This window comes from Arenimonas sp. (assembly GCF_041913985.1).
Lineage (GTDB): Bacteria > Pseudomonadota > Gammaproteobacteria > Xanthomonadales > Xanthomonadaceae > Arenimonas.
Map to the genome: position 1 here is coordinate 1 of NZ_JAYSEG010000003.1, position 54,887 is coordinate 54,887.

A 54,887-nucleotide genomic window follows, 5' to 3' on the forward strand; every position below is an offset into this window, starting at 1 on the left:
CCATCGCGGCGTGACTCAAACGAAATGGCCTCCGGAGAAGCCGGGGCGATTCAATCCGGGCCCGGGAGCAGGCCCGGGTGCAACAGGCAAAGGAGGATGCCGAACCGGTCACTGAAACCGGCGGCTGAGGCTACACTGCGAACAACCCCGGGGCTGGAATCCCCCGGGTCCATGCCCTGGTCAATTTTCAACGCGCAGGGGTGGTCAATTTTGGTCGCGCATCAACATGGTCGCGGTAGTGAGTCAAGGCGCGCTTCCCGGCCATCCAGGGCCCGAAGCACGACGACATCTGCTACGCCACCCAGAACCGCCAGGACGCCGTGCGCATCCTGGCCGGGAAGTGCGAGGTGGTGCTGGTGGTGGGCTCGGTGAACAGCTCCAACTCCAACCGCCTGCGCGAGCTGGCCGAGAAGCAGGGCGCCCGCGCCTTCCTGATCGACGGCGCCGAGTGCATCGACCCGGCCTGGGTGGCCGGCGCGGCCCGGGTGGGCGTGACGGCGGGCGCCTCGGCCCCGGAAGTGCTGGTGCAGGGCGTGGTGCAGCGCCTGCGCGAGCTGGGCGCCACCGGGGTGGACCACCTGGAGGGCGAGCCGGAAAACGTGGTCTTCGCCCTGCCCAGGGAACTGCGCATCAGCCTCGTAAATTGACCCGGGCGGCCCCGCCGCCTAGAATTCCCGCCTTCCGCCGGAATAGCTCAGTTGGTAGAGCGGCGCATTCGTAATGCGTAGGTCGCAGGTTCGACTCCTGTTTCCGGCACCAGTATGGAAAAACCCGCCTTCCGGCGGGTTTTTCTTTTTCGGGTCCCGGGCCGGGCTCAGCCCTGCTGGACGTCGATCGAGCACTTCTTCTGGTTGGCCGCCGTCTGCATGGCTTCGAACTCGCCCTTGAGCCGCGCGTACTCCGCCGCTTCCGGGGTGTCGCCGTCGATGAAGAACAGGGCCGGCCAGAACAGCACCAGGCCGACGCCGGTCGCCACCTTGTCCTGCTTGGCGTTCTTGTCGATGGAGGCCTGCAGTTCGCCGACGCGGCGCGAAACGCGCGACATTTCCATCGCGAGGCTGTCGCACTCGTAGTCCTTGTACTGCAGCGGGCTGACGTACTGCGTCGAGATGTCCTTCGAATTGCTGGCGCAGCCCGAGGCGACCGCCACGGCGAGCGCCGCGGCGAAGATGTGTTTGCCGTTCATGAATTCCCCTGTTGGTGTTCGTTGGCCCGGCGCCAACCCCTCGAAGGCATCCGGTCCATCGCGGAGTGATTCCGCCAACCGAGTATTGCGGCGGAGTTCTTCCACCGCAGCGGGAATTTTTCTCTTCGGCGACGTGGCTCACGCAAATGGTTGACCACGGGAGTGGTGGTTTTCCTACGGCGTCACCGCTTGCTGCTGGCGATCCTTGGTTCGTCCGATGGCGGACCAAGGAGGAACAACGATGGACAAGCGGCAATATGCGGTCGCAGGCGTGGTGCTGGCGCTCATGGCGGGGCTTTCGATGCCGGCGGGTGCGCGCGAACCGGTGCGTGCCACGCCCCTCGAGCGCTGCACCGTGGAAACCAGCCACAAGCTCTACACGCGTGCCGACGCCGATTTCCATGCCGTGCTGGCCTGGCTGGACGTGGAGCTGGGCAGTGGCCCGCGCCACGCGCGGGGCATCGAGCCCAAGCGGCTTCCGGCGCGGCCGATGGGCTTTTCGGTGACGCTGGAAACCCGCCAGTGCCGTTTGGTGCCGGCCGGCCCCGGTGCCTGGGCGCCGGAGCCCGCACCGCTGTCGGCCAAGGAATGCGTGATCGTGGGCTGCGGCGATCCGGCGCCGGGCACCAATGCGCCCGAGGGCTCCATCATGGTCATCGACAGTTGCGACAGTGGCCGCCGCACCACCGCCACCTATGAGCGCGTCGATGGCCGCTGGGTCTTGGTGGGCTACAGCCAGGAAGCCTCCACGCAGTGCAGCCTGGACCCGGACCGCCCGGCGCCGGAGGGACGCTAGCCGGCCCGGCGGGGCTAGACTGGGGGGCATGTGCGCACGCTATGCCCTGTTCGGCCCCTTCAATGCCGGCAACCTCGTGCCCGGGTTCGTGGACCACGTGGTCAACCCGCTGGCTGGATTCGCGCACTACAACATCGCGCCCAGCCTGGTGAACCCGGTGGTGGTGGCCGGCGCCGGCGGGCCGGGGCTGGAATCCATGCGCTGGGGGCTGCTGCCGCATTGGGCGCGCGATCCGAAGCTGGCGTATTCCACCATCAACGCCCGCGCCGAATCGCTGGCGGAGAAGCCGGCTTTCCGCGATGCCTGGCGGCACGGCCAGCGTTGCCTGGTGCCGGTTACGGGCTGGTACGAATGGGTGGACGAGGGCGGCAAGCGCAAGCAGCCTTATTTCCTGCGCTCCAAGGCCGGCGACAACCCGATGATGTTCGCCGGGCTGTGGTCGCGCTGGACCGACGCCGAGGGCCGCGGCGTGGCCACCTACACCGTGGTCACCACCGAGGCCCGGGGCGAGGTGCGCCGGGTGCACGACCGCCAGCCGCAGGTGTTGCCCGAGGAAGGCTGGGTGGCCTGGCTGCAGGGCTCGGTGCACGAGGCGCAGGCCTGGCTGGCGCCGTCGGAAGTGCCGCTCACCGTGTACCCGGTGTCGGCGGCGGTGGGCAACCCGCGCCACCAGGGCGCCTCGCTGGTGGAGCCGGTGGCGCGTGGCGCCGGCTAGCGGAAGTCGCGCGAGGCCGTGCGCAGGCTGGCCGCCAGCGGGCTTTCGTCGTGCAGGCGGTTGGCGATGAGGTGGTACACGCCGTCCACGGTTTCCCAGCGGCCTTCCACGCCCAGCAGGCGCGATTCGAGCAGCACGCGCCGCTGGCGTTCGCCCAGGTCGCGCCAGATGACCACGTTCACCATGCCGTCCTCGTCCTCGAGCGTGACGAAGGTGGTGCCGCTGGCGGTTTCGGGGCGCTGGCGCATGGTGACCAGGCCGGCGGCGCGCACGCGGCTGCCGTGCGGCAGTTCGCGCAGTTCGCGCGAGCGGCGGTAGCGGCGCGCGGCCAGCTGCCGGCGCAACAGGGCCAGCGGGTGCGGCCCCAGGCTCAGGCCGAGGCGGGCGTAGTCGGCCAGCAGGTCTTCGCCGGCGGTGGGCACGGGCAGGGTGACGGCGTCCTCGCGCGGCGAGGTCTCGAACAGCGGCAGCTGCGCCTCGACGCCGCCCACCGCCCAGCGCGCCCGGTGCCGGTGCCCGGCCAGGCCCTTGAGCGCACCGGCCTCGGCCAGCAGGGCACGTGCGCGTTCGTCCAGGCCGGCGCGGTGGCACAGGTCGGGCACGTCGGCGAAGGGCCGCGTCGCGCGCGCCGCCACCAGGGCTTCGGCCGCGGCGGCCGGCAGGCCCGACACCTCGCGCAGGCCCAGCCGCAGCGCCGGCTGCCGCGCGGCGTCGCCGGGCCAGGGTTCGAGCGTGTTGTCCCAGCGGCTGTGGCGCACGTCCACCGGCCGCACCGCGATGCCGTGCCGGCGCGCGTCCTGCACCAGCTGGCTGTTGGAATAAAAGCCCAGCGGCTGCGAGTTCATCAGCGCGCAGGTGAAGGCCGCCGGCTCGTGGCACTTGAGCCAGCAGCTCACGTACGTGATGAGCGCGAAGCTGGCCGCGTGCGATTCCGGGAAGCCGTAGCTGCCGAAGCCGCGGATCTGCTCGAAGATGCGTTCGGCGAAATCGGTGTCGTAGCCGTTGGCGGCCAGGCCGTCGAACAGGCGCTGGCGGAAATGGTCGAGCCCGCCGCGGCGTTTCCAGGCCGCCATGCCGCGCCGCAGTTCGTCGGCCTCGCCGGGCGAGAAGCCGGCGGCGACGATGGCCACCTGCATCACCTGTTCCTGGAACAGCGGCACGCCCAGCGTGCGCCGGAACACTTCCTCCAGCGCCGCCGACGGGTAGGTCACCGGCTCCAGGCCCTGCCGCCGCTGCAGGTAGGGATGCACCATCTTTCCCTGGATGGGCCCGGGCCGGACGATGGCCACCTGCACCACCAGGTCGTAGAAGGTACGCGGCCTGAGCCGCGGCAGCATGGCCATCTGCGCGCGCGATTCCACCTGGAACACGCCCACGGTGTCGGCCTTCTGGATCATGGCGTAGGTGGCCGGGTCTTCGGCCGGAATGGTGGCCGGCGTCAGGTCGCGGCCGCGGTGCGTACGCAGCAGGGCCAGGCACTTGCTCACCGCCGTGAGCATGCCCAGCGCCAGGCAGTCCACCTTCAGCAGGCCCAGCGATTCCAGGTCGTCCTTGTCCCACTCGATGATGGTGCGCCCGGGCATGGCGGCGTTCTGCACCGGCACCAGGTGGTGCAGGGGTTCGTCGGAGATGACGAAACCGCCGACGTGCTGGCTCAGGTGCCGCGGCGCGTCGAGCAGCTGCCGGGTGAGCGCCAGCACGCGGCGCAGCACCGGTGATTCCGGGTCGAAGCCGCGTTCGCGCACGCGCTGCTCCATGTCGGCCTCGCCGTCCCACCAGGCGAAGCAGCGGCTGAGCTGGTCCACCTGGTCGGGCGGCAGGCCCAGGGCGCGGGCCACGTCGCGCACCGCGCTCCTGCCGCGGTAGCAGATGACGGTGGCGGCCAGCGCGGCGCGCTCTCGGCCGTACTTTCGGTAGAGGTACTGGATGACCTCCTCGCGCCGCTCGTGCTCGAAGTCCACGTCGATGTCCGGCGGCTCGTTGCGCTCGCGCGACAGGAAGCGCCCGAACAGCAGGTTCATCCGCGCCGGGTCCACCTCGGTGATGCCCAGCGCGAAGCACACCGCCGAGTTCGCCGCCGAGCCGCGGCCCTGGCACAGGATGCCCTGGCCGCGCGCGAACACCACCACGTCGTGCACGGTGAGGAAGAAGGCCTCGTATTCGAGCTCGGCGATGAGCGCGAGTTCTTCGTCGATTTGCCGTCGAACTTTCCCAGGCGCGCCTTCGGGCCAGCGCCGTGCCATGCCTTGTTCGGTCAGCGTCCGCAGCCAGCTCGTCGGCGTTTCGCCTTCCGGCACCAGCTCGCGCGGGTAGCGGTACTGCAGCTTGCCCAGGTCGAAGCGGCAGCGCGCGGCGATGCGCAGGCTTTCCTCGAGCAACGCCTGCGGATAGATGGCGGCCAGCGCCCGGCGCGTGCGCAGGTGGCGCTCGCCGTTGGGGAACAGGTGCGCGCCGGCCTCGGCGATGCACAGGCGCTGGCGGGTGGCGGCCAGCACGTCCTGCAGCGCGCGCCGGCCGCGCACGTGCATGTGCACGTCGCCGGTGGCCACGGCCGGCAGGCCCAGCGCCGCGGCCAGCGCCTGCAGCCGGGCCAGCCGCGCGGCGTCGTCGGGGCCGCGGTGCAGTTCCACCGCCAGCCAGCAGCGGCCGGGGAAACGTTCGCGCAGCCAGGCGCCTTCGCCCTCGTCGGGCGTGGCGCCGGGCAGCCACAGCGCCAGCAGGCCGTCGGTGCCGCCGGCGAGGTCGGCGCGCGCCAGCCGGTATTCGCCCTTGGCGCTGCGCCGGCGGCCGGCGGTGACCAGTTCGCACAGGCGCCGGTAGCCGGCCTCGTCTTCCACCAGCAGCACGCAGCGCAGGCCGTCGTCGAGCTGGATTTCGCTGCCGACGATGAGCGGCAGGCCGGTGGCCTTCGAGGCTTCCCAGGCGCGCACGATGCCGGCCAGCGTGGCCTCGTCGGTGATCGCCAGCGCGGCGTAACCCTGCTGCTTCGCCCTCTCGAACAGCTCGCGCGCGCCCGAGGCCCCGCGCCCGAAGCTGAAGTGGCTCAGGCAGTGCAGTTCGGCATAAGCGGGCAGGCTCACGCGAACCAGCCGTGCAGCATGAAGGGCCCGCGTTCGCCGGCCGCGCAGAACACCCAGGCGCGCTGGCCGGCGGCGGTTTCGGCGACGTAGTAGTCGCGGCGCACGTCGTCGCCGTCCCACCAGCCCGACTCGATGCGCTCGGGCCCGGCCAGCAGCCGCGGCGCCGGGCCGCGCAGCGGGATGGGGCGCTCGAGCAGCCAGGCCGGGCGCGGCAGCGGCGGCGGCGCCAGGAAGCGCCCGCGCAGTTCGCGCACGCGCCGCTGCGCGCGCTCGGGGCGCGGGTCGGCGTGCGGTGCCCACTGGTACACCGCGTCTTCGCCCAGCCGCGCCTGCAGCCGCGCCTGCAGCGCCGGCCAGTCGAGCGCACTGGCCGGCCGCGCCTCGAACAGGTCGCGCCCGGCCGGCACGAACGGCGGCAACTCCGCGGCGCGCAGGCCGAAGGCGCGCACCGGTGCGGGGATGGGTTCGCGTTCGAGCACCAGCTTCGCCAGTTCGAACAGCCGCGCCGGGTCGCGCTCGGGCGCCATGGCGCCCACCACGTGCGCGCTGGGCGGGCGCAGGTCGTGTTCGAACACCAGCTCGAAGCGCTGCACGCCGCCGTCGCGGCCGACCAGGAAGGCGCACAGGTCGCCCAGCAGGCGCTTCAGCGGGAACAGCAGGCCGGTGTGGTAGCGCACCTCGTCGTCGAATTCGAAGCGCGCCTCGAACACGTCCGGCGGCTGGTAGCAGGGGCGCAGGTCGGGCGCGTCGCCGGTGAGCCGGTCGAGCACTTCCAGCAGGCCCGCGCCGAAGCGCCGGCGCAGGCCCGCGCGCGGCAGCGCGAACAATTGCCGCAGCCGGCGCACGCCCAGGCTGGCCAGGGCTTCGCGGGTGCGTGCGTCGAACGGCGCGTGCGCCAGCGGCAGGGCGTCGAGCGCGCGCCGCAGCTGGGCGGCGTCGCGCACGGCCAGGCCGTCCTGGTGTCTGGCCAGGCACAGCGCGCCCAGCGGCGTCGGCGCCACCGCCAGCGCGTGCGCCAGGCCCAGCGCGCGCAGGTCGTCGCGCAACAGGCGCTCGAAGCGCGGCCAGGGCCCGAACAGGCCCAGGCTGCCGCCCACTTCCAGCCACACCGTGTCGGCCTCGTCGCGGCAGACCTGGCCGGAATAGCGGTAGGCCCAGGCGCAGGCGAGGTCGAGCAGGCGGGTGGACTCGGCCTCGTCCCAGGGCAGCACGGCGAGCTTCGGGCACAGCGCCATCGCCGCCGCCAGCGGCTGGCCCGGCTGCACGCCGGCGGCGCGCGCCGAGTCGTTCGCCATGGCCACCACGCGCCGCTGCGCCGGGCCCTCGGCCAGGGCCAGCGGCGCCAGGGGGTCAGGCTGGCGCCGGAGCGCGGCGTCGAGCGCCCGTCGCGGCAGGTGGATGGCGGCCCAGAGCACGGCGGGCCGGCATCAGTGCAGCGCGGCCGGCGCCCAGGGCACCGGCGCCGCGGGCGGGTGGCCGCCGCGGCACTTGAGCACGCGCAGCGCGCCGGCTTCGAACTGCAGCCGCAGTGCCGCGGGCGAGGCGTTGCGCGCCGCCGCCAGCGGCCGGAACAGGAAGCCCAGGGCCTGGCCGGTTTCCGCGGCCACCTGCAGGCGGCGCAGGGTTTTGTCGTCGGCGCGCGGCGGCCAGCCCAGCACGGCGCCGCAGGCTTGGCTGCGCAGGCACTGCTCCAGCGCCCAGGCGGTTTGCCGGCCGCCGGTGTCCACCACGTGCAGGCGGCTGAGGTCGATGCCGGCGCGGGCCAGGGCCGGGGCGTAGGGGCGGTAGGGCGGGTCCACCCAGGCCAGCTCGCGGCCGGCGCAGGTGAGCCGCGCCAGCGTGGGCAGCAGCAGGGCCAGTTCGCCCACGCCGTCGGCGGGGATGAGCAGTTCCACCAGCGCGGCCTCGGGCCAGCCGCCGGCGGGCAGGGCGGCGTCGAGCGCGGCGTGGCCCGTGGGTTCGCGCGCCGGCGCGGGTGGGCCACCGGGCTGGCCGCGCCAGAGCCGGCGGCCGGCCAGCAGGGTGTCGAGGGAAAGCACGGCGCCCATGCTCAGCCCCGGCGCACCAGGCCGCAGTACACGCCCTCGATGGCGAACACCGCGCCGGGCGGCACTTCGATGGGCGCGTGGTCGGGGTTGCGCGGCAGCAGGGTGATGCGGTCCTTGCGCCGGCGCAGGCGCTTGACGGTGAGTTCGCCATCCAGGCGCGCCACCACGATCTGGTTGTCGCCGGCCTCGGGCGTGCGGTGCACGGCGATCAGGTCGCCGTTGAAGATGCCGTCGTCGCGCATGGAGTCGCCCTTCACCCGCAGCAGGTAGTCGGGGCGGGGGAAGAACAGCGCGCGGTCGAGCAGCAGGTGGCCCTCGAACTCGGGGTCGCCGATGGGTTCGCCGGCGGCCACCTTGCCCAGCACCGGCAGCGACAGCGAATGCGCCGGCGCGGGCAGGCTGGCCAGGCGGATGCCGCGCGACTTGCCGGGCAGCAGGGTGAGCGCGCCCTTGGCTTCCAGCGCCTGCAGGTGGGCCTGGGCCGAACGTGCCTGCCGGAAGCCGAATTCCCGGGCGATTTCGGCCAGGGTGGGCGGCAGGCCGTCGCGGGCGACCTGGGCGGTGATGAAGTCGAGGATGGCCTGCTGGCGGTCGGTGAGGGTATCCATGGCACAAATATATGTGGTATCCATTGTCCCGGCCAGTCCCCCGTCGCCGGGCGTGGGGAGCAGCCTGCCGGGCCCCTGGCTCACGGGCTGAGACGCCACCCGGCTAAAGTTCCCGTCCCCTCCGAGAGTGCTTCCCATGGCCAAAGCCAAGACCGCCTACGTCTGCAGCGAATGCGGCGCCTCCTCCGGCAAGTGGCAGGGCCAGTGCGGCGAATGCGGGGCCTGGAACACGATGAGCGAGTTCGTCATCGAACCCGCCAGCGCCGGCAAGGGCGCCGCCCCGGCGGCCCGCCACGGCGGCTGGGCCGGGCGGCCGGAAGCCGCCGGCGTCACTGCGCTCAAGGACGTCAGCCAGGAGGCCGAGGTACGCGTCTCCACCACCATCGGCGAGCTCGACCGCGTGCTCGGCGGCGGCCTGGTGGAGGGCTCGGTGGTGCTGGTCGGCGGCGACCCGGGCATCGGCAAGTCCACGTTGTTGCTGCAGGCGCTGGCGCTGATGTCGGCGCGGGTGCCGGCGCTGTACGTCACTGGCGAGGAAAGCCTGGCCCAGGTGGCGGGCCGCGCCCAGCGCCTGGGCCTGCCGCTCGACAACCTGCACGCCCTGGCCGAAACCTGCGTCGAGAAAATCCTCGCCCAGGCCGCTTCTGCGAAGCCGTCGCCGCGCCTGCTGGTGGCCGACTCCATCCAGACGCTCTGGAGCGAACTGCTTACCGCCGCGCCCGGTTCGGTCAGCCAGGTGCGCGAGAGCGCCGCCAAACTGGTGCGTTTCGCCAAGGAAACCGGCACCTCGGTGTTCCTGGTCGGCCACGTCACCAAGGAAGGCGGCATCGCCGGCCCGCGCGTGCTCGAGCACATGGTCGACGCGGTGCTGTATTTCGAAGGCGAGGCCGGCAGCCGCTTCCGCGTGCTGCGCGCCTTCAAGAACCGCTTCGGCGCGGTGAACGAGCTGGGCGTGTTCGCCATGGGCGACAAGGGCCTGCGCGAGGTGCCGAACCCTTCGGCCATCTTCCTGTCGGGTTCGAGCACGGCGCAGCCGGGCAGCGCCGTGATGGTCACGCGCGAGGGCACGCGGCCGCTGCTGGTGGAAGTGCAGGCGCTGGTCGACCAGTCCCCGCTGGCCAACCCGCGCCGCGTGGCGCTGGGCCTGGAGCAGAACCGCCTGGCCATGCTGCTGGCCGTGCTGCACCGGCACGGCGGCGTCGGCGTGTTCGACCAGGACGTGTTCGTGAACGTGGTCGGCGGCATCCGCGTGCAGGAAACCGCGGCCGATTTGCCCGTGCTGCTGGCGGTGCTCAGCTCGCTGCGCGACCGGCCGCTGGCCGAGAAGACCATTGCCTTCGGCGAAGTGGGCCTGAGCGGCGAGATCCGCCCCGTGCCCAACGGCGAGGAACGCCTGAAGGAAGCCGCCACGCATGGCTTCAGGCGCGCCATCGTGCCGCGCGCCAACGCGCCGAAGAAGGGTGCCTACAAGGACCTGGAAGTCATCGCCGTCGAGCGCCTCTCCGAGGCCCTCGAGGCCGCCGCCGAATGATCAGGCGCGGTGCAGCACCAGTTCGTACACGAACTTGCTGCCGAAGAAGGCCAGCAGCAGCAGGGCCATCGCGGTCAGGGTGAGCTTGGCCGCGCGCGGGCCGCGCCAGCCCCAGCGCCAGCGGCCGAACAGCAGCACCGCCAGCACCACCCACGACAGGATCGACAGCACGGTCTTGTGCCCCAGCCCCTGCGCGAACAGGTCGTCCACGAACAGCACGCCGGTGAGCAGGGTGAGGCTGAGCAGCACGAAGCCGGCGCCCAGGCTGCGGAACAGCAGCGTTTCCATCTGCGTCAGCGGCGGCAGCAGGCGCAGCGCGCCGCCGAAGTGGCGCTGGCGCAGGGCGCGGTCCTGGAACCACAGCATCAGGGCCAGCAGGGTGGCCACCGCCAGCGTGGCATAGGCCAGCAGGGCCAGCAGCGCGTGCAACTGCAGCGGCCAGCCCAGGTCCTGGCGGGCCGGGCTGCCGCCGAGGAAGGCGTAGGCCAGCAGCACCAGCGAGGCCAGCGGGAACACGATGATGCCCAGCGCCTCGATGCGCTGTGCCGGCCCCAGCGCCGTGGTGAGCGCGGCCATGCCCAGGCCCACCAGCGACAGCGCCGCGAAGAAGTGCAGGTCCGGGCCGCCGAGCAGTCGCCAGGCCAGCAGGTGCACGCCGGCGTGCATCAGCAGGGCCGGCACCGCCAGCCCCAGCCAGCGCCGCGGCGGCGGGTTCGGGCCCTGCGCGTGGCCGGCCAGCTGGTGGCTGGCAAGGGCGTACAGGGTGACGGCGAGCAGGCTGAGGACGAGGGCGGGCATCCGCGCAGTTTCGCACACGCCCCCGGGGCCGAGAACCGCCGCCGGCGAGGGGCCCCGGCCGCCCGCGCTATACTTCGCGGCCCACCAGGCAAGACCCCGATCCCATGTTCGAGTCGCTGACCCAGCGCCTTTCCGGCACCCTCCAGCGCCTGCGCGGCCGCGGCCGCCTGACCGAGGAAAACATCCGCGAGGCCACCCGCGAGGTGCGCATCGCCCTGCTCGAGGCCGACGTGGCGCTGCCCGTGGTCTCGGCCCTGGTCGAGCGCATCAAGGCCCGCGCCGTCGGCCAGGAAGTGCTCACCAGCCTCACCCCCGGCCAGGCCCTGATCAAGGTCGTGCGCGACGAGATGGCCGCCGTCATGGGCTCGGCCGCCAGCGACCTGAACCTCAACGTGCCGGCGCCGGCGGTCATCCTGATGGCCGGCCTGCAGGGCGCGGGCAAGACCACCACCGTGGGCAAGCTCGCCAAGCACCTGAAGGAAAAGAAAAAGAAGAAGGTCATGGTGGTGTCGGCCGACGTCTACCGCCCGGCCGCCATCGAGCAGCTGCGCACCCTGGCCCGGCAGGTGGACGTGCTGTTCTTCCCGTCCAGCGCCGACCAGAAGCCCGAGGCCATCGTGCGCGCCGCCATCGACGACGCCCGCAAGAGCTTCGTCGACGTGCTGCTGGTGGACACCGCCGGCCGCCTGGCCATCGACGACGCGATGATGGCCGAGATCAAGGCCCTGCACGCCGCCGTGAACCCGGTGGAAACGCTGTTCGTGGTCGACGCCATGACCGGCCAGGACGCCGCCAACACCGCCAAGGCCTTCTCCGAGGCGCTGCCGCTCACCGGCGTGGTGCTCACCAAGACCGACGGCGACGCCCGCGGCGGCGCCGCGCTGAGCGTGCGCTACATCACCGGCAAGCCGATCAAGTTCGTGGGCGTGGGCGAGAAGCCCGACGGCCTGGACGTGTTCCATCCCGACCGCGCCGCCGGTCGCATCCTCGACATGGGCGACGTGCTGTCGCTGGTGGAGCAGGTCGAGGCGCAGGTCGACAAGGACAAGGCCGCCAAGCTCGCCGAGAAGGTCGCCAAGGGCAAGAAGTTCGACCTCAACGACATGCGCGACCAGCTCGAGCAGATGCAGAACATGGGCGGCCTGCACGGCCTCATGGACAAGCTGCCGGGCATGGGCCAGGTGCCCGAGCACGTGAAGAACCAGGTCACCGGCAAGGAAGTGCCGCGCATGGTGGCCATCATCAATTCCATGACCAAGAAGGAGCGCCGCAACCCGGGCCTCCTGAACGGTTCGCGCCGGGCCCGCGTGGCCCGCGGCTCGGGCACCACTCCGGCCGACGTGAACAAGGTGCTCAAGCAGTACCAGCAGATGGAAAAGATGATGTCCAAGCTCTCCCAGGGCGGCATGAAGGGCCTGCTCCGGGGCATGAAGGGCATGATGGGCGGCGGTTTCCCCGGCCGCTTCCCGGGCCGCTGAGGCCCTGTGGGAGGGCCTTCAGGCCCGAAAGCTTCCCTTCGGGGCCCCAAACCAGCTAGAATCCGCGATTCCCCGGCCGGCTTTGCTGTCCGGATCACCGTCCAAGAACTGCAGAGCAAACCGACATGGTCAAGATCCGTCTGACCCGCGGCGGCGCCAAGAAGCGCCCCTTCTACCACATCGTCGTGACCGACCAGCGCAACAAGCGCGACGGCCGTTCCATCGAGCGCGTGGGTTACTACAACCCGGTTGCCCAGGGCAACGAAAAGCGCGTCGAGCTCGACACCGAGCGCGTCAAGCACTGGGTTTCCCACGGCGCCCAGCTGACCGAGAAGGTCAGCGCGCTGGTGAAGGAAGTCTCGGCCAAGGCCGCGGCCTGAGGTCCCGGCCTCGCCCCGCGCGAGGCCCGATGGCATGAATACCGGGCGCCGCATCCTGCTGGGCAGGGTCGCCGGCGCCTTCGGCGTCCGGGGCGAGCTCAAGCTCCTTTCCTGGACCGAGCCCCGCGACGCCCTGTTCCGCTACCAACCCTGGATCCTCCGCTCCGGTGACACCGAGCGCGAGGTGTCGGGCGTGCGTGGCCGCGACACCGGCAAGGCGGTCATCGCCACCTTCCCGGGCGTCGACACCCGGGAACTGGCCGAGGCCATGAACGGCACCGAGATCTGGGTGCCGCGCGACCGCCTGCCGCCCCCGGCGCCGGGCGAGTACTACTGGGTGGACCTGGAAGGCCTGAAGGTGGAAACCACCGAGGGCGTGGCCCTGGGCACCGTCTCGCACCTGTTCGAAACCGGCGCCAACGACGTCATGGTCGTTTCCGGCGAGCGCGAGCGCCTGATCCCCTTCGTCACCGGGCAATACATCACCTCGGTCGATTTCGACGCCGGCAAGGTCGTGGTCGACTGGGACCCGGACTTCTGAGTCCGCGGCGCGCCATGCGCATCGACGTCGTCACCCTGTTCCCCGATTTCATCCGCGACAGCGCCGCGCTGGGCGTGGTGGGCCGCGCGCAGGAGCGCGGGCTGCTGTCGGTGCACGGCTGGAACCCGCGCGACTACGCCACCGACAACTACCGCCGGGTGGACCAGCGCCCCTTCGGCGGCGGCCCCGGCATGCTGATGCTGGCCGAGCCCCTGGGGGCCTGCCTGGCCGCGGCGAAGGCCGCCGACCCGGCCCAGGCCCGGGTCATCTACCTCAGCCCCCAGGGCCCGCGCCTGACCCAGGCCAGGGTGCGCGAACTGGCCGCGCTGCCGCGGCTGGTGCTGCTCTGCGGCCGCTACGAGGGCCTGGACGAGCGCTTCATCGAACGCGAGGTGGACGAGGAACTGTCCATCGGCGACTACGTGCTCTCGGGCGGCGAACTGGCCGCGGCGGTGCTGGTGGACGCAGTGGGCCGGCTGCAGGAGGGCGCGCTCAACCACGCCGATTCCGCCGCCCAGGACAGCTTCGAGGACGGCCTGCTCGACTGCCCGCACTACACCCGGTCCGAGGCCACCGGCACGGAAGGGGTGCCCCCCGTGCTGCTGTCGGGCGACCACGCCGCCATCGCCCGCTGGCGCCGGCAGCAGTCCCTGGGCCGCACCTGGCTGCGCCGGCCCGACCTGCTGGCCCGGGCCAGCCTGGGCAAGGCCGACCGGGCCCTGCTGGCCGAGTTCATCGCCCAGTGGCGGGCGGCGAACCCGCCGAAGGGCTGAACCGCTTCCCTTTCAAGGGCTTGCGCGGGTATACTGCGCGGCTCCACGATCAGCCAAGCACGGTTCCCGGGCCTCTGGCACGCACTAAAACAACCATCAGAGGCGTAAGCATCATGAGCATCAACAAGCTGCTGCAGCAGTTCGAGGCCGAGCAGATCAAGCGCGAGCTGCCGAAGTTCTCGCAGGGCGACACCGTCGTCGTCAACGTGAAGGTCAAGGAAGGCAACCGCGAGCGCGTGCAGGCCTACGAAGGCGTGGTCATCGCGATCAAGAACGCCGGCCTGAACTCGGCCTTCACCGTGCGCAAGATCTCGCACGGCTTCGGCGTCGAGCGCGTGTTCCAGACCCACAGCGCCGTGATCGACTCGGTCACCGTCAAGCGCCGCGGCAAGGTCCGCCAGGGCAAGCTGTACTACCTGCGCAACCTGGAAGGCAAGAAGGCGCGCATCAAGGAAGACCTGGCTGCCCGTTCGGCCGAGTAATCCCCGCTGCAGCACCGCCAAACGGCCGCCTCCGGGCGGCCGTTTGCGTTGGGGCATGACCAACGTCGCTTGCGGGCCGGGCAAGGCCCTCGCAGGCTGGGCCGATGCGCCCGTCCCTTGCCCTCGTATTGCTGTCCGCCGCGCTGGTGGCGCCCGCCGCCGCGTCGCCCGAGCCCGCCACGCAGCTGTTGCGCGAAGCCTCGCCGCTCGTCAGTGGCGAGGAGTTTTCCCGCAGGCTGCTCAGCCCGCTCTCGGCCGAGGACGTGCACCGCTTCCTGCAGGCCGATGGCCGCCGGCTGGCGCCCGAAGCCTTCGTGCCCGGCGCCGATTCGGTGGAGCTTTTCGTGCCGAAGCAGGCGCCGCCCGGCGGCTACGGCCTGCTGGTCTTCATCCCGCCCGCCGACGCGTTCCCGCTGCCGCGCGACTGGCATGCCGCGCTCGGGAAGCGCGGCCTGATCGTGGCGATGCCGCGCAAGGCCGGCAACGACGCCGACGTCATCGGCCGCCGCATCCCGCTGGCCCTGCATGCGCACCAGTACGCGACCGCGAACTTCGCCATCGATCCGGAACGCGTCTACGTGGGTGGTTTTTCCGGCGGCGCGCGGCTGGCGCAGCGCATCGCCATCGCCTGGCCGGACGTGTTCCGCGGCAGCCTGCAGTTCGCCGGCAGCGTGGTGGTGGGCGAAAACCGGCTGCCGCCGCCGCCGCGCGAGCTGCTCGACCTGGCCCGCCAGCGCAGCCGTTTCGTGCTGGTGAGCGGCAGCCTGGACCTGCCCAACCGCCGCAACGACGCCGAATCGCGCGCGCGGCTGGAATCGCTGTGCTTCGCCGGCGTCAGCGGCTTCGGCCCGCCCCGGCTCGACCACTGGGTGCCCGACGGCCGCGCCTTGGCCACGGCGCTGGCGCAGCTCGAGACGCCGCTGCCGGCGGAGGCGGACGGCGCCTGCGCGCAGGCCCTGGATGCGGAAGTGACGACGGCGCTGGACGCGGTGGAAAACCAGCTCGCCCGCGGCGACGCGCCCGGCGCCAGGAATGCGCTGACCGCACTCGACGACCGTTTCGGCGGCCTCGCCGCGCCGCGTTCGCTCGAACTGGCGCGGCGGATCATGGCGGCGCTGCCGGAAAACGCCGATTGAGGCGCGGCCGGCCCGGTCGTAGCATGGCGCATGGTCCACGCTTCCCCCCAGGCCGCCGTCGCGGCCGACACCGTCCGCCTCGACGTCTGGCTCTGGGCGGCCCGCTTCTTCAAGACCCGCGCCCTGGCCAAGCAGGCCATCGAGGGCGGCAAGGTGCAGGTGGCCGGGCAGGGCGCCAAGCCCTCGCGCGCCGTGCGCGCCGGTGAATCGCTGCTGGTGCGCCGCGGCGACGACGTGTTCGAAGTGCAGGTGCTGGGCACCAGCGACCGCCGCGGCTCCGCGCCGGTGGCGCAGGCGCTGTACGCCGAAACCGAAGCTTCGCGCGAAGCCCGCCTGAAGGCCGCCGCCGAACGCCGCGCCGCTGCCACCGGCTACCGCCCGCCGCTGACCAAGCCCGACAAGCGCGCCCGCCGCCTGATCCAGGCCCTGGGCGACCTCGACGCGCTCTGACTCAGCTTTCCGTGGCCGCCGCGTAGACCGGCAGGTCGGGCGCGCGCTGGAACGCGAAGATCAGGTGCGTCTCGATGTGCGCCACTTCCTCGCGGCTGGTGAGCGCCGACATCGCGAAGTCGCGCAGGTGGTCGCTGTCGCGCACGCCCACGTGCACCAGGAAGTCGTCGGCGCCGGCCACGTGGTACAGGCACAGCACCTCGGGCAGGGCCATCAGGTGCGCGTGGATGGCCTCCACCTGCGGCCGCGAGTGCCGCGCCAGCCGTACCGCCACCATGGCCTGCAGGCCGATGCCGACCGCGGCGGGGGCGATCTCGGCGTGGTAGCCCAGCAGTACCCCGGCCTCGCGCAGGCGCCGCACCCGCTCGAGCGCGGTCGAGGGCGCCACGCCCACGCGCTCGGCCAGATCCTTGTTGGGGATCCGCGCATTCTTCCGCAAGAGGCGCAGGATGGCGAAGTCCGTTCGGTCAAGATGCATGGAAGGCCCCCGTTTCGGAAATAGTGTTCGGCCTGGCCGAACCTGCCCGGAGTCTAAGCCATAGTGCCGGGCACCTGCCCAGGAGCCTGCCGCCATGCCCCGCATCGAAACCCTGGCCGTCCACGCCGGCCGCGACGAGTTCGCCGAACTGGGCGTGCACGCGCCGCCGATCGACCTGTCCACCACCTACCCGGTGGCCGACCTGGGCGTGGGCACCGAAAGCTTCGACGCGCTGGTGGGTGGCGCCGCCAGCGCGGCCAACCCCATCTACGCGCGCCTGCACAACCCGACCGTGGGGCGGGTGGAGCAGGCGCTGGCCGCGCTCGAGGGCACCGAAGCCTGCGTGGCCTACGGCTCGGGCATGGCCGCGCTGACCGCGGTGCTGATGGACGCGCGCAGCCGCGGCGGCCACGTGCTGGTGGTGCGCCCGCTGTACGGGACCTCCGACCACCTCCTGGCCTCGGGCCTCTGCGGCCTGGAGGCCGAGTTCGTGGACGCCGGCGACATCGCCGCGCGCCTGCGCGCCGACACCGCGCTGGTGATCATCGAGACGCCGGCCAATCCCACGCTCGACCTGGTCGACGTCCGCGCCGTCGTGGCCGCCGCGGGAGCGGTGCCGGTGCTGGTGGACTCGACCTTCGCCACGCCGGTGCTGCAGCGCCCGGCGGCGCTGGGCGCGGCCTACGTGCTGCACAGCGCCACCAAGTTCCTGGGCGGCCACGGCGACGTCATCGCCGGCGTGGTCTGCTGCAGCGAAGAACGCGCGCGGCCGCTGCGCACGGTGCGCGCGGCCACCGGCGCGCTGCTGCACCCGCTGGGCGCCTACCTGCTGCACCGCGGCCTGCCGACGCTGGCGCTGCGCGTGGAACGCGCGCAAGCCAACGCCATCGTGCTGGCGAACCGGCTGGCGGAACGTGCCGACGTGGCGCGCGTGCATTTCCCCGGCCTGGGCACGGTGCGCAACGCGCACCTGGTGGGCACGCAGATGGCCGGCCCCGGCTGCCTGATGGCGATCGACCTGCGCGGCGGTTACGCGGCCGCGGCGGCGGTGATGGCGAAGGTGCGGCTGATGACGCCGGCGGTGAGCCTGGGCTCGGTGGACACGCTGATCCAGCATCCGGCCGGCCTGACCCACCGCGTGGTGGACCCCGAGGCGCGCCTGGCCAGCGGCATCGGCCCGGGCCTGCTGCGCCTGTCGGTGGGCATCGAAGCCGTCGAGGACCTGTGGGCCGACCTGGCCCAGGCCCTCGACGCCGCCCGCCTCAGCGCAGCTGCCTGAGCCGGTAGAGCGCCTCGAGCGCCTGCTTCGGCGTCAGTTCGTCGGGGTCGATGGCGTCCAGCGCCTCGAGCGCGGCCGAAGGCGCCGGTGCGAACAGGCTGGCCTGCTGCGGCGCGTCCAGCGCCGCCGGGCTCATGGTGGCCACGGCCTGCGGCGCGCCGCGCTGCTCGAGCTCGGCCAGCGTGCGCCGGGCCTGGTCCACCACCGTTCGCGGCAGGCCGGCCAGCGCCGCCACCTGCAGGCCGAAGCTGCGGTTGGCGGGGCCATCCTTCACCGCGTGCATGAACACCAGGCGGTCGCCGTGTTCGATCGCGTCCAGGTGCACGTTGGCGATGCCGCTGCCCGGCTCGGCCAGCGCGGTCAGTTCGAAGTAGTGGGTGGCGAACAGCGTGTAGGCGCGGTTCGCCTGCGCCAGGTGGCGCGCGCAGGCCTCGGCCAGGGCCAGGCCGTCGTAGGTGGAAGTGCCGCGGCCGATCTCGTCCATCAGCACCAGCGACTGCGCCGTGGCGTGGTGCAGGATGTAGCTGGTCTCGGCCATTTCCACCATGAAGGTGGACTGGCCGCGCGCCAGGTCGTCGCCGGCGCCGATGCGGGTGAGCACGCGGTCGATGGGGCCGATCACCGCGCGCGCCGCCGGTACGAAGCTGCCGATGTGCGCCAGGATCACCACCAGCGCGTTCTGGCGCATGTAGGTGCTCTTGCCGCCCATGTTCGGGCCGGTGATGACCAGCATGCGGCGGTTTTCGTCCAGCACCAGGTCGTTGGGCTCGAAGGGTTCGGAGCGCACGGCCTCGACCACCGGGTGGCGGCCGCGCTCGATGCGCAGGCCGGGCGCGTCGGTGAGCTCGGGGCGCGACCAGTCCAGCGCCTGCGCGCGTTCGGCGAAGGCGGCCAGCACGTCCAGTTCGCTCAGCGCGGCGGCGCAGCGCTTGAGCGGCTCCAGCGACTGGTTGAGCGTGTCGAGCAGGGCCTCGTACAGGCCCTTTTCCCGCGCCAGCGAACGCTCGCGCGCGCTCAGCACCTTGTCCTCGAAGGCCTTGAGCTCCTCGGTGATGTAGCGCTCGGCGCCGGTCAGCGTCTGGCGGCGGGTGTAGTGCGTGGGCGCGCGCTCGGACTGGCCCTTGCTGATCTCGATGAAATAGCCGTGCACGCGGTTGTAGCCGACCTTGAGCGTGGCGATGCCGGTGGCGGCGCGTTCGCGGGCTTCCAGGTCCACCAGGAACTGGTCGGCGTTGGTGGACAGCATGCGCAGTTCGTCGAGCTCGGCGTCGAAGCCTTCGGCGATGACGCCGCCGTCGCGCATCAGCACCGGCGGCTGCGGCACGATGGCGCGGGCGAGCAGGGCGGCGGCCTCGGTGTGTTCGCCCAGTTCGGCGGCCAGCGTGGCCAGGCGCGGTGAATCGACCGGCGCCAGCAGCGCGCGCAGGTCGGGCAGCAGGGCCAGGCCGTCGCGCAGCGTGCTCAGGTCGCGTGGGCGCGCCGAGCGCAGGGCCACGCGCGAGAGGATGCGCTCGAGGTCGCCCAGGCCGCGGAAGCGCTCGCGCAGGGACTCGTGCACGCCCGTTTCGACGAACGCGGCCACCGCGTGGTGGCGCTGGCCAAGCACCGCCCGGTCGCGCAGCGGGCGATTGAGCCAGCGGCGCAGCAGGCGGCCGCCCATGGGGCTGACGCTGGTGTCGAGCACGCCCAGCAGCGTGTGTTCGGTGCGGCCGTCGGCGCGGCTGTCGAGCTCGAGGTGGCGGCGGGTGGCGGCGTTGAGCGCAATGCCGTCGCCGGCCGATTCGAAGGCGATGGCGGTGAGGTGGGGCAGCTGCTGCTTCTGCGTTTCCTCCACGTAGGCCAGCAGCGCGCCGGCGGCGGCGGTGGGCAGCGGCTTGTCCTCCAGGCCGAAGCCGCTCAGGTCGTGCAGCTTGAAGAAGCGCAGCAACTGGCGCCGGCAGGCGTCGGTGTCGAAGCCCCAGGGCGGGCGCCGGCGCAGGCCGGCCTGGGTGGCCAGGAAGGCGGGCAGGCCGTCTTCGTCGGGCAGCAGCAGTTCGGCGGGATCCAGGCGCGCGATTTCCGCGGCCAGCTGGTCTTCGTCGGCCACTTCGGAAACGAGGAAGCGGCCGCCGGCGAGATCCGCCCAGGCCAGGCCGAAGCCGGTGCGTCCGCGCGCCACCGCCATCAGCAGGGTGTCGCGGCGCTCCTGCAGCAGGGCCTCGTCGGTGACGGTGCCCGGGGTGACGATGCGCACCACCTTGCGTTCGACCAGGCCCTTGGCCAGCGCCGGGTCGCCGATCTGTTCGCAGATGGCCACCGATTCGCCCAGCGCCACCAGGCGCGCGAGGTAGCCCTCGTAGGCATGCACCGGCACGCCGGCCATCGGGATGGGCGCGCCGCCCGAGCTGCCGCGCTGGGTGAGCGTGATGTCCAGCAGCCGCGCCGCCTTGCGGGCATCGTCGTAGAACAGCTCGTAGAAGTCGCCCATCCGGAAGAACAGCAGGATGTCTGGGTACTCCGCCTTGGCGGCGAAGAACTGCTTCATCAGGGGCGTGTGCTGGGGCTGGGCGTCGGCGGACATGGGCTGCGGGCGTGTCGAATCGCCCTATTGTGCCGGAAGCGGGCGGGGCGCCGGGCCGCGCGGAAACGCAAAGGCCGGGCGCGGGGCCCGGCCTTTCTCGAAATCCCCCAAGCCTCAGCCCTGCACGGGCGCGGCCTCTTCCTTCGGCGGTCCGTCGGGAGAAAACTGCACGGGGACGACCACCCAGCCCTCGACCTTCTGGCCGCGGTTGCCATTGCGGCCGGCATTGAACCGCCACTGCCACGCGGCTTCGACGGCGGCGGCATCGAAGACGCCCTCGGGTTCGGAGCGCTTGACCTTGATCTCGCGCGGCGCGCCGTCGTCGCCGATCAGCACCTCCAGCACGACGAGTCCGCCGATTCCCGCTTCCTTGGCTGACGCCGGGTATTTAGGCTGCGTCAGCACGTCCTCATCGAGCACGGCCCGCAGCGGCTTGGCGGCGGGCGCCGCAGGCTGCACCGCCCACGCGCCGAACGTGGCCAAGGCCATCGATGCGGCAATCAGGGCGCTGGCGACGCGGGCGCGGCCGGCGGAAGGCAAGGGCGACTTGAGCATGGCGATTCTCTCCTTGAGCGGATGGCTGGATTGCCAGTGGCAACCCAGCGGCAGGCCGAAGTCCGCCAGCTGGGTCTTGAGCATCACCTCGCCGTAGCGGCGGCGGGCGTCGGGGTGGCGGGCGAGCACGGCGGCGTCGCAGGCCAGTTCCTGGTCCAGGCGGAAACGCGCGGCGGCCGCGTGCAGCAGCGGGTTGAACCAGAACAGGCAGCGCAGCAGCGAGCACAGCGCCTGCGCGGGCAGGTCGCCGCGTTGCAGGTGCTGGCGTTCATGCTCGAGCACCAGCGCCTGTTCTTCCGGCGAATAGCGCCGGGTGAAGTCGGTGGGCAGCACGAGGCGGGGCCTCCACAGGCCAATGACGGCCGGGCCCAGCGGTGCGCTGTCGTCTTCGCCATCCGAATCACGCACGCCAAGCTGGCGGTGGAATCGCCACTGCCGAAGCGCGAATACCGCCGCGGTTGCGACGACGCCGGCCAGCCAAAGCGCCAGCCAGGGATTGCCCGCGCCCGCCTGCTGCAAGACCAGGCTGGCATCCGCTGCCGCAAGGCGCAGGGGCGAGGGCGTTACGGCCATTGCGACGGTGGCGGCAGGCGCAGCCGGCAGCATCACGGCCACGCCGGCCAGCGGCACGGCGGCCCACGCGGCATAGGCAAGCCGCGCACCCGCGAACCGCCGGAGCGGCCGGCGCAGTGCCATCACCGCGAGCAGGGCCAGCGAGGTGGCGAGGGTGGCTTCGACCAGCGCCAGCAGGAATTCACTTCCCATCGTCGATCTCCTCAAGCAGTCGCCGCAGTTCGGCGATGTCTTCCGGGCTCAGCGCGCGCTGGCCGGACAGGTGGGCCACCATCGGCGCGAGCCGCCCGTCGAACAGGCGGTCGAGCAGGCCGCGGCTCTGGCCGTGTACCCAGGCCTCGCGTTCGAGCACCGGGTGGTAGCGGTAGCGCCGGCCGTCCTTCTCGGCCCGGATGGCGCCCTTATTCAGCAGCCGGTTGAGCAGGGTCTTGATGGTGGCTTCCTGCCACTGCTGCGCCTGGGCCAGTTCGGCCACCACGTCCTCGGCGTAGCGGGGGCTGCGCTGCCACAGCACTTCCATGACCACGCTTTCGGCGTCGCTGATGGGGATTTGTTTGTTTACGTTCGTAATCATGGGGCCAGATTACACGCGTAATCGAAGCTGTCAAGCGGGCGGGATGGCCGCCCGCCGCCGCCGCGCTTACCCTAGGCCGATGGACGACACCGCGCTGCCCGACGACGCCGCACTGCACGCCCTGGCCGAACAGGTCGGCGCCGCGCTGCAGGCCCGCCACCTGATGCTGGCCACGGCCGAAAGCTGCACCGGCGGCTGGATCGCCAAGATGGTCACCGACATCCCGGGCTGTTCGGCCTGGTTCGACTGCGGCATGGCGGCCTACAGCTACGAGGCCAAGCAGGCGCTGCTGGGCGTGCGCCCGGAAACGCTGACCGAACACGGCGCCGTGAGCCGCGAAACGGTGATGGAAATGGTCTCGGGGGCGCTGGTGACTTCGGGCGCCAGCATCGCCGTGGCGGTCACCGGCATCGCCGGCCCCACCGGCGGCACCCCGGGCAAGCCCGTGGGCACGGTGTGGATCGGCTGGAAGCGCCGCGGCGGCTACCCCAAGGCCGAACTCTTCCACTTCGAAGGCGACCGCGAGGCGGTGCGCCGCCAGACCGTGGCCGCCTCCCTGCGCGGGCTGCTGGCGCTGGCCGGATGAGCCCTTCCGCCGGGGCTTGACACCCTGCCCGGGTTCGTTAGTAGTATTGCTACTAATGGACATCACCGACACCCAGCAGGCCATCCTGGCCTTCATCGCAGAGCGCATCGAAGCCGACGGGGCGTCGCCGTCCCAGGTCGAGATCGCCCACGCCTTCGGCTTCAAGGGCGTGCGTGCCGCCCAATACCACCTCGAGGCCCTCGAGCAGGCTGGCGCCATCCGCCGCGTGCCCGGGCAGGCCCGGGGCATCCGACTGGTGACGTCCCCGGCCGCCGACCTCGTCCCGGCGGCCGGGGACGCGCCGCTTCGCCTGCCGGTGCTCGGCCAGGTGGCGGCGGGCATGCCCATCGGCGCCGATGCCGGCGTGCACGACATGGTGTTGCTCGACCGCGTGTTCTTCTCCCCCGCGCCCGACTACCTGCTGCGCGTGAAGGGCGATTCCATGCGTGACGAAGGCATCCTGCACGGCGACCTGATCGGCGTGCACCGCACCTCCGAGGCGCGCAGCGGCCAGATCGTGGTCGCCCGCATCGACGACGAAATCACGGTCAAGCTGCTGAAAATGGGCAAGGACGGCATCCGCCTGCTGCCCCGCAACCCCGATTACCCGCCCATCGTGGTGAAGCCCGACCAGGACTTTGCCGTCGAGGGGCTTTATTGCGGCCTGGTGAGGCCGAACCGGTGAGGGCGCCGGGCGTTCTTCCGACCCGGCCACCGGCATTCCACCGCTGATGGCGCGTTCTCAGCCCGTGAGACCTTCACCCCCTAGATTGGCCGCAACCCAAACCGAACACCCGAGGAGCACCACGATGGACGAGAACAAGAAGCGCGCCCTGACCGCCGCCCTGAGCCAGATCGAAAAGCAGTTCGGCAAGGGCGCCGTCATGCGCATGGGCGACAAGAGCACCGAGCCGGCCGAAGTCATCGGCACCGGTTCGCTGATGCTCGACATCGCGCTCGGCATCGGCGGCCTGCCAAAGGGCCGCGTCGTCGAGATCTACGGTCCGGAATCCTCGGGCAAGACCACGCTCACCCTGCAGGCCATCGCCGAGTGCCAGAAGGCCGGCGGCACGGCGGCCTTCATCGACGCCGAGCACGCGCTCGACCCCACCTACGCCGTCAAGCTGGGCGTGAACATCGACGACCTGCTGGTCAGCCAGCCGGACACCGGCGAGCAGGCGCTCGAGATCGCCGACATGCTGGTGCGCTCGAACTCGGTGGACATGGTCGTGGTCGACTCCGTCGCCGCGCTCACCCCGCGCGCCGAAATCGAAGGCGAAATGGGCGACCAGTTGCCGGGCCTTCAGGCCCGCCTTATGAGCCAGGCCCTGCGCAAGCTCACCGGCAACATCAAGCGCAGCAACTGCATGGTCATCTTCATCAACCAGCTGCGCATGAAGATCGGCGTGATGATGCCGGGCCAGAGCCCGGAAACCACCACCGGCGGCAACGCGCTCAAGTTCTACGCCTCGGTGCGCTTGGACATCCGCCGCATCGGCTCGGTGAAGAAGGGCGACGAGGTCATCGGCAACCAGACCAAGATCAAGGTGGTCAAGAACAAGATGGCGCCGCCGTTCAAGGTCATCGTCACCGAAATCCTCTACGGCCAGGGCATCAGCCGCGAGGGCGAGCTGATCGACATGGGCGTGGATGCCAAGCTCATCGAGAAGTCGGGCGCCTGGTACGGCTACAACGGCGAGCGCATCGGCCAGGGCAAGGAAAACGCCCGCCAGTGGCTCAAGGACAACCCGGCGGTGGCCAAGGAACTCGAGGCCAAGCTGCGCGACAAGTTCGTGCCGGGCCTGGTGATCGGCGACGAGAACGCCGAGCCGGCCGAGGCCTGAGCCGCGCATGTCCGGCCCCGGGCGCCCCGGCGCCGACGCCTACCAGCGGGCCCTGGGCCTGCTGGTCAGGCGTGAACACTCCCGGCGCGACCTTACGCGCAAGCTGGCCCAGCGCGGGGTCGAGCCGGAAGAGGCCCGGGCTGCCGTCGAGCGGCTGGCCGGGCAGGGTTACCAGGACGACGACCGCTTCGCCGCCAGCTTCGCCCGCGACCGCGCCGCGGCCGGTTACGGCCCGGTGCGCATCCGGGCCGAACTCGCCGGGCACGGCCTGAAGGAAGATGCCATCCAGGCCGCCCTGGCCGCCTGTGAAACCGACTGGGCGGCTCTGGCCCGCCGGCAGGTGGAGCGCCGGCACCGGCCGGCCGAGCTGGCTGACCCGGCACGGCGCCGCAAGGTCGTCGAGTTCCTCCTGCGCCGCGGCTTCGACCAGGAAAGTGCCTGGGGCGCCGTGCGCGCCACCCCCGACGACGCCCTCGACGACTGAATCGGCGCCCCGGAACCCGCGTCCGGGCTGGTAATCTTGGCAGTCTCGCCGGCCGTCCAGCCGCCGGCCCCAGTTCAATTGCCTGCCAGCCCCCATGACCAAGACCAGCAACCAGATCCGCCGGGATTTCCTCGAATTCTTCCGTTCCAAGGGCCACGAAGTCGTCGCCTCCAGCCCGCTGGTGCCGGGCAACGACCCGACCCTGCTGTTCACCAACGCCGGCATGGTGCAGTTCAAGGACGTGTTCCTGGGCGCCGAGAAGCGCAGCTACACCCGCGCGGCCAGCTCGCAGCGCTGCGTGCGCGCCGGCGGCAAGCACAACGACCTCGACCAGGTCGGCTACACCGCGCGCCACCACACCTTCTTCGAAATGCTGGGCAACTTCAGCTTCGGCGACTACTTCAAGCGCGACGCCATCCTCTACGCCTGGGAGCTGCTCACCGGCGTGTGGCAGCTGCCCAAGGAGCGCCTGCTGGTCACCGTTTACCACACCGACGACGAAGCCTTCGACATCTGGCACAAGGAAGTCGGCCTGCCGGTGGAGCGCATCATCCGCATCGGCGACAACAAGGGCGCGCCCTACGCCAGCGACAACTTCTGGCAGATGGCCGACACCGGCCCCTGCGGCCCCTGCACCGAGATCTTCTACGACCACGGCGCGCACATCGCCGGAGGCCCCCCGGGCAGCCCGGACGAGGACGGCGACCGCTTCATCGAAATCTGGAACAACGTCTTCATGCAGTACGATCGCCAGCCCGACGGCACCCTGGTGCCGCTGCCGGCGCCCTGCGTGGACACCGGCATGGGCCTGGAGCGCGTCTCGGCCGTGCTGCAGCACGTGCACAGCAACTACGAGATCGACCTGTTCCAGCACCTGATCAAGGCCGCGGCGGCGCTCACGAACACCGCCGACCTCGAGCACAAGTCGCTGCGCGTCATCGCCGACCACATCCGCGCCTGCTCCTTCCTGGTGGTGGACGGCGTGCTGCCCTCGAACGAAGGCCGCGGCTACGTCCTGCGCCGCATCATCCGCCGCGCCATCCGCCACTTCTGGAAGCTGGACGGCCTGAGCGCCGACGGCAAGTTCTGGCGCATGGTGCAGCCGCTGGTCGAGGTGATGGGCGAGGCCTATCCCGAGCTGGTGGCCAAGCAGAAGCTGGTGGAGCAGGCGCTCAAGGCCGAGGAAGCCGCGTTCGCGCAGACGCTCGACGCCGGCATGGCGCGCCTGCACGACTACCTGGCCGCCTCTGGCAACCGCATCCGGGGCGAGCAGCTGTTCCAGCTGCACGACACCTACGGCTGCCCGCCTGATCTCATCGCCGACCTGCTGCGCGAGAACGCCGACAAGGGCTGGGCCCTGGCCGACGGCGCGCTGGCCGAATACGAGGCGCTGATGGACCAGCAGCGCGAGCGCGCCCGCGCCGCCAGCAAGTTCGCCGGCGGCACCGCGCTGCCGGCCGACCTGGTGGCTGGCCTCAAGCCCACCGAGTTCCGCGGCTACGAGGCGCTGGAAGCCGATGGCTGCCGCGTGGTCGCCCTGGTGCGCGACGGCAAGCCGGTCGAGGCCATCGCCGCCGGCGAAGAAGCTATCGTGCTGCTCGACGCCACCCCGTTCTACGCCGAATCCGGCGGCCAGGTGGGCGACACCGGCGAGCTGCTCGACGCTCGCGGTACCCGCTTCGAAGTGCGCGACACGCTCAAGCTCTCGGGCACCTTCCACGGCCACCTCGGCAGGCTGGCCAGCGGCACGCTCAAGCGCGGCGACCTGGTGTCGGCACGCGTGGACGACGCCCGCCGCCAGGCCACCGTGCTCAACCACTCGGCCACCCACCTGCTGCACGCCGCGCTGCGCACGGTGCTGGGCGAGCACGTCACGCAGAAGGGCTCGCTGGTCGCGCCCGACCGCCTGCGCTTCGACTTCTCGCATTTCCAGGCCATCACGCCGGAGGAGCTGGCGCGCATCGAAACCCTGGTGAACGCGGAGATCCGCCGCAACGCCGAGGCCGAGATCCACCACATGGGCATGCAGGAAGCGCTCGATTTCGGCGCCATGGCCCTGTTCGGCGAGAAGTACGGCGAGCGCGTGCGCGTGCTGCGCATGGGCGAATTCTCCACCGAACTGTGCGGTGGCACCCACGTGCACCACACCGGCGACATCGGCGTGTTCAAGATCATCAGCGAAGGCGGCGTGGCCGCCGGCGTGCGCCGCATCGAGGCGGTGACGGGCGAGGGCGCGCTGGCGCACATCGCGCACGAGGAGCAGCGCCTGGCGCAGGTGGCCGGCCTGCTCGGCGGCAGCCCGCGCGACGTGCTCGACAAGCTCGCCCAGTTGCTCGACCGCCAGAAGAAGCTCGAGCGCGAGCTCGAGTCGCTCAAGGCCAAGGCCGCCGCCGGCGCCACCGCCGACCTGGCCGCCTCGGCGCCCGAGGTGGCGGGCGTGAAGGTGGTCGCCGCGCGCCTGGAGGGCCTGGACGCCAAGTCGCTGCGCGACGCCGTGGACCAGCTCAAGTCGCGCCTGGGCGACGCCGTGATCCTCCTGGCCTCGGCCGCCGACGGCAAGGCCTCGCTGGTGGCCGGCGTGCAGGGCGGGGCGCTGGGCAAGGTGAAGGCGGGCGAGCTGCTTTCGCACGTGGCCAGCCAGATCGGCGGCAAGGGCGGCGGCCGGCCGGACATGGCCCAGGGCGGCGGCAGCGACGGCCCCGAGTTGGTGGCGGCGCTGGCCGACGTGCCGGCCTGGGTGGCGCAGCGCCTGGGCGGCTGAGGCCCCCCGCCAGGCTCGTTTGCGCCCCGGACGGGGGCGAACTACCATCAGGCCAGGCCGCGCATGCCGCGCGGCCGGGGAACCGCGCGGCTACCGTCGCGCGGGCCGGTGCAGGGACGTATCGGGAGGGAAGGGGATGTTGATTCTTACGCGAAGGGTGGGAGAAACCCTGATGATCGGCGACTCGGTCACCGTCACGGTGCTGGGCGTCAAGGGCAACCAGGTGCGCATCGGCATCACCGCGCCCAAGGACGTCGCCGTGCATCGCGAGGAAATCTTCCAGCGCATCCAGAAGGATGACGCGCCGGGTGCCGCGGCCGGCGAAAGCGGCGCGGGTTTACCGAAGGCCGACTGAAAGGCTATCCTATGCGGCCGGTTTCGCCCGAAAGGCGCGGCCGGTGCCAGATTCCGGAGTGATGCCCGAGAGGCCGAAGGGGCTCCCCTGCTAAGGGAGTATAGGGTCAAAAGCTCTATCGAGGGTTCGAATCCCTCTCACTCCGCCAGGTGTCGAATCGCCGCCGAAAGGCGGCGATTTTTTCCACCCGGTGGCATGTTCCAAACGGATGGTGTGCTTGCGGTGCGGCAAAAAAATTCGTCGGCGAAGTATTGACGAGTTGGACGCCGTACCCCATAATTTCCGTTCTGCGCGCCCGTAGCTCAGCTGGATAGAGCACCAGGCTACGAACTTGGTGGTCGGGAGTTCGAATCTCTCCGGGCGCGCCACTAATGCAAACAGGGTGCTTCGGCACCCTTTTTGTTCGGAGGTACCGGCCCAGGCGCGTTGCGCCGAAAGCCGGCACCCCCGTACAGTGAGACTCCTGCGGCGCGCTGGTTCGGGCGTCGGCTTCACCGCCGGGGTATAGCTCAGCCTGGTAGAGCGCCAGCTTTGGGAGCTGGATGTCGTGGGTTCGAATCCCTCTGCCCCGACCAGGCGGCTCCACCCCGGATCCTGCGATCCGCATGGATGCGGCGGGAACCGGCCGGTATCATCCCGGCAGGCGCCCGTAGCTCAACCGGATAGAGCACCGGCCTTCTAAGCCGGCGGTTGCAGGTTCGAGTCCTGCCGGGCGCGCCAGGCAGGGGCGGGGAGGCAGGGTGGTTTTACAGCGGTGGATGTAGCTCAGTTGGTTAGAGCATCGGATTGTGATTCCGAGGGTCGCGGGTTCGAGTCCCGTCTTCCACCCCAGTTCCAAGCGCGGCATAATGTCGCGTCGCAGCCGCTTCGGCGGGAAGATTACGGGCCGTTAGCTCAGTTGGTAGAGCAGTTGACTCTTAATCAATAGGTCGTAGGTTCGAATCCTACACGGCCCACCATCTTCCCGATGAATCGATCCCGCGCGGCGTTGCGAAAGTGGCGGAACTGGTAGACGCGCTGGATTTAGGTTCCAGTGGGGCAACCCGTGAGAGTTCGAGTCTCTCCTTTCGCACCATCCGGCAACGGAGGCGCGGGGACGAGCCGGGGCTCCGCGGGTTTTTTCATTTTCGCGCCCACAAAACGGCGCGGTCGCAGGAGTGAACATGCAAGTCTCGCTTGAGAACACCGCCAATCTGGAACGCCGCCTCACCGTCAGCCTCCCGGCCGAGCGCCTGGAAGGCGTGGTGGGCAACCGCCTGCGCGAGCTGGCCAGCACCGCCAACATCAAGGGCTTCCGCAAGGGCAAGGTCCCGACCAAGGTCATCGAACAGCGCTTCGGCGCCCAGGTCCGCAACGAGGCCTACGGCGAGCTGATCCGCGAGAGCCTGGGCGAAGCCATCCGCCAGCAGAACCTGCAGGTGGCCGGCAACCCCGAGGTCAAGGCCGAACCCGCCGGCGACGCCGGCGAGATCCGCTACACCGCCACCTTCGAAATCGTGCCCGAGTTCGGCGCCATCGACCCGGCCAAGCTGCAGATCGTGCGCACCACCTCGTCGATCGAGGAAAGCGACATCGACGCCATGATCGAAACCCTGCGCCAGCAGCGCCGCAGCTGGGAGCCGGTCGAGCGCGCCGCCGAGGCCGGCGACCTGGTGCAGGTCGAGACCTTCGCCGTCACCGCCGATGCCCGCGTGCCCGCCGAGGGCGTCGAGCGCGGCGCCACCGTGATCGGCTCGAACGTGATGTACCCCGAGCTCGAAGCCCGCCTGGCCGGCCTGAAGGCCGGCGACGAGGTCGAGGTCGAAGTGACCTTCCCGGAAAACTGGCGCGTCGCCGACCTGGCCGGCAAGTCCGCCAAGGTCACGCTCAAGGCCGCCAAGGTGTCGGCGCCCAAGCTGCCGGAACTCGACGAAGCCTTCGTCAAGAGCTTCGGTATCAAGGGTGGCAAGCTCGAGCAGTTCCGCAAGGAAGTTCGCGCCAACCTCGAGCGCGAGCTCAAGGGCAACCTGATGCAGCGCCTGCGCGCGGAAGTGGCCAGCAAGCTGGTCGCCGCCTACGCCGGCGTCGAGCTGCCGCCGCGCCTGGTCGAGGCCGAGGCCCGCAACATGGCCAATGCCGCCATGCAGCAGGCGCGCCAGCAGGGCCAGCCGAACGCCAGGTTCGAGGCCGCCCAGTTCATGGACGCCGCCCGCAACCGCGTGGCCGCCGGCCTGCTGGTGGCCGAGGTGGCGCGCCAGAACAACCTCAAGCTCGACAACAAGCGCGTCACCGAAACGCTGCAGCTGATCGCCTCGACCTACGAGGACCCGGGTCAGGTCGTTGAACTCTACCGGAACGACCCCAACCTCATGTCCAGCCTGCGCAACCGCGTGATGGAAGAGCAGGTGATCGACTGGATCGCCGAACGCGCCGAAGCCACCGAGCAGGCCGTGGGCTTTTCCGAACTGATGCGTCCGGCCGCCTGAGGCGGCCCCAACGGAGGAACGCGGGCATGGATCCGATCAAGGGCTTGAACCTGGTGCCGATGGTGGTCGAGCAGACCAGCCGTGGCGAACGCGCGTACGACATCTACTCGCGCCTGCTCAAGGAGCGCGTGATCTTCCTGGTCGGCCCGATCGACGACTACATGGCCAACGTGATCGTCGCCCAGCTGCTGTTCCTCGAGGCGGAAAACCCCGAGAAGGACATCAGCCTGTACATCAACTCGCCGGGCGGCGTGGTCACCTCGGGCATGGCGATCTACGACACCATGCAGTTCATCAAGCCCGACGTGAGCACCATCTGCGTCGGCCAGGCCGCCAGCATGGGTTCGCTCCTGCTGGCCGCCGGCGCCGCGGGCAAGCGCTACATCCTGCCCAGCGCCCGGGTGATGATCCACCAGCCGCTGGGTGGCTTCCAGGGCCAGGCCAGCGACATCGAGATCCACACCCGCGAGATCCTGACCCTGCGCGACCGCCTGAACGGCGTGCTGGCCAAGCACACCGGCCAGCCCATCGAGCGCATCGCCAAGGACACCGACCGCGACAACTTCATGGATGCCGAAGCCGCAAAGGCCTACGGCATGGTGGACGCGGTGCTGGATCGTCGCCCCGACGACACCATCCAGGCCTCCTGAGGCCCCGCAGGCGCGGTCTTCACGCCCCGTCCCGGCCCCGCCGGGCCGGGGTTCTGCGTCTCGCAGCCTGTGATATTCTCGACCCCGACCCATTCCACCAGGGCAGCGTAAGCATGACCGAAGACCGCCAGGGCCGTTCCGGCGACAGCAGCAAGATCCTCTATTGCTCCTTCTGCGGGAAGAGCCAGCACGAGGTGCGCAAGCTGATCGCGGGCCCCAGCGTGTTCATCTGCGATGAATGCGTCGAACTGTGCAACGACATCATCCGTGAGGAGCTGGAGGAGAAGGCGCACGCCGCCCGCAGCCACCTGCCCAAGCCCCGCGAGATCCTCGAGGTCCTCGACCAGTACGTCATCGGCCAGCAGCGCGCGAAGAAGACGCTGTCGGTGGCCGTGTACAACCACTACAAGCGCATCGAGAGCCGGATCAAGAACGACGACATCGAACTGTCGAAGTCCAACATCCTGCTGATCGGCCCCACCGGCTCGGGCAAGACCCTGCTGGCCGAGACGCTCGCGCGCCTTCTCAACGTGCCGTTCACCATCGCCGACGCCACCACGCTCACCGAAGCGGGCTACGTCGGCGAGGACGTCGAGAACATCATCCAGAAGCTCCTGCAGAAGTGCGACTACGACGTCGAGAAGGCGCAGCAGGGCATCGTCTACATCGACGAGATCGACAAGATCTCGCGCAAGTCCGAGAACCCGTCGATCACCCGCGACGTCTCGGGCGAGGGCGTGCAGCAGGCGCTGCTCAAGCTCATCGAGGGCACCGTGGCCTCGGTGCCGCCGCAGGGCGGCCGCAAGCACCCGCAGCAGGAATTCCTGCAGGTCGACACCAAGAACATCCTGTTCATCGTCGGCGGCGCCTTCGCCGGCCTCGACAAGGTCATCCAGGCCCGCAGCACCGAGGCCGGCGGCATCGGCTTCGGCGCCAAGGTGAAGAGCACCGAGCGCAAGGCCGAGGTCGGCAAGCTGCTGGCCGAGGTCGAGCCCGAGGACCTGATCAAGTTCGGCCTGATCCCCGAGTTCGTCGGCCGCCTGCCGGTGGTCGCCACGCTCGAGGAGCTCGACGAGGCCGCGCTGGTGAAGATCCTCACCGAGCCCAAGAACGCCATCACCAAGCAGTTCAAGAAGCTGTTCGAGATGGAGGGCGTCGAGCTCGAGGTCCGCCCGGATGCCCTGCTGGCCATCGCCCGCCGCGCCCTCAAGCGCAAGACCGGCGCCCGTGGCCTTCGCACCATCATGGAGTCGGTGCTGCTCGACACCATGTACGAGCTGCCGTCGCTGGAGAACGTCAGCAAGGTCGTCGTGGACGAGTCGGTGATCAACCACCAGACCGAGCCCTACCTGATCTACAGCAGCGGCGCCCAGCCGGCCCCCAAGGCCGCCTCAGCCGACTGAACGGCACACGCAAGTGATTGAATACGGGCCGGTTCTTCCGGCCCGTTGTTTTTGGCGCCTGAAAAGCTTGCAAGCCGCCCCGCCGAACCCCATAACCTGAGCCATACCGGGGTTTGGCCCCGAGGGAGCCTTCCATGCAAGACACGACCCCCACCCCCGAACTCCGCCTCGACCTTCCCGTGCTGCCCCTGCGCGACGTGGTCGTGTACCCGCACATGGTCATCCCGCTGTTCGTGGGCCGCGACCGTTCCATCAAGGCGCTCGACCTGGCCATGGCCGGCGACAAGCAGATCCTGCTGGTGGCCCAGAAGAGCCCCGACACCGACGACCCGGGCGCCGACGACCTGTATTCGGTCGGCACCCTGGCCCAGGTGCTGCAGCTGCTCAAGCTCCCGGACGGCACCATCAAGGTGCTGGTCGAGGGCTCCGCGCGCGTGGCCATCGACGGCTACGGCGAGCGCGAGGGCGCGCTGACCGCCACCGGCAAGGAAGTGGACTCGGTGTACGAGCGCGACGAGCGCGAGCTCGAGGTCACCCTGCGTTCGCTGATGACCCTGTTCGAGCAGTACGTCAAGACCAACCGCAAGCTCCCGCCGGAGCTGCTGACCACGCTCTCGGGCATCGACGAGCCCAGCCGCCTGGCCGACACCATTTCGGCCCACCTGGGCGCGCGCCTGTCCGACAAGCAGCAGCTGCTCGAGACCCTCGAGGTCGGCCAGCGCCTGGAGATGCTGATCGGCCTGGTGGACGGCGAGATCGACGTGCAGCAGATCGAGAAGCGCATCCGCGGCCGCGTGAAGTCGCAGATGGAGAAGAGCCAGCGCGAGTACTACCTCAATGAGCAGATGAAGGCCATCCAGAAGGAGCTCGGCGAGATCGACGACGCGCCGAACGAACTCGAGGAGCTGGCCAAGAAGGTCGCCAACGCCGGCATGCCCAAGGCGGTGGAGGCCAAGGCCAAGGCCGAGCTCAACAAGCTCAAGCAGATGTCGCCCATGTCGGCCGAGGCCACCGTGGTGCGCAACTACATCGACTGGCTGGTGGGCGTGCCCTGGAAGAAGCGCAGCAAGGTGCGCAAGGACCTCAAGGCGGCGCAGGAAGTGCTCGACGCCGACCACTACGGCCTGGAGAAGGTCAAGGAGCGCATCCTCGAGTACCTCGCGGTGCAGTCGCGGGTGAAGCAGATGCGCGGCCCCATCCTGTGCCTGGTGGGCCCGCCGGGCGTGGGCAAGACTTCGCTCGGCCAGTCCATCGCCAAGGCCACGAACCGCAAGTTCGTGCGCATGTCGCTGGGCGGCGTGCGCGACGAGGCCGAGATCCGCGGCCACCGCCGCACCTACATCGGCTCGATGCCGGGCCGCATCGTCCAGAACCTAAACAAGATCGGCAGCAAGAACCCGCTGTTCGTGCTCGACGAGATCGACAAGATGAGCATGGACTTCCGCGGCGACCCGTCGTCGGCCCTGCTCGAGGTGCTCGACCCGGAGCAGAACAGCGCGTTCAACGACCATTACCTGGAAGTCGACCTCGACCTCTCGGAAATCATGTTCGTCGCCACCGCCAACTCGCTCAACATCCCGGGCCCGCTGCTCGACCGCATGGAGGTGATCCGCATCCCGGGTTACACCGAGGAGGAAAAGCTGGGCATCGCCGAGCGCTACCTGCTGCCCAAGCAGCTCAAGGCCAACGGCCTCAAGCCGGGCGAGCTCAAGGTAAGCGAGGCCGCCGTGCGCGACATCGTGCGCTACTACACGCGCGAATCCGGCGTGCGCAACCTCGAGCGCGAAATCTCCAAGATCTGCCGCAAGGTGGTGAAGGAAATCGCGCTCTCCGGCCCGCGCAAGTCCGGCAAGGCCGGCGCCGTCAGCGTGACGCCCAAGAACCTCGACAAGTACCTGGGCGTGCAGCGCTACGACTTCGGCCGCGCCGAGCAGGAGAGCGAAGTGGGCCTGGTCACCGGCCTGGCCTGGACGGAAGTGGGCGGCGACCTGCTGCAGATCGAGGCCTCGCTGCTGCCCGGCAAGGGCCAGCTGATCCTCACCGGCCAGCTCGGCGACGTGATGCAGGAGTCGGTGAAGGCCGCCTACAGCGTGGTGCGTTCGCGCAGCGAACGCCTGGGCCTGGACGCCGAGTTCCACCAGAAGTTCGACACCCACGTGCACGTGCCCGAGGGCGCCACGCCCAAGGACGGCCCGAGCGCGGGCATCGCCATGGTCACCGCCCTGGTCTCGGTGCTGTCGGGCGTGCCGGTGCGGGCCGACGTGGCCATGACGGGTGAAATCACCCTGCGCGGCCGCGTGCTGCCGATCGGCGGCCTGAAGGAAAAGCTGCTGGCGGCGCTGCGCGGCGGTATCCGCACGGTGCTCATCCCCGAGGAAAACCGCAAGGACCTTGCGGATATTCCCAAGAACGTCACCCAAGGCCTTGAGATCATTCCGGTCAAGTGGATCGACGAGGTGCTGGACGTGGCGCTGGTGCGGCCGCTGGCGCCGGAATCGACGCCCGAACCTTCGCCCGACAACACCGAAGGCAAGGAAGGCAAGGACGCCGGCGGCGCCGCCCTGACGCATTGATCGAAGGGGCGAAAAGCGCTGGAAGCCGCGAAATAACTGGCTTTCGCTTATTGCGCGGGCAAAATGCCGCTGGTATAAATCAACCCATCCGCCGCGCGTTGGTTCATCCGGGCAGCGGCGGTACAGGTGGATCGGGGCGCGCCCAGGCCAAGGCCGGGCGCCCTCGGTTTTCAAGAACGCGGGTTTCCACTCGCTCAGGGAGTCAATAATGAACAAAGCCGAATTCATTGGTGCCGTCGCCGACGCCGCCGAGCTGTCCAAGGCCGACGCCGGCCGTGCCGTCGATGCCATGATCGAAGCGATCACCAAGGCCCTCAAGAAGGGCGACACCGTGACGCTGGTGGGCTTCGGCACCTTCTCGGTCCGCAAGCGCGCCGCCCGCCAGGGCCGCAATCCGCAGACCGGCGACACCATCAAGATCAAGGCTTCGAAAAATCCTGCGTTCAAGGCTGGCAAAGCCCTGAAGGATGCTGTAAACTGAGCGTCTTCCTTGGGAAGGGTGCTTAGCTCAGCGGTAGAGCGTCGCCCTTACAAGGCGAGGGTCGGGGGTTCGAAACCCTCAGCACCCACCAGGTAAGTGATACGCGGAGTGGTAGTTCAGTCGGTTAGAATGCTGGCCTGTCACGCCGGAGGTCGCGGGTTCGAGTCCCGTCCACTCCGCCATATCCCCAAGGGCGCCCCAAAAGGGCGCCCTTGTTTTTTCCAAGGCCCCGGAAGGCCCGGGGCACGCACCGGACGTCATTGCCCACATGCTCCAGAATATCCGCGACAAGTCCTCAGGCTGGCTCGCTTACATCATCCTGGGCCTGGTGATCATCACGATGGCCTTCTTCGGCATCGAGTCCTACTTCGCCCCGAAGGTCGAAACCTACTCCGCCAAGATCGAAGGCCCGGCCAAGTACTGGCTCTGGGGCAAGCAGGTCCGCGAGATCGGCCAGGACCAGTTCCAGCGCCGCTTCGAGCAGGTGCGCCAGCAGGAACGCGAGCGCCAGGGTGAAGCCTTCGACTACGCCGCGTTCGAATCCCTGGACAACAAGCGCCAGGTGCTCGACGGCATGATCGACGAGGAAGTGCTGGGCATGGTGGCCGAGCGCGAGGGCATCACCATCGGCGAGGCCGAACTGGCCGCCGAACTCAAGCAGATGCCGGAATTCCAGCTCAATGGCGTGTACAGCCCGGACCAGTACCGCCTGGGCCTGGCCGCGCGCGGCGTGAACCACGCCCAGTTCATGGCCACCGTGCGCGCCGACATGGCCCGCCGCACCATTCCCAGCACGGTCGCCAACACCGGCCTGGCCACGCAGGCCGAGCTCGAGGCCTACCTGCGCCTGGCGCGCCAGACCCGCGACCTGTCGCTGCTCGACCTGCCCACCCCGGCCGCGCCCGCCGCGCCCACCGAGGCGGAGCTGCAGGCCTGGTACGACGCCAACGCCGCGCGCTACCGCAGCGAGGAAAAGGTGGCGGTGGAATACGTCGAGATCGACGGCGCCACCCTCGAGGTGCCGACCGTGGTGGACGAGCAGGCGCTGCGCCAGCGTTACGAAGAGCAGCGCTCCCGCTACGTCACCGACCCCAAGCGCTCCGCGGCCCACATCCTGGTGGCCGTCGCGGCCGACGCCGACGCCGCCGCCGACCAGGCCGCGCGCGAGCGCGCCCAGGCCCTGGCCGACAAGGCCCGTGCGCCGGGCGCCGACTTCGCGGCCATCGCCCGCGAGAGCTCGGACGACCTCGGTTCCAAGGCCGAGGGCGGCGCCCTGGGCGTGGTCGAGCCGGGCCTGTTCGCCGGCCCGTTCGAGGAAGCCCTGTTCGCCATGAAGGACGTCGGCCTGGTCAGCGACCCGGTGCGCACGCCGGACGGCTGGCACGTCATCCAGCTCACCGAATTCTCCGCGGGCAGCGAGCGCAGCTTCGACGAGGTGCGCGCCGAGATCGAGGCCGAGTACCTCTCCACCGAACGCGACCGCGTCTTCAGCGACCTGAGCAACCAGCTGATCGAGCGCGTCTACCGCGACCCGACCGCGCTGGCGCCGGCGGCCGAAGCCTCGGGCCTGGAGCTCAAGCGCACCGGCCTGTTCTCCCGCACGGCGGGCGAGGGCATCGCCGCCATCCCGGCGGTGCGTGCCGCGGCGTTCGCCGACGCCCAGCGCGTCGAGCGCCAGGTCAGCGACGCCGTCGAGATCGGCCCCAACCACCTGGTGGTGGTGCACGTGGTCGAAGTGGAGCCGGAAGCCGCGATCCCGTTCGAGCAGGTGCGCGACCGCGTGCAGGCCGAAGTCGTGACCGACGCGCTGTCGAAGGCCTCCGAGGCCCAGGCCGAGGCGCTGCTGGAGCGTGCCCGCAAGGGCGAGGCGCTCGACGCCCTGGCCACCGAGGTCGGCCGCACCGTGGCCACGCTGCCCGGCGTGAACCGCCAGGCGCAGCTGCCGCCGGCCCTGCTGGAGGAGGCGTTCCGCCTGCCGGCCCCGGAAGAGGGCGGCATCTCGGTCGGCATGGTCCGCCTGGGCCCCGACCGCCATGCCCTGGTGGGCGTCACCAAGGTCACCCAGGGCGACCTGGAGGGTTTGGACGACGAGACCCGCAAGGGCCTGCTCGAGCAGCTGGCCCAGGCCCGCGCCGTGGTCGAGGCGCAGGACTACGTCAAGGCGCTGCGCAAGCAGTTCACCATCAAGGTGGCGGAAGACCGGCTCTGACCGCCGCACCGCCGGCAACGAAAAAGGCCCGGGAATCCCGGGCCTTTTTCTTTCCAGCGGCTGGCGCGGCGTTTACACGCCTTCGATGCCGGTCATGCCCAGGATGTTGTAGCCGGCGTCGACGTGGGTGACCTCGCCGGTCACGCCCGCCGCCAGGTCCGAGCACAGGAAGGCGGCCACGTTGCCGACGTCCTCGATGGTCACGCTGCGGCGCAGCGGCGCGTACTGGTCGACGTGGCCGAGCATCTTGCGGAAGTTGGCGATGCCCGCCGCGGCCAGGGTCTTGATGGGGCCGGCGGAAATGGCGTTCACGCGGGTGCCCTCGGGGCCGAGGTTGAGCGCCAGGTAGCGCACGTTGGCCTCGAGGCTGGCCTTGGCCACGCCCATCACGTTGTAGTTCACCAGCGCGCGCTCGGCGCCCAGGTAGCTCAGGGTCAGGATGCTGCCGTTGCGGCCCTTCATCATCGGGCGCGCGGCCTTGGCCAGGGCGGCCAGGCTGTAGCTGGAGATGTCGTGGGCGATGCGGAAGTTCTCGCGGGTCAGGCCCTGCAGGTACTCGCCCTCGATCGCCTCGCGCGGGGCGTAACCCACCGAGTGCACCAGGATGTCGAAGCCGTCCCAGCGCTTGCCGAGCTCGGCGAACACGTTGTCGATCTGCGCGTCCTCGGCCACGTCCAGCGGAAGGACGATGTCGGAGCCGCAGTCACGCGCGGCTTCCTCGACGCGCGACTTGAGCTTGTCGTTCTGGTAGGTGAAGGCGAGTTCGGCGCCCTCGCGGTGCATGGCCTCGGCGATGCCGGTGGCGATGGAACGCTGGCTGGCGATGCCCACGATCAGGGCACGCTTGCCCGACAGAAATCCCATGTTTTCCTCCTGGTGCGGCCGCACCTGCGGCGCTGTCCCGCTAGTTTGAACCGCACGGGCCCATACCGCCAAGCATGGAGCCGGCGGCTCAGGGGTCGATGCGCAGCACCTGGCCGGGCTGGAGGATGGAGCGGCCGTTGAGGCGGTTGAGGCGATAGAGCTGGCGCAGGTCCACGCCGTACTGGCGGGCGATGCGCGAAAGCGTGTCGCCGCGGCGCACGCGGTGCTCGCGGGCGCTGTCCGCCGCCGGTGCGCCGGCCGCCGGCTCCGGCGCCGATGCGGGAGCGTTCTGCCTCGCCAGCAGGGCCACGGGGGTGGCCGGCGCCAGCACCGTGCGTGGCACGCCGGCGGCGACGCGACCCTGGCGGTAGGCCGGGTTGAGCCGACGCAGCGTGGCGCCGTCGGTGCCCAGTGCCAGCGCGGCCTGGTCGAGGCTGGTGGCGCCCGCGGGAAGCTCGAAGCGCGCCAGCGGCACGAACGTCGCCTCGCGCGGCAGCACCAGGCCGTGCCGCTCCGGGCGCGCCAGCAGGCAGGCCAGCGCGTGCAGCTTGGCGACGTAGTCGTAGGTGGTGCGCGAGAGCCCGCGCGGCAGGTGGCTCTCGCCGGAGACGCGGCGGTCGCCGCTGGCCTTGAACGCGCGCAGGATGCGGTATTCGCCGGCGTTGTAGGCCATGGCCATCGCGCGCCACTCGCCGTCGAAGTGGTCCGACAGCATGTCCAGGTGGTCGAGCGCCGCTTCCGTGGCTTCCACCGGCGACAGGCGGCCGTCGTAGCCGGGCTGGATGCGGATGCCGTGGCCGCGCGCGGTGCTGGCGATCATCTGCCACATGCCCGCCGGGCCGCCGGGGCCGATGGCTTCGGGCCGGTACCAGCTTTCGACGATGGGGATCAGCGCGAATTCGGCCGGCAGTTCGCGGCGCTCGAGCTCGGTGGCGACGTAGGCCAGCAGCGGCAGCACCTTCTCCATGTTGCGGGCGAAGCCCACCGGGTAGCCGGCGTAACGCCGCCGCCAGGCCTGGTTGTGCTGGCCCTTGACGCAGACCGGCGCGGAGAAGCGCGAGGCCAGGTGGTCGAAGACTTCGGCGCCGGTGTCCATGGGGTCGGGCGCTGCCGCCGGGGCCGGTTCGTCCGGCGACGCGGATGGCGAGGGCGTTGCGGCCGGCGCGCCGTCGAGCGGCGCCACCTTCACCACGGCCACGGGCTCGGGCGGATCCACGGCCGCGGGTTTCACCGGGACCTGGCAAGCCGCCAGCAGCAGCGCCGCCAGCGCGGGTAGGGCGAGGCGCGGGCTCATCCGGCGAAGTCGTCCTTCCAGGCCCGCAGCGCGGCGAAGGCCTCGGTGCGGTCGCGCGGGGCGTGGCCCAGGCGCGCCGCCAGCGTGGCGCGCACGCCGGGCTCGTCGACGCGCAGGAAGGGATTGCAGGCGCGTTCGCTGGCCAGGGTGGTCGGCAGGCTGGGTTCGCCGCGGGCGCGGCGCGCCTGCACCTCGGCCAGGCGGGCGTCGCGCGCCGGGTTGTCCGGTTCGGCTTCGCGCGCGAACCGGCCGTTGGCGGCGGTGTATTCGTGGGTGCAGCAGACCACCGTGTCGCCGGGCAGCGCGGCGAGGCGGTCGAGCGAGGCCAGCATCTGCGCCGGCGTGCCTTCGAACAGGCGCCCGCAGCCGAGGCTGAAGAGCGTGTCGCCGCAGAACAGGTGGCCGGCGCCGTGGAAGGCGAGGTGGCTGCGCGTATGCCCGGGCACCGCCATCACGTCGAAGCCGAGGCCGAGTTCCGGCACCGGCACGTGGTCGCCGTCGCCGACGCGCCGGGCGGCGGCCGGGATGCGCGGGTCGTCCGGCCCGAAGCAGGGCACCGGGAATTCGGCGAGCAGCGCGTCCACGCCGCCGACGTGGTCGGCATGGTGGTGGGTGAGCAGCACCGCCACCGGCCGCAGCCCGTTCGCCGCCGCCGCCAGCACCGGCGCCGCATCGCCCGGGTCCACCACCACCGCGGCGCCATCGGCGCCGGCCAGCAGCCAGATGTAGTTGTCCTGGAACGCAGGCAGGGCAAGGACGGACGGCAAACGGGGTGACCTGGAAGGCGCGGATGACGCAGAATCCCGACCATGCCCCCGGCCCACGCCCGACGTCAACCCGAGCCCCCCGCCGATGCCTGGTTCCGCCGGGAAAGCACGCTGCGGCTGGTCCAGGAAGTGCAGCGCCAGGCCATTCCCGAGCTCACCCGCGTGTTCGGCCACACCGGCCTGTACCTGCGCCCCTGCGCCGAACTGCCGGAGGCGCTCTCGGGCAACATGCTGGCCGACGTGCTCAGCCTGCGGCGCGAGCACGGCGGCTTTGGCGGCGGCCTGGCCTGCGCCGACGCCGCGCTGCCGCTGGCGAGCCACAGCCTGTCGCTGGTGTACGCGCTGTTCGTGCTGGAAACCTCGCCCGCCCCGGGACTGCTGCTGGCCGAGATCGCCCGGGTGCTCAAGCCCGAAGGCGTGGCCCTGCTGGTGAGCTTCAACCCCTGGTCGCCGGCGCGGTTGCGCTGGGCGTTCAAGGGGCTGGGCGCGGTGGACCCCGCCTGGGTGCGGCAGCAGGTACGCGGCCTCGGCCTGGAAGTGCAGCGCCAGCGCTATCTCGGGCCGGTGTGGTCGGCCGACGGCAGCGTGGACCTGCGGGTGCGCCGCGGCGCCGGGTTCGGCACCGGCCTGCGCGCCGCCAGCCTGGTGGTGGCGCGTCGCCGCGAGGCCGGCGTCACCCCGTTGCGCGCCGGTGCCCCGGCGCTGGCCCTGCGCCCGGGAATGAGCGCCGGATGAGTACAAGGGAAGGAATGAAATCCGTGGAAATCCATACCGACGGCGCCTGCCTCGGCAACCCCGGCCCCGGCGGCTGGGCCGCGCTGCTGCGCCACAACGGCCGCGAGCGCGAGCTGGCCGGCGGCGAGGCGCAGACCACCAACAACCGCATGGAACTGCTGGCGGCCATCATGGCGCTCGAGGCGCTCAAGGCGCCCTGCGAGGTCGTGCTGTCCACCGACTCGCAGTACGTCCAGAAGGGCATCGGCGAGTGGTTGCCGAACTGGATCCGCCGCGGCTGGAAGACCGCGGGCGGCGACCCGGTGAAGAACCAGGACCTGTGGCAGCGCCTGCACGCCGCCGCCAAGCCGCACAAGGTGCAGTGGAAGTGGGTGAAGGGCCACGCCGGCCACGCCGAGAACGAGCGCGTGGACAAGCTGGCCCGCGCCGAAGCCGAGAAATTCAGGAGTTGAACGCCCGCATGCGCCAGATCGTCCTCGATACCGAAACCACCGGCCTGTCCTGGGAGAAGGGCAACCGCGTGGTGGAGCTCGGCTGCATCGAGCTCGTCGAGCGCCGTCCCAGCGGCCGGCATTTCCACCGCTACTTCAACCCCGGTCGCGAGATGGAAGCCGGCGCGCAGGAAGTGACGGGCCTGACCCTGGAGTTCCTGCAGGACAAGCCGCGCTTCGAGACGGCGGTGGAGGAGTTCCTGGAGTTCATCCGCGGCGCCGAGCTGATCATCCACAACGCCAGCTTCGACGTCGGCTTCCTCGACTACGAGCTGTCGCTGGCCGGCGCCCACTTCGGCCGCATCACCGACCACGCCAGCGTGCTCGACACGCTGGCGATGGCGCGCGAACGCTACCCGGGCCAGCGCAACTCGCTCGACGCGCTCTGCCGCCGCCTGGGCGTCGACAACGCCCACCGCAAGCTGCACGGCGCGCTGCTCGACGCCGAGCTGCTGGCCGAGGTCTACCTGGGCATGACCTCGGGCCAGGGCGACCTGGGCCTGCTGGCCGCCGGCGAGCCGGAGTCGGCCCAGGGCCGGGCGGGCCCCGACCTGGCCGCGGTGGCCGCCATCGCCCGGGTGGTGCTGCGCGCCGACGCCGAAGAACAGGCCGCGCACGAGGCGCGCCTGCGCAAGATCGCCGGCAAGGCCGGCAAGAGCCTGTGGCCGCTGCCGGAACCGGCGGCCTGACCGGGCTTCGTGGATAATCGGACCGACCCATCGCCGGCGAGGCCGCCTTGAACGCCACCGTCCTGCTCACCTCGGTCGACATCAACATCCCGGGCTACCGGATCCTGCGCCCCATCGGCGAAGGCGGCATGGCCTCGGTCTTCCTGGCCATGCAGGAATCGCTGGACCGCGAGGTGGCGCTGAAGGTGATGTCGCCGGCGCTGGCCGCGAACCCGGAATTCGCCTCGCGCTTCCTCACCGAAGGCAAGATCACCGCCAAGCTGCAGCACCCGAACCTGGTGACGGTGTATGACATCGGCAGCCACGGAAGCGTGTACTACCTGGCCGCCGAATACATCCCCGGCGGCACGCTCAAGGAGCGCATCACCGAGGGCGGCCTGGATGTCGGCCACATCCTCGACATCGCCGGCGACATCGCCTCGGGCCTGGACTTCGCCCACCAGAAGGGCTTCGTCCACCGCGACGTGAAGCCGGGCAACGTGCTGTTCCGCAACGACGGGCGGGTGGTGCTGGCCGACTTCGGCATCGCCAAGGCCATGGACGGCAGCAACAGTTCCACCGTGGCCGGCGCCTCGATCGGCACGCCCGACTACATGAGCCCAGAGCAGGCCCGCGGCGAACCCGTGGACGGCCGCTCCGACCTCTACAGCCTGGGCACGGTGCTCTACGAGATGCTGGTGGGCACGCCGCCCTACCAGGCTTCCGACGCCTTCACCGTGGCGCTGATGCACGTCACCCACCCGGTGCCGGTGCTGCCCGAACCCTACACCTGGCTGCAGCCGCTCATCGATGGCCTGATGGCCAAGGAACCGGCGCAGCGCTTCAACACCGGCGCGGCCTTCGTCGAGGCACTGAACAAGCTGGTGGCCAATGCGCCGCCGGGAGCCATCGGCCAGGCCACCGTCGCGCGCAAGCCCACGGGCAACCGCCATGCCGGCGCCACCCAGCAGCGCACGCGCATCAGCGCGCGCGACGCGAAGTCGCGCCCGGCCTGGTTGCTGCCCGCCGCCGGCGTGGGTGGCGCGTTCGTGGCGGCGGTGCTGGCCTGGTGGGCGCTGTCGCCCGACGAACCGGCGGCCCCGGTGCAGGCTTCGGCGCCGGCGACGCAGCCGGCCACGCAGCCGGCCGCCGCCTCGCCGGCGCAGGCCGAAGGGCCGCTGCCGGAAGGTTTCCAGTTGCCGCAGCCGGTGGGCGTGGAAGTGGACCCGGACATCGAAGCCATGCTCAACGCCGGCGACAAGCTGTTGGAGAATGGCACCCGGCCTGGGTCCCGTGGCGTTGGACGTGGCCTGGATTTCCCGGCCGACAACAGCGCACTGGGCTACTACCAGAAGGTGCTGGCGCGCGACCCGGGAAACGCCCGCGCCCGCGCCGGTATCGCCGCCATCGTGGCGTTCTATCGGAGCTTCGCGCACAAGGCTTGCGACATCGGGCGCTGGGGGCAGTGCCGCCTGCTCGTGGCACGCGGGCTCAGCATCGCCCCCGACGACGCCTACCTGCGCCAGCTCCAGGACGCCGCGCTCAGCGGCGAAGCGGGCGGCACGCCAACGCTGCCGCCGCCGCCCGCGGGTTGAGGCGCCTCAGCGGCGCCGCAGCAGGATGACGGTGACGTTGTCCGAGCCGCCGCCGTCGAGCGCGGCCGACACCAGGTGGTCCACGCATTCCTGCGCCGACAGGTCGCTGCGGCCGAGCAGGGCGCCGATGCTGGCGTCATCCACTTCCTCGGTCAGGCCGTCGCTGCACAGCAGCAGTTGCTGGCCGGGCCGCAGTTCACCGGCCAGGGTTTCCACCTTCAGGCTCTGCGGGTCGGTGACGCCCAGGGCCTGGGTGACCACGTTGCGGTGCGGGTGCACGCGGGCCTGTTCGGCGGTGATGGCGCCCTGGTCGATCAGTTCCTGCACGTAGCTGTGGTCGGCCGAGAGCTGGCGCAGCTGGCCGTTCCAGAGGTAGGCGCGGCTGTCGCCCACCCAGGCCAGCTCGAAGCGGTGCTCGGCGATGCGCAGCGCCACCATGGTGGTGCCCATGGGCAGGCTTTCGGCGCGCTGGCGGCTGTGCCGGATGATGTCCTCGTCGGCGCGGCGGATCGCGTCCACCAGCGAACGGCCCGCGCGCACCTCGCGCACCACGGCGTCGCGCGCCAGCGCGCTGGCCACTTCGCCGAATTCGTGGCCGCCCATGCCATCGGCCACCAGCCACAGGCCGAGCTCGGCGTCGCCGTAGTAGGTGTCCTCGTTGAGCTCGCGGCGCAGGCCGACGTGGCTCAGGTGCCCGAATTCGATCATGCGCGGCGCCCTGCGGTGGCCTGGTTCCGTGGGTGGTTCATCGTCGACATCATGCGTTTGCCCGTCGCCGGCCTGCAAGCCGGCGCTCAGAACTCCATCCGGAAGCCGAGCGCCAGGTTGTACTGCGAGGTTCCATTCCGGCCCAGCAGGCGCTCGTAGTAGAAGAAGCCCGAGCGGCCCTTGGTGAGCACCATGGACATGCCCAGGCCGATGCGGAAGTAGTCGGTGTCCAGCGGGTCGCCCTCGAGCACCATGGCGGTGCCGGTGGGGTCGTTGATGAAGCGGGCCTCGAGCGCCTGCGGGTCGTCCTGGAATTCGTGCTCCCATTCGAGCTGCAGGTGCGGCATCAGCACGCCCCAGTCGGTGCTGGCGGTGTAGGTGAGCTTGCCGCCGAGCACGCTGGCCAGCGAATCCACCGAACGCGAGCGGATGTGCAGGCCCAGGCCGCTGCCCGCGCCGGCGTCGAGGCTTTCGTCGATGGCGTCGAAGTCCAGGCGCGTGAACAGCAGGCGGGCGTAGGGGCCCAGGCCCCAGGCGCCGCGGTTGAAGTCGCGGCCGAAGGTGAACGCGGCCGAGAGCAGGTCGCCCTTGGAATCCGAGCGGGCTTCCTGGTCGATCGACACCGTGCCGCCGCCGGGCTGGGGCAGGGTGTACTGGATGCGGCGGAGCATCTCGTAGTCGTTGCGGCCCCAGGTGAGCACGCCGTCCACGTACCAGCTGTCGGGCTGGTAGTAGGTGGTGTAGCCCGACACGCTCCAGCCGCTGGTTTCCAGGCCGCCGCGGCCCTGCGGCAGGTCGGTGTCCTGGCGGGTGAGGCCGAGCGAGCCGCCGACGATCCAGCGGTCGCTCCAGCGGTAGTCGACGCCGAAGGTGAGGCCTTCGATGTCGTAGTCGTAGGCCGGGTCCACCGCGCCGCCGTCGGATTCGCCGCGGCCGATGTTGCCGGCGCCGAAGAAGCCCCAGCGGCTGAAGTCGCCGCCCACCTCGGCCACGCTCTCCTCGCCGCTGAGCGCGGTGGCCAGCAGGCCCAGCGACAGCGGGCCGGACGGCGTGTTCAGCGCCAGGCCGCCAAAGCGGGTGCCGCCGGTGCCGCTGCGCAGCGCGGCGATGCGGGTCTTGAGGTTCTGGAACTGCGACTGCGCGGCGCTGAGGCCGGCGTTGGCCTGGGCCAGCGCCACGTTCGCCATCAGCTGGTCGAGCGCCAGCGCGGTGGCGCCCGGGTCCACCGCGGCGGAGCGGGCGAGTTCGCGGCAGCGCTGCAGCAGGTCGGCCTGGCCCGGGCTGGGCGTGGGCAGCGCCGCCAGCGCGGGGCAGGCCTCGTCCAGGGCCTGGGCGGTGGCGAGCGCTTCGCGCGCCAGGCCGGGCAGTCCGGCCAGCGCGCCGTTGAGCGCGAATTTCACCGGCGCCGCGGCCAGCGGCGAACTGGCGGTCACTTCGATGGCGCCGGGCGCATCCGCGGTGACGGTGTTGCTGCTGGCGCCGGTGGCCGAGGTGGTGGTCGCGGCGCTGCCCAGCGTGCCGGCACTGGTGGTCCAGCTGATGGCGGCGCCGGGCACCGGGTTGCCGGCGGCATCACGCAGCACGATCGCCAGCGGTTCGGAAGCCGTGCCGGGGACGAGGGTCTGGCCGTCGCCCGAGACGATGGAAAGGGTGCCGGCCGAGGTGACCGTGAGGCTGAAGCTCGCGGTGGCGGCCGCGGCGTCCTGCCGGGTCGCGGTGACGGTGACCGGGCCCGGGCTGGCGCCGGCGGTGACGGTGGCGCTGCCATTGCCGGCGGCATCGGTGGGCCCGCCGGCCACGAGCGTGGCGTTGCCGCTCACGGCCCAGAGGATGGTGACGCCGGGTGCGGGCGCGCCGCCGTCTTCGGCCAGCACCACCAGCGGCGCGGCGAACGCGCTGCCGGTGAAGGCGGACTGGCCGCCGCCGCTCGCCGCCGACAGCGTGGCCGCGGCGGTGACGCCGACGTTGAAGACCACCTGCGACTCGTCGCCGTTGGCGGGGATGCCGTCGGGGTCGTGAAGGGCGGTGATGGCGCCGGGGAAGCTGCCGGTGGCGGAGGCGGTGAAACTGGCGCTGGCGTCGCCGGCCGCGTTGGTGGCGCTGGCGGCGGCCGCGGGTGCGAACGGCGCGGTCGCGGTCCACTGGATCGCGCCGCCGTTGACCGGCACGCCGGCCTGCTCGAGCCGCACGGTGAAGTTGGTGGCGGCGCCGACGCTGGTCGTCGCCGGGTTCGGCGTGACCGCCACCAGCGTCGGCGGCGCCGCGGCCGCGACGTTGACGTCGAAGCTGTAGCTCACCTCGTCGCCGTTGGCCGGCACGCCGTCGGGGTCGTATTCGGCGGTGAGCGCGGCCGGGTAATTGCCCGCCGCGTTCGGGGTGAAGGTGGCCAGCGCATTGCCGGTGGCCACCGTGGTCGTGTTGACCACGGCCGGGGAAAAGGTTGGCGTGGCGGTCCAGCGCACGGCGGCGCCGGCCACGGGCGTGGCGCCCTGCAGCAGGCGGACGCGCGCCTGCATCGGCGTGCCCACGCTGCCGTTCATCGGGTTGCCGCTGATCGGAATCATCACGAACGGCGCCGGCACCACCGTGATGGTGAAGGTCTGCAGGCCGGGCGCGCAGAAGGTGCAGCCGCTGTTGGCGACCACGGTGTAATTGCCCAGCACGGTGGCGTTGAAGGTGGCGTCGCTTTCTCCGCCGGCGACCGGGTTGCCGATGAGGGTGCCGTCGCCGCCGGGCGGCTGCGCGGTGATCGTCCATGTCATCGGCGTGCCGTCGGGCGCGGGGAGGCTGGCGCTGCCGTAGTCCACGGTGAGCGTCTTGGCCACGCCGGAGAACGCGGTGTCCGCCAATGGCGTCACCGGGTTCACCGACACCGGCTCCACCTGCAAGGCGTAGTCGATGGGCGGCACCGCGGCGCAACCTTCGAGCACGAAGGCGACGGGGCACACGACGCTGGCGCGGATGACGTAGTTGCCGGCCAGCGCGAAGCCCTGGGTGAGGCTGGTGTCGCCGGCCGCGTCGGGCGTCTGGTTGCCGAGCAGGGCGCCGCTGCCGGCGTTGATGTAGCGCGTCTGCAGCGCGGTGGGCGAGCCGTTGAGCAGCAGGTTCGTGCCCACCGTGGCCGGCGTGATCTGGTTCACCACCAGCGCCACCGGCGTGGTGGGGGTGAAGTCGAAGTCGTTGTTGGTGCGGAAGGTGAACACCTGGGTGACGCCGGCGCAGCCGCCGCTCAGGCAGGTGGCGGTGACGGTGCCGTTGCCGCCCGGGTTCGGGCCGAGCGTGACGGTGAAGGTGTAGGGCGTGTCGAGCGTGAGCGTCGGGTTGGCGGGCGGCACCACGGCGGCGCCGCCGGTGCTGTCGCCGCCGTTGACGACCAGGCTGACGTTGACCGTGGGCGAGCAGGCCGTCTGCGCTTCGATGGTGAAGCTGACGTTGGTGCCCGGCAGGCCGATCTCGTTGGTGGAGCCGATGGCGACGAAGTCGCAAGTCTGCGCCAGCGACTGGCCACTCCACGCGATCCCCATCGCGCCGAGCAGCAGGAGCGATGCCAGCCTCAGCATCCGTTGCGCGAACGTTTCCACCGTCCGTCGGCCCATCGCGACGCTGCTCGAAGAGTCCATCGCTTTTCCCCTGGTTTGCGGCTATAACGGCGGCTCGAGTATAGCGGCTGACGCGCCGCTGCAAGGGCCTCGGCGCGGGTCGCATTGCTTCCCTGGGAGCCATGCCGATGAACCTGCGCCAAGCCTGTCCTGTCCGGTCCCGTCTTCTCGTTTTCGCTTTTGGATTCGCCACCGTATTGCTCGTCGGACTGCCGCCGGCGCCTGCGGTCGCCGCGGTGCGCAACGCCGAGGACCTGCTGATCGTCGACTGCCTGCTGCCCGGGCAGATCCGCAAGCTCGGCCGCCAGGCCACCTACCTCAGCGCGCGCCGCCCGGTGCGCACCACCCAGGCCGACTGCGAGATCCGCGGCGGCGAATACGTTTCCTACGATCGCGCCAACTACCAGACCGCGCTCAAGGTCTGGCTCGAGGGCGCGATGTCGGGCAGCGCCGAGGCGCAGAACAACGTCGGCGAGATCTACGCCAAGGGCCTGGGCACCGTGCCCGACTACGGCATGGCCTTCCAGTGGTTCCGCAAGGCGGCCGACCAGGGCTACGGCCGCGCCAAGATCAACCTCGGCTTCCTGTACGAGCAGGGCCTGGGCGTGCCGCAGGACCAGGCGGCGGCGCTGAACCTGTACCGCGAGGCCTCGGGCATCCAGGACGAACTGATGTACGCCTCGGTGGTGCAGGTGCAGATCCGTGCCAAGGACGAGCAGATCACCGGCCTGCAGGAACAGGTGCAGGCGGGCGAAGCCGAATCCGCCGCGCTGCGCGAACAGGTGCGCAAGCTGCAGCAGGAACTGGCGCAGCGCCGTGGCGCCCTGCAGCAGACCCAGCGCGAACTCGCGGAAACGCAGCGCAAGCTCGCCGACGCGCGCGCCTCGGCCGACGACGACCTGACCCGCCTGCTCGAGAACCAGCTGGTCGCGCAGGAAGAAGAGATCAACGCCCAGCGCACCCAGCTGGCCGCGCTCGAGCGCCAGGCCGGCGCGGGCGGCGCCATGCTCGCCGGCGGCGCGCCGATGCTCGAGATCCTCGACCCGGTGTTCGTCGCCACCCGCGGCCGCAACACCGCCGTGTACCGGGGTGGCCCGGGCAAGCGCAAGATCGTCGGCCGCGTGAGCGCGCCGCAGCTGGTGCGCGAAATCACCATCAACGGCCAGGCCGCGCCGCTCACCGCCAACGGCGGCTTCAGCGCCGAGGTCGAAGTGCCGGCCGGCGGCGCCCAGGTGCAGGTGGCGGCGGTGGACCAGCAGGGCGGTCGCGCCCAGCTCGACTTCACCCTGCTGCCGCAGGCGCCGGCGGCTTCGCCCGCGACGGCGTCCACCGCGGCGGCGCAGGCCGGCGCCCTTCCGCGCGACGTGAAGCTGGGCCGCTTCCACGCCGTGGTGATCGGCAACAACAGCTACCGCGACGCCGGCTACCCGACATTGCAGAGCGCCGCCAACGACGCCAACGCCGTCGCCGACCTGCTGCGCAAGCGCTACGGCTACCAGGCCACCGTGCTGCTCAACGCCAGCCGCCTGGAAATCCTCACCGCGCTCAACGAAATGCGCGAGACGCTCAAGCCCGAGGACAACCTGCTGATCTACTACGCCGGCCACGGCGAAATCGGCGCCGACGGCCAGGGCTACTGGGTGCCCAGCGACGGCGTGCAGGGCAACCCGAAGTCCTGGATCTCGAACGCGGCGGTCAGCGACATCCTCGACACGCTGGCCTCGCGCCACGTGCTGGTGGTGGCCGACTCCTGCTACTCCGGCACCATGACCCGCGCCTCGGTGCCCACCTTCGCCGCCGGCACCATGGCTCCGGAGAAGTGGGCGGGCTGGGTCAAGGCCATGGCCGCCGGCCGCAGCCGCACGGCCCTGACCTCGGGCGGCGTGCAGCCGGTGCCCGACACCGGCAGTGGCCGCCACAGCTACTTCGCCCGGGCCTTCATGAACGTGCTGCAGGACAACGACCGCCTGCTCGAGGGCCAGCGCCTGTTCCAGGAAGTGGCCACGTCCCTGGCCCTGGGCTCGATGGACGCGCCGCTGGCGCAGATGCCCGAATACGCCCCGATCCGCTACGCTGGCCACGAAAGCGGCGAGTTCTTCTTCCTGCCCAAGGGGGGCGGGGCGGCCGCCGGCCCCTGAGGCTGGCGGGACGCCGCCGGGACGCCTATAATGGTGGGCCCGGCGCTCGCAACCGCTGCCGCCGGGTCCGGAGAGGTGGCAGAGCGGTTGAATGTACCTGACTCGAAATCAGGCAGGCGTTTATAGCGCCTCGAGGGTTCGAATCCCTCCCTCTCCGCCAGTTGACCGAAAAGGGGCCCACCGGGCCCCTTTTCTTTTGGCCGCGGCGGCCCGGCGTTAGACTGGCGGCAACCACGGAGTCCCCCATGTCCGAAATCCACGTCCCCGTTTCCTTCGGCGAGCTGCTCGACAAGATCGCCATCCTGCAGATCAAGTCCGAGCGCATGTCCGACCCGGCCAAGCTGGCCAACGTGCGCCACGAGCTGTCGGCCCTGGAGGCCACGTGGATGGCGCACCCGGCGGCGGGCAAGGACATCGTGCGCCTGCGCGCCGAGCTCAAGGCGGTGAACGAGCGCCTGTGGGTGATCGAGGACGACATCCGCCTGAAGGAGAAGGCCCAGGCCTTCGACCCGGAGTTCATCCGCCTGGCCCGCGCCGTGTACTTCGAGAACGACGAGCGCGCCCGCATCAAGAAGCAGATCAACCTCGCGCTGGGCTCGTCCTACGTCGAGGAGAAGTCCTACCAGGACTACCAGGCCGGCAGCCGGCCCTGAGTCAGCCGCCGCGCGCGGCGCGGAAGGCTTCGAAGCGCTCGATGGCGTCGGCCACTTCCACCAGGTCCATCACGCCCGGGAATTCCACCCGCTTGCCCCAGGGCAGGGCCGTGGCCGGCTTGCCCAGGAAGCGGCGCGCGGCTTCGTCGTAGCGGTTCACGCACCAGCGGCGGTCGGAATAGGGGCCCGAGCGTTCGGCGTCGGTGCAGGCGTGCAGGCCCAGCACCGCGGTGCCCATGGCGTTGGCCATGTGGGCGGGGCCGGAATCGGGCGTCAGCACCAGGGTGGCGCGGCCCAGCAGGGCCAGCAGCTGCTTGAGCGTGTCCTTGCCCACCAGGTCCAGCGCCGGCGCCTGCATGGCCGCCAGGATGGCGTCGGCGGTGCGGCGCTCGAGTTCGCTGCGGCCGCCGCACAGCACCACCCGCCAGCCCTGGGCCGCGGCGTGGTCGGCCACGGCGGCGTAGCGTTCGGGCCGCCAGTTGCGCAGCGGGTGGCTGGAGCAGGGCGAGACCAGCAGGGTGGGTTGCCCGCCGGGGAGGTGGGCTTCGGCCCAGGCGTGGGCCTCGGCGGGTACCGGCAGGCGCCACTGCGCCGGGCCTGGCTCCAGGCCCAGCGGGCGCAGGAACTGCAGGAAGGCGTCCTGGACGTGGTGGCCGCCGGCCGGGATGCGTTCGTTGACGAACAGGCCGTGGCCTTCCTTGCTGCGCGCCCGGTCGTAGCCGATGCGGCGCCCGGCGGCGATGGCGGTGGAGGCCAGGCCCGCGCGCAGCGCCAGCTGCAGGTTCAGCAGCACGTCGAAGCGGCGCCCGGCCAGGCGCCGGCGCAGGTCGCGCCAGCCGGCCAGCCCGGCCTTCTTGTCGAAGACCACGAACTCGACGCCGTCCAGCCCCTCGAGCAGCTTCGCCTCGCCCTTGCCGATGACCCAGGTGATGGGCAGCCCCGGCCAGGCCCGCTGCAGGTCGCGCACCAGCGCCACCGCGTGCACGGCGTCGCCCAGCGCCGACAGGCGCAGCAGGCAGAGCGATCGCGGCGCGGGCTTCACCGTCATTTGGGTAAACTGTGGGAATGGGAATCTTGGCCGCTGCCTTGGATGCGCAGCCGTTCCGCGACGAGCGGGGAACGGGGGCGATTGTGTTCGACCGGGCGCGGCTGCCGCAAGCCAGCGCGGCCTGGCTCGACCCCGCGCACTGGAGCGACGCCGCCGAGCCGGTGTCGCGCGGCGGTCGCGGCGCGGCCTGGTTCGTCAGCGGCGACTTCGGCCAGGCGGTGCTGCGCCACTACCGGCGTGGCGGCCTGGCGGCGCGGCTGAGCGCCGACCGCTACCTGTGGCTGGGCGAGGCGCGCGTGCGCAGCCTGGCCGAGTTCCGCCTGATGTCGGAGCTGCACGCGGCCGGCCTGCGCGTGCCGGCGCCGCTGCTGGCTGGTTACTGGCGCGACGGGCTCGGTTACCGCGCGGCCATCCTGGTCGAACGCGTGGAGGGCGCGCGCTCGTTCGCCGAGTGGCTGTTCCAGCCCGAGTCGCCGGCCTGGGAAGCGGCCGGCCTGAGCATCGCGCACCTGCACCATGCCGGCGTTGAACACGCCGACCTCAACGCGAACAACCTGCTGGTGGATCCGATGGGCCGCGTCTGGATCATCGATTTCGACCGCGGCGTGCGTCGTGCGCCGGAGTCCGGCTGGCGCCATGCGAACCTGCGCCGCCTGGCGCGTTCGCTGGCCAAGCTTTCGCAGGGCGGTTCGAACGACTGGGAGCGCGGCTTCGCCCGCCTGCGCGACGCCTACGAGCACGCGTTCGCCCACGCCGCCCATCACCTGGCCCGCGGCAAGGACCACCCGTGAACTGGTCGCTGCGTTTCCTCGGCGTGGGCAATTCTCAGGCGGCGGTGACGCTGGGTTCGGCCGCGGCCACGATCGAGCGCGGCGGCCAGCCGCTGCTGATGGTCGACTGCGGCCAGGAGGCGCTCACCGCCTACGAGGCCCAGTACGGCGCATTGCCCGACGCGGTGTTCGTCACCCACGTGCACATGGACCACGTGGCCGGGCTCGAGCGGCTGTTCTTCGCCACCTATTTCAACCCGGCGCGGCGCGGCAGGGTGCGCCTGTACGTGCCGGTGGGCGTGCTGCCGCACCTGCAGTCGCGCCTGGCCGACTACCCCGGCGTGGTGGCGGAGGGCGATGCGAACTGGTGGGACGCTTTCCAGCTCGTGCCCGTCACGCGCGGTTTCTGGCACCAGGGCCACTGGTTCGACGTGTTCCCGGTGCGCCACCACCTGCCGGACACCGCCTTCGGCCTGCGCCTGGCCGGCAGCCTGGTGTGGACCGGCGACACCCGCCCCATCCCCGAAATGCTGGCCCTGCACGCCGGCGCCGGCGAGGTGGTGGCGCACGACTGCGCGCTGCAGGGCAACCCGTCGCACAGCGGGCTGGACGACCTCGAGCGCGAATACCCGCGCGAGCTGCTCTCGCGCTGCGTCTTCTACCACTACGCCTCGCTGGCCGACGCCGAGGCCATGCGCGCGCGCGGTTACGCGGTGGCGCGCCCCGGCGAAGCGCTGGCGCTGCGGGCGCCCAGCCCGCCCCCGGGCCATCCGGTCACCTCCGCATGAGCCACGACACGCCCCGCGACCGCCACGGCCGGCCGCTGCGCGACCTGCGCCTGTCGCTGGTGGAAACCTGCAATTTCCGCTGCCCTTACTGCATGCCGGCCGACGCCACGCCGGACAACGAGGTGCTCGACCGCGCGGCGCGGCTCGACTTCGACGAAATCGAAACCGCGGTGCGCGCCTTCGCACGGGTTGGCGTCAGCAAGCTGCGCCTGACCGGCGGCGAGCCGCTGCTGCGCAAGAACCTGCCGGAACTGGTGGCGCGGCTGGTGAAGGTGCCGGGCATCGACGACATCGCGCTCACCACCAACGGCTCGCTGCTGGCCGGGCAGGCGCGGGCGCTGCGCGAGGCCGGGCTGCGCCGGCTCACCATCAGCCTCGACGCCCTGGATCCTGCGTTGTTCCGCGAGCTGTCCGGCGGGCGTGGCAACGTCGACGACGTGCTGGCCGGCGTCGCCGCGGCCGAAGCGGCGGGCTTCCGCAGCATCAAGTTCAACTGCGTCGTGCAGCGCGGCGTGAACGAAGCCGAGGCGCTGCGGCTGGCCGGCCATTTCCGCGGCACCGGCCACGTGCTGCGCTTCATCGAATTCATGGACGTGGGCAACTGCAATGGCTGGCGGCGCGAGAAGGTCGTGCCTTCGGCCGAGCTGCGCGACCTGATCAGCGCGAAGTGGCCGCTGCGGCCGCTGTCGCCCACCTATCGCGGCGAAGTGGCCCGGCGCCACGCCTACGAGGACGGCCAGGGCGAAGTCGGTTTCGTCAGTTCGGTGAGCGAGCCCTTCTGCGGCGACTGCCACCGCGCCCGGCTTTCCGCCGACGGCCAGCTCTTCACCTGCCTGTTCGCCGCCCGCGGCACGCCGCTGCGCGAGGTCATCGCCAAGGGGGAGGACGCCCTGGCGGCCCGCCTGGGCGAACTGTGGTCGGCCCGCGGCGACCGCTA

General features: G+C 71.0%; 48 protein-coding genes, 11 tRNA genes and 1 pseudogene (1 of these 60 running past the window's edge). 44 read left to right on the forward strand and 16 right to left on the reverse strand.

The annotated features are described in order from the left end of the window. Nucleotides 1-242: 242 nt before the first annotated feature. Nucleotides 243-647: pseudogene (ispH, locus tag ACE3Q2_RS01370) on the forward strand (4-hydroxy-3-methylbut-2-enyl diphosphate reductase); the annotation flags it as partial. Between the two features lie 36 nt (nt 648-683). Continuing rightward, nucleotides 684-759 (forward strand) — tRNA-Thr (locus ACE3Q2_RS01375). Between the two features lie 55 nt (nt 760-814). Here the strand turns inward: ACE3Q2_RS01375 and ACE3Q2_RS01380 are convergent. Then, entirely contained in the window at nt 815-1,186 is a 372-nt protein-coding gene (locus ACE3Q2_RS01380) for a hypothetical protein (RefSeq protein ID WP_231695714.1), read from the reverse strand. Between the two features lie 241 nt (nt 1,187-1,427). Between ACE3Q2_RS01380 and ACE3Q2_RS01385 the strand changes: the two genes are divergently transcribed. Both ACE3Q2_RS01385 and ACE3Q2_RS01390 read left to right on the forward strand, forming a co-directional pair. Then, nucleotides 1,428-1,982 (forward strand): hypothetical protein, encoded by a 555-nt coding sequence (locus tag ACE3Q2_RS01385; RefSeq protein WP_231695713.1) that lies wholly within the window; start codon nt 1,428-1,430, stop codon nt 1,980-1,982. A gap of 28 nt (nt 1,983-2,010) precedes the next feature. Further along, complete coding sequence (locus ACE3Q2_RS01390) at nt 2,011-2,697, forward strand: SOS response-associated peptidase (protein WP_231695712.1); 687 nt, start codon at nt 2,011-2,013, stop codon at nt 2,695-2,697. Here the strand turns inward: ACE3Q2_RS01390 and ACE3Q2_RS01395 are convergent. Genes ACE3Q2_RS01395 through lexA (ACE3Q2_RS01410) form a run of 4 tightly spaced genes read right to left on the reverse strand, consistent with a single transcriptional unit; the run spans nt 2,694 to nt 8,433 of the window. After that, nucleotides 2,694-5,771, reverse strand: coding sequence for an error-prone DNA polymerase (locus ACE3Q2_RS01395; protein WP_374472364.1), 3,078 nt, complete (start codon nt 5,769-5,771; stop codon nt 2,694-2,696). The genes ACE3Q2_RS01390 and ACE3Q2_RS01395 overlap by 4 nt on opposite strands. A 2-nt stretch (nt 5,772-5,773) precedes the next feature. Then, a complete protein-coding gene (locus ACE3Q2_RS01400) occupies nt 5,774-7,192 on the reverse strand; it encodes a DNA polymerase Y family protein (RefSeq protein ID WP_374472240.1) in 1,419 nt (472 codons plus the stop codon). 12 nt (nt 7,193-7,204) lie between these two features. Beyond that, entirely contained in the window at nt 7,205-7,825 is a 621-nt protein-coding gene (gene imuA, locus ACE3Q2_RS01405) for a translesion DNA synthesis-associated protein ImuA (RefSeq protein WP_374472242.1), read from the reverse strand. Nucleotides 7,826-7,827: 2 nt separating this feature from the next. Continuing rightward, nucleotides 7,828-8,433 (reverse strand): transcriptional repressor LexA, encoded by a 606-nt coding sequence (gene lexA, locus ACE3Q2_RS01410; RefSeq protein ID WP_231695709.1) that lies wholly within the window; start codon nt 8,431-8,433, stop codon nt 7,828-7,830. A gap of 136 nt (nt 8,434-8,569) precedes the next feature. On the opposite strand from lexA (ACE3Q2_RS01410), the gene radA reads away from it, so the two are divergent. Then, nucleotides 8,570-9,964, forward strand: coding sequence for a DNA repair protein RadA (radA, locus tag ACE3Q2_RS01415; RefSeq protein ID WP_231695708.1), 1,395 nt, complete (start codon nt 8,570-8,572; stop codon nt 9,962-9,964). Here the strand turns inward: radA and ACE3Q2_RS01420 are convergent, their stop codons facing one another. Beyond that, nucleotides 9,965-10,762 (reverse strand): inner membrane protein YpjD, encoded by a 798-nt coding sequence (locus tag ACE3Q2_RS01420; protein ID WP_374472245.1) that lies wholly within the window; start codon nt 10,760-10,762, stop codon nt 9,965-9,967. 104 nt (nt 10,763-10,866) lie between these two features. On the opposite strand from ACE3Q2_RS01420, the gene ffh reads away from it, so the two are divergent. From ffh to ACE3Q2_RS01455, 7 genes are all read left to right on the forward strand, one after another. Continuing rightward, nucleotides 10,867-12,240, forward strand: a complete 1,374-nt coding sequence (gene ffh, locus ACE3Q2_RS01425) for a signal recognition particle protein (RefSeq protein WP_374472247.1) — start codon at nt 10,867-10,869, stop codon at nt 12,238-12,240. Nucleotides 12,241-12,365: 125 nt separating this feature from the next. After that, nucleotides 12,366-12,620, forward strand: coding sequence for a 30S ribosomal protein S16 (gene rpsP / locus ACE3Q2_RS01430; RefSeq protein WP_043802440.1), 255 nt, complete (start codon nt 12,366-12,368; stop codon nt 12,618-12,620). Nucleotides 12,621-12,654: 34 nt separating this feature from the next. Beyond that, nucleotides 12,655-13,161 carry a ribosome maturation factor RimM gene (gene rimM / locus ACE3Q2_RS01435; RefSeq protein WP_231695706.1) on the forward strand — a complete coding sequence of 169 codons (507 nt, stop codon included), beginning with the start codon at nt 12,655-12,657 and terminating at the stop codon, nt 13,159-13,161. Between the two features lie 14 nt (nt 13,162-13,175). Further along, the gene (trmD, locus tag ACE3Q2_RS01440) at nt 13,176-13,934 is read left to right on the forward strand and encodes a tRNA (guanosine(37)-N1)-methyltransferase TrmD (RefSeq protein WP_231695705.1); all 759 of its coding nucleotides are present in this window, start codon (nt 13,176-13,178) and stop codon (nt 13,932-13,934) included. 113 nt (nt 13,935-14,047) lie between these two features. After that, the gene (gene rplS, locus ACE3Q2_RS01445; protein WP_374472250.1) at nt 14,048-14,416 is read left to right on the forward strand and encodes a 50S ribosomal protein L19; all 369 of its coding nucleotides are present in this window, start codon (nt 14,048-14,050) and stop codon (nt 14,414-14,416) included. Between the two features lie 104 nt (nt 14,417-14,520). Next, on the forward strand, nt 14,521-15,552 hold the full coding sequence (locus ACE3Q2_RS01450) for a hypothetical protein (RefSeq protein WP_374472252.1): 1,032 nt from the start codon (nt 14,521-14,523) through the stop codon (nt 15,550-15,552). 30 nt (nt 15,553-15,582) lie between these two features. Next, entirely contained in the window at nt 15,583-16,002 is a 420-nt protein-coding gene (locus ACE3Q2_RS01455; RefSeq protein ID WP_374472254.1) for an RNA-binding S4 domain-containing protein, read from the forward strand. Nucleotide 16,003: 1 nt separating this feature from the next. Here the strand turns inward: ACE3Q2_RS01455 and ACE3Q2_RS01460 are convergent, their stop codons facing one another. Beyond that, nucleotides 16,004-16,480: an Lrp/AsnC family transcriptional regulator gene (locus ACE3Q2_RS01460; RefSeq protein ID WP_374472256.1), complete on the reverse strand. Its 477-nt coding sequence runs from the start codon at nt 16,478-16,480 to the stop codon at nt 16,004-16,006. Between the two features lie 94 nt (nt 16,481-16,574). On the opposite strand from ACE3Q2_RS01460, the gene ACE3Q2_RS01465 reads away from it, so the two are divergent. Next, nucleotides 16,575-17,759: a PLP-dependent transferase gene (locus ACE3Q2_RS01465; protein ID WP_231695701.1), complete on the forward strand. Its 1,185-nt coding sequence runs from the start codon at nt 16,575-16,577 to the stop codon at nt 17,757-17,759. On the opposite strand, the gene mutS is transcribed toward ACE3Q2_RS01465, so the two are convergent. From mutS to ACE3Q2_RS01480, 3 genes are all read right to left on the reverse strand, one after another. Further along, nucleotides 17,743-20,319 carry a DNA mismatch repair protein MutS gene (gene mutS, locus ACE3Q2_RS01470; RefSeq protein WP_231695700.1) on the reverse strand — a complete coding sequence of 859 codons (2,577 nt, stop codon included), beginning with the start codon at nt 20,317-20,319 and terminating at the stop codon, nt 17,743-17,745. The genes ACE3Q2_RS01465 and mutS overlap by 17 nt on opposite strands. A gap of 114 nt (nt 20,320-20,433) precedes the next feature. After that, nucleotides 20,434-21,639 (reverse strand): TonB family protein, encoded by a 1,206-nt coding sequence (locus tag ACE3Q2_RS01475; protein ID WP_231695699.1) that lies wholly within the window; start codon nt 21,637-21,639, stop codon nt 20,434-20,436. Beyond that, nucleotides 21,629-22,021 (reverse strand): BlaI/MecI/CopY family transcriptional regulator, encoded by a 393-nt coding sequence (locus ACE3Q2_RS01480; RefSeq protein WP_231695698.1) that lies wholly within the window; start codon nt 22,019-22,021, stop codon nt 21,629-21,631. The genes ACE3Q2_RS01475 and ACE3Q2_RS01480 overlap by 11 nt, the downstream gene beginning before the upstream one ends. Before the next feature lie 79 nt (nt 22,022-22,100). Between ACE3Q2_RS01480 and ACE3Q2_RS01485 the strand changes: the two genes are divergently transcribed. The 21 genes from ACE3Q2_RS01485 to ACE3Q2_RS01585 all read left to right on the forward strand — a co-directional run bounded on the left by ACE3Q2_RS01485 (nt 22,101) and on the right by ACE3Q2_RS01585 (nt 37,832). Beyond that, the gene (locus ACE3Q2_RS01485) at nt 22,101-22,607 is read left to right on the forward strand and encodes a CinA family protein (RefSeq protein ID WP_231695780.1); all 507 of its coding nucleotides are present in this window, start codon (nt 22,101-22,103) and stop codon (nt 22,605-22,607) included. 55 nt (nt 22,608-22,662) lie between these two features. Then, nucleotides 22,663-23,292, forward strand: a complete 630-nt coding sequence (gene lexA / locus ACE3Q2_RS01490) for a transcriptional repressor LexA (protein WP_374472260.1) — start codon at nt 22,663-22,665, stop codon at nt 23,290-23,292. Between the two features lie 124 nt (nt 23,293-23,416). After that, entirely contained in the window at nt 23,417-24,451 is a 1,035-nt protein-coding gene (gene recA / locus ACE3Q2_RS01495) for a recombinase RecA (protein WP_231695696.1), read from the forward strand. 7 nt (nt 24,452-24,458) lie between these two features. Continuing rightward, nucleotides 24,459-24,935 carry a regulatory protein RecX gene (locus ACE3Q2_RS01500; protein WP_231695695.1) on the forward strand — a complete coding sequence of 159 codons (477 nt, stop codon included), beginning with the start codon at nt 24,459-24,461 and terminating at the stop codon, nt 24,933-24,935. Nucleotides 24,936-25,017: 82 nt separating this feature from the next. Beyond that, the gene (gene alaS, locus ACE3Q2_RS01505; RefSeq protein ID WP_374472366.1) at nt 25,018-27,696 is read left to right on the forward strand and encodes an alanine--tRNA ligase; all 2,679 of its coding nucleotides are present in this window, start codon (nt 25,018-25,020) and stop codon (nt 27,694-27,696) included. A 136-nt stretch (nt 27,697-27,832) separates the two neighbouring features. Then, a complete protein-coding gene (csrA, locus tag ACE3Q2_RS01510; RefSeq protein ID WP_231695693.1) occupies nt 27,833-28,051 on the forward strand; it encodes a carbon storage regulator CsrA in 219 nt (72 codons plus the stop codon). A gap of 55 nt (nt 28,052-28,106) precedes the next feature. Then, nucleotides 28,107-28,199: transfer RNA gene (locus tag ACE3Q2_RS01515), tRNA-Ser, on the forward strand. A 143-nt stretch (nt 28,200-28,342) separates the two neighbouring features. After that, nucleotides 28,343-28,419: transfer RNA gene (locus ACE3Q2_RS01520), tRNA-Arg, on the forward strand. A 130-nt stretch (nt 28,420-28,549) separates the two neighbouring features. Continuing rightward, nucleotides 28,550-28,626: transfer RNA gene (locus tag ACE3Q2_RS01525), tRNA-Pro, on the forward strand. Nucleotides 28,627-28,694: 68 nt separating this feature from the next. Beyond that, nucleotides 28,695-28,771: transfer RNA gene (locus ACE3Q2_RS01530), tRNA-Arg, on the forward strand. Nucleotides 28,772-28,805: 34 nt separating this feature from the next. Beyond that, nucleotides 28,806-28,882: transfer RNA gene (locus tag ACE3Q2_RS01535), tRNA-His, on the forward strand. 52 nt (nt 28,883-28,934) lie between these two features. Beyond that, nucleotides 28,935-29,010: transfer RNA gene (locus tag ACE3Q2_RS01540), tRNA-Lys, on the forward strand. A gap of 31 nt (nt 29,011-29,041) precedes the next feature. Further along, nucleotides 29,042-29,126: transfer RNA gene (locus tag ACE3Q2_RS01545), tRNA-Leu, on the forward strand. An 88-nt stretch (nt 29,127-29,214) separates the two neighbouring features. Next, entirely contained in the window at nt 29,215-30,516 is a 1,302-nt protein-coding gene (gene tig, locus ACE3Q2_RS01550) for a trigger factor (protein WP_231695692.1), read from the forward strand. Nucleotides 30,517-30,542: 26 nt separating this feature from the next. Beyond that, nucleotides 30,543-31,166 carry an ATP-dependent Clp endopeptidase proteolytic subunit ClpP gene (gene clpP / locus ACE3Q2_RS01555; protein WP_043802412.1) on the forward strand — a complete coding sequence of 208 codons (624 nt, stop codon included), beginning with the start codon at nt 30,543-30,545 and terminating at the stop codon, nt 31,164-31,166. A 113-nt stretch (nt 31,167-31,279) separates the two neighbouring features. Next, a complete protein-coding gene (gene clpX / locus ACE3Q2_RS01560; RefSeq protein ID WP_231695691.1) occupies nt 31,280-32,569 on the forward strand; it encodes an ATP-dependent Clp protease ATP-binding subunit ClpX in 1,290 nt (429 codons plus the stop codon). 134 nt (nt 32,570-32,703) lie between these two features. After that, nucleotides 32,704-35,142, forward strand: coding sequence for an endopeptidase La (gene lon, locus ACE3Q2_RS01565; protein ID WP_231695690.1), 2,439 nt, complete (start codon nt 32,704-32,706; stop codon nt 35,140-35,142). 208 nt (nt 35,143-35,350) lie between these two features. After that, nucleotides 35,351-35,623 carry an HU family DNA-binding protein gene (locus ACE3Q2_RS01570; RefSeq protein ID WP_043802408.1) on the forward strand — a complete coding sequence of 91 codons (273 nt, stop codon included), beginning with the start codon at nt 35,351-35,353 and terminating at the stop codon, nt 35,621-35,623. A 16-nt stretch (nt 35,624-35,639) separates the two neighbouring features. After that, nucleotides 35,640-35,714, forward strand: a tRNA-Val gene (locus ACE3Q2_RS01575). A 14-nt stretch (nt 35,715-35,728) separates the two neighbouring features. Beyond that, a tRNA-Asp gene (locus ACE3Q2_RS01580) sits at nt 35,729-35,805 on the forward strand. An 86-nt stretch (nt 35,806-35,891) separates the two neighbouring features. Continuing rightward, nucleotides 35,892-37,832, forward strand: coding sequence for a SurA N-terminal domain-containing protein (locus tag ACE3Q2_RS01585; protein WP_374472267.1), 1,941 nt, complete (start codon nt 35,892-35,894; stop codon nt 37,830-37,832). A 72-nt stretch (nt 37,833-37,904) separates the two neighbouring features. Here ACE3Q2_RS01585 and ACE3Q2_RS01590 read toward each other — a convergent pair whose 3' ends face one another. From ACE3Q2_RS01590 to gloB, 3 genes are all read right to left on the reverse strand, one after another. After that, nucleotides 37,905-38,696 (reverse strand): enoyl-ACP reductase, encoded by a 792-nt coding sequence (locus ACE3Q2_RS01590; RefSeq protein WP_231695688.1) that lies wholly within the window; start codon nt 38,694-38,696, stop codon nt 37,905-37,907. 88 nt (nt 38,697-38,784) lie between these two features. Then, entirely contained in the window at nt 38,785-39,990 is a 1,206-nt protein-coding gene (locus ACE3Q2_RS01595; RefSeq protein WP_231695687.1) for a transglycosylase SLT domain-containing protein, read from the reverse strand. Continuing rightward, nucleotides 39,987-40,757 carry a hydroxyacylglutathione hydrolase gene (gene gloB, locus ACE3Q2_RS01600; protein WP_231695686.1) on the reverse strand — a complete coding sequence of 257 codons (771 nt, stop codon included), beginning with the start codon at nt 40,755-40,757 and terminating at the stop codon, nt 39,987-39,989. The genes ACE3Q2_RS01595 and gloB overlap by 4 nt, the downstream gene beginning before the upstream one ends. A 42-nt stretch (nt 40,758-40,799) precedes the next feature. On the opposite strand from gloB, the gene ACE3Q2_RS01605 reads away from it, so the two are divergent. The 4 genes from ACE3Q2_RS01605 to ACE3Q2_RS01620 are packed head-to-tail and all read left to right on the forward strand — an operon-like array spanning nt 40,800 to nt 44,246. Further along, nucleotides 40,800-41,492 carry a class I SAM-dependent methyltransferase gene (locus ACE3Q2_RS01605; protein ID WP_374472270.1) on the forward strand — a complete coding sequence of 231 codons (693 nt, stop codon included), beginning with the start codon at nt 40,800-40,802 and terminating at the stop codon, nt 41,490-41,492. Nucleotides 41,493-41,506: 14 nt separating this feature from the next. After that, nucleotides 41,507-41,944, forward strand: coding sequence for a ribonuclease HI (gene rnhA, locus ACE3Q2_RS01610; protein ID WP_231695684.1), 438 nt, complete (start codon nt 41,507-41,509; stop codon nt 41,942-41,944). A gap of 8 nt (nt 41,945-41,952) precedes the next feature. After that, entirely contained in the window at nt 41,953-42,672 is a 720-nt protein-coding gene (gene dnaQ / locus ACE3Q2_RS01615; protein WP_231695683.1) for a DNA polymerase III subunit epsilon, read from the forward strand. A 47-nt stretch (nt 42,673-42,719) separates the two neighbouring features. Then, nucleotides 42,720-44,246 carry a serine/threonine-protein kinase gene (locus ACE3Q2_RS01620; RefSeq protein ID WP_231695682.1) on the forward strand — a complete coding sequence of 509 codons (1,527 nt, stop codon included), beginning with the start codon at nt 42,720-42,722 and terminating at the stop codon, nt 44,244-44,246. A gap of 6 nt (nt 44,247-44,252) precedes the next feature. Here the strand turns inward: ACE3Q2_RS01620 and ACE3Q2_RS01625 are convergent, their stop codons facing one another. Both ACE3Q2_RS01625 and ACE3Q2_RS01630 read right to left on the reverse strand, forming a co-directional pair. Then, nucleotides 44,253-44,954: a protein phosphatase 2C domain-containing protein gene (locus ACE3Q2_RS01625; RefSeq protein WP_231695681.1), complete on the reverse strand. Its 702-nt coding sequence runs from the start codon at nt 44,952-44,954 to the stop codon at nt 44,253-44,255. Between the two features lie 86 nt (nt 44,955-45,040). Continuing rightward, the gene (locus tag ACE3Q2_RS01630) at nt 45,041-48,514 is read right to left on the reverse strand and encodes an autotransporter domain-containing protein (RefSeq protein WP_374472274.1); all 3,474 of its coding nucleotides are present in this window, start codon (nt 48,512-48,514) and stop codon (nt 45,041-45,043) included. Between the two features lie 236 nt (nt 48,515-48,750). Between ACE3Q2_RS01630 and ACE3Q2_RS01635 the strand changes: the two genes are divergently transcribed. The 3 genes from ACE3Q2_RS01635 to ACE3Q2_RS01645 all read left to right on the forward strand — a co-directional run bounded on the left by ACE3Q2_RS01635 (nt 48,751) and on the right by ACE3Q2_RS01645 (nt 51,344). Further along, the gene (locus ACE3Q2_RS01635) at nt 48,751-50,691 is read left to right on the forward strand and encodes a caspase family protein (RefSeq protein ID WP_374472276.1); all 1,941 of its coding nucleotides are present in this window, start codon (nt 48,751-48,753) and stop codon (nt 50,689-50,691) included. A 69-nt stretch (nt 50,692-50,760) separates the two neighbouring features. Beyond that, nucleotides 50,761-50,851, forward strand: a tRNA-Ser gene (locus ACE3Q2_RS01640). 85 nt (nt 50,852-50,936) lie between these two features. Continuing rightward, nucleotides 50,937-51,344: a DUF6165 family protein gene (locus tag ACE3Q2_RS01645; protein WP_231695678.1), complete on the forward strand. Its 408-nt coding sequence runs from the start codon at nt 50,937-50,939 to the stop codon at nt 51,342-51,344. A 1-nt stretch (nt 51,345) separates the two neighbouring features. Here ACE3Q2_RS01645 and ACE3Q2_RS01650 read toward each other — a convergent pair whose 3' ends face one another. After that, nucleotides 51,346-52,392, reverse strand: coding sequence for a glycosyltransferase family 9 protein (locus ACE3Q2_RS01650; RefSeq protein ID WP_374472279.1), 1,047 nt, complete (start codon nt 52,390-52,392; stop codon nt 51,346-51,348). A 17-nt stretch (nt 52,393-52,409) separates the two neighbouring features. Between ACE3Q2_RS01650 and ACE3Q2_RS01655 the strand changes: the two genes are divergently transcribed. The 3 genes in view from ACE3Q2_RS01655 to moaA are tightly spaced (each overlapping or abutting the next) and all read left to right on the forward strand, a layout consistent with a single transcriptional unit that may run on beyond the window. Then, a complete protein-coding gene (locus ACE3Q2_RS01655) occupies nt 52,410-53,183 on the forward strand; it encodes a 3-deoxy-D-manno-octulosonic acid kinase (RefSeq protein WP_374472281.1) in 774 nt (257 codons plus the stop codon). After that, nucleotides 53,180-53,950, forward strand: a complete 771-nt coding sequence (locus tag ACE3Q2_RS01660) for an MBL fold metallo-hydrolase (RefSeq protein WP_231695675.1) — start codon at nt 53,180-53,182, stop codon at nt 53,948-53,950. Before ACE3Q2_RS01655 ends, ACE3Q2_RS01660 begins: the two co-directional genes overlap by 4 nt. Continuing rightward, nucleotides 53,947-54,887 carry the 5' portion of a GTP 3',8-cyclase MoaA gene (gene moaA, locus ACE3Q2_RS01665; protein WP_231695674.1) on the forward strand. Its footprint extends 67 nt past the window's final position, so only the first 941 of its 1,008 coding nucleotides appear in the window; the start codon lies at nt 53,947-53,949; the stop codon falls past the right edge of the window. Before ACE3Q2_RS01660 ends, moaA begins: the two co-directional genes overlap by 4 nt.

Coding starts and splice junctions, on each gene's coding strand:
- ACE3Q2_RS01465 (WP_231695701.1), top strand. CDS start 16,575: ATGCCCCGCATCGAAACCCTGGCCGTCCACGCCGGCCGCGACGAGTTC.
- rnhA (WP_231695684.1), top strand. CDS start 41,507: ATGAAATCCGTGGAAATCCATACCGACGGCGCCTGCCTCGGCAACCCC.
- rpsP (WP_043802440.1), top strand. CDS start 12,366: ATGGTCAAGATCCGTCTGACCCGCGGCGGCGCCAAGAAGCGCCCCTTC.
- ACE3Q2_RS01420 (WP_374472245.1), bottom strand. CDS start 10,762: ATGCCCGCCCTCGTCCTCAGCCTGCTCGCCGTCACCCTGTACGCCCTT.
- ACE3Q2_RS01485 (WP_231695780.1), top strand. CDS start 22,101: ATGGACGACACCGCGCTGCCCGACGACGCCGCACTGCACGCCCTGGCC.
- ACE3Q2_RS01595 (WP_231695687.1), bottom strand. CDS start 39,990: ATGAGCCCGCGCCTCGCCCTACCCGCGCTGGCGGCGCTGCTGCTGGCG.
- ACE3Q2_RS01650 (WP_374472279.1), bottom strand. CDS start 52,392: ATGACGGTGAAGCCCGCGCCGCGATCGCTCTGCCTGCTGCGCCTGTCG.
- ACE3Q2_RS01380 (WP_231695714.1), bottom strand. CDS start 1,186: ATGAACGGCAAACACATCTTCGCCGCGGCGCTCGCCGTGGCGGTCGCC.
- ACE3Q2_RS01385 (WP_231695713.1), top strand. CDS start 1,428: ATGGACAAGCGGCAATATGCGGTCGCAGGCGTGGTGCTGGCGCTCATG.
- ACE3Q2_RS01630 (WP_374472274.1), bottom strand. CDS start 48,514: ATGCTGAGGCTGGCATCGCTCCTGCTGCTCGGCGCGATGGGGATCGCG.
- rimM (WP_231695706.1), top strand. CDS start 12,655: ATGAATACCGGGCGCCGCATCCTGCTGGGCAGGGTCGCCGGCGCCTTC.
- tig (WP_231695692.1), top strand. CDS start 29,215: ATGCAAGTCTCGCTTGAGAACACCGCCAATCTGGAACGCCGCCTCACC.
- ACE3Q2_RS01655 (WP_374472281.1), top strand. CDS start 52,410: ATGGGAATCTTGGCCGCTGCCTTGGATGCGCAGCCGTTCCGCGACGAG.
- imuA (WP_374472242.1), bottom strand. CDS start 7,825: ATGGGCGCCGTGCTTTCCCTCGACACCCTGCTGGCCGGCCGCCGGCTC.
- recA (WP_231695696.1), top strand. CDS start 23,417: ATGGACGAGAACAAGAAGCGCGCCCTGACCGCCGCCCTGAGCCAGATC.
- ACE3Q2_RS01455 (WP_374472254.1), top strand. CDS start 15,583: ATGGTCCACGCTTCCCCCCAGGCCGCCGTCGCGGCCGACACCGTCCGC.
- ACE3Q2_RS01460 (WP_374472256.1), bottom strand. CDS start 16,480: ATGCATCTTGACCGAACGGACTTCGCCATCCTGCGCCTCTTGCGGAAG.
- trmD (WP_231695705.1), top strand. CDS start 13,176: ATGCGCATCGACGTCGTCACCCTGTTCCCCGATTTCATCCGCGACAGC.
- csrA (WP_231695693.1), top strand. CDS start 27,833: ATGTTGATTCTTACGCGAAGGGTGGGAGAAACCCTGATGATCGGCGAC.
- ffh (WP_374472247.1), top strand. CDS start 10,867: ATGTTCGAGTCGCTGACCCAGCGCCTTTCCGGCACCCTCCAGCGCCTG.
- ACE3Q2_RS01475 (WP_231695699.1), bottom strand. CDS start 21,639: ATGGGAAGTGAATTCCTGCTGGCGCTGGTCGAAGCCACCCTCGCCACC.
- lon (WP_231695690.1), top strand. CDS start 32,704: ATGCAAGACACGACCCCCACCCCCGAACTCCGCCTCGACCTTCCCGTG.
- ACE3Q2_RS01590 (WP_231695688.1), bottom strand. CDS start 38,696: ATGGGATTTCTGTCGGGCAAGCGTGCCCTGATCGTGGGCATCGCCAGC.
- clpX (WP_231695691.1), top strand. CDS start 31,280: ATGACCGAAGACCGCCAGGGCCGTTCCGGCGACAGCAGCAAGATCCTC.
- ACE3Q2_RS01500 (WP_231695695.1), top strand. CDS start 24,459: ATGTCCGGCCCCGGGCGCCCCGGCGCCGACGCCTACCAGCGGGCCCTG.
- ACE3Q2_RS01625 (WP_231695681.1), bottom strand. CDS start 44,954: ATGATCGAATTCGGGCACCTGAGCCACGTCGGCCTGCGCCGCGAGCTC.
- clpP (WP_043802412.1), top strand. CDS start 30,543: ATGGATCCGATCAAGGGCTTGAACCTGGTGCCGATGGTGGTCGAGCAG.
- radA (WP_231695708.1), top strand. CDS start 8,570: ATGGCCAAAGCCAAGACCGCCTACGTCTGCAGCGAATGCGGCGCCTCC.
- mutS (WP_231695700.1), bottom strand. CDS start 20,319: ATGTCCGCCGACGCCCAGCCCCAGCACACGCCCCTGATGAAGCAGTTC.
- ACE3Q2_RS01605 (WP_374472270.1), top strand. CDS start 40,800: ATGCCCCCGGCCCACGCCCGACGTCAACCCGAGCCCCCCGCCGATGCC.
- ACE3Q2_RS01570 (WP_043802408.1), top strand. CDS start 35,351: ATGAACAAAGCCGAATTCATTGGTGCCGTCGCCGACGCCGCCGAGCTG.
- rplS (WP_374472250.1), top strand. CDS start 14,048: ATGAGCATCAACAAGCTGCTGCAGCAGTTCGAGGCCGAGCAGATCAAG.
- dnaQ (WP_231695683.1), top strand. CDS start 41,953: ATGCGCCAGATCGTCCTCGATACCGAAACCACCGGCCTGTCCTGGGAG.
- lexA (WP_231695709.1), bottom strand. CDS start 8,433: ATGGATACCCTCACCGACCGCCAGCAGGCCATCCTCGACTTCATCACC.
- ACE3Q2_RS01390 (WP_231695712.1), top strand. CDS start 2,011: ATGTGCGCACGCTATGCCCTGTTCGGCCCCTTCAATGCCGGCAACCTC.
- ACE3Q2_RS01450 (WP_374472252.1), top strand. CDS start 14,521: ATGCGCCCGTCCCTTGCCCTCGTATTGCTGTCCGCCGCGCTGGTGGCG.
- ACE3Q2_RS01480 (WP_231695698.1), bottom strand. CDS start 22,021: ATGATTACGAACGTAAACAAACAAATCCCCATCAGCGACGCCGAAAGC.
- ACE3Q2_RS01645 (WP_231695678.1), top strand. CDS start 50,937: ATGTCCGAAATCCACGTCCCCGTTTCCTTCGGCGAGCTGCTCGACAAG.
- lexA (WP_374472260.1), top strand. CDS start 22,663: ATGGACATCACCGACACCCAGCAGGCCATCCTGGCCTTCATCGCAGAG.
- ACE3Q2_RS01585 (WP_374472267.1), top strand. CDS start 35,892: ATGCTCCAGAATATCCGCGACAAGTCCTCAGGCTGGCTCGCTTACATC.